Raw genomic sequence first — 56,928 nt, 5'->3', positions numbered from 1 at the left:
GGCTTACGCGCCGTGCAACTGGGGCGACAGAAGATGCCGGTGGTTTTGACCGCGGTAAAGAACACCCCCTCGTAGGCGGTGTCTCGTTCGAGCATGGCGCGAACCATCTCGGCGTGGGGCGGAAGCAAAGCGTTTTGTAGGTTCATGGAATGAGCATAAGACGCGTCGCCCAACGCCTCCACCGAAAAATCGACAGAGAATTCCAGTCATTCGTCATGAGGACTGCCTAATGCCTATGTCGGTGATGGATGTCCGGAAAATGTGGATGGCTGTGGCGCAGCGGCGTGTGTTCATGTTCGTGGCTGTGGGGCTCGGTCCCGTCCCACTGGAACGAATGCTCATGTTGATGATGCTCGTCATGCACGTGGCGATGAGCATGCTTGAGCGCCTCATGTTGATGCTCATGGGCATGACGTTCCTTGAGGTGAATCCATACCCCAAGGCCCATCAACAGCGAAGCGGCCCAAAACGTCAGCGTGACGGGTTCATTCAGCAGCAAGATGGCGATTGCCGCGCCGAGGAAAGGTGCCGTGGAAAAGTAGGCGCCGGTACGCGCAGTGCCCAGGCCTCGAAGCGCCAGAACGAACAACACCAGGCTGATGCCATACCCCAGGAAACCAACGATCAACGTAGGCCCCAACACCGTCATGTGTGGCAGTGTTGCGCCGAGCAACAGCGCCAGAGAACAGTTCACCGCCCCGGCGACCAACCCCTTGATGCCGGCAATAAACAGCGCATCCGAGGCCGACACCTTGCGCGTCAGGTTGTTATCGATCGCCCAGCAGACGCAGGCCAGCGCTACCGCCAACGGTCCGATCCAGCCCTGTGATTGCGCCGGGTTCTGCGGCCAGGCCAGCAGCAAGCCACCGGCGACGATTGCCAGCATTCCGGCGACGATGCGCCGGTCAGCGTTCTCCTTGAATACCACCCAGGCCAGCACGGCGGTCAATACCGATTCGAGGTTGAGCATCAACGAGGCCGTGGCGCCAGAGGTCAGGGTCAAACCGAACATCAGCGCCACCGGCCCGAGCACGCCGCCAAAAGCGATGGCACCGATCAGCCATGGCCACTCCGACGATTTCAGACCGCTGGGCTGCCAGCCTCGGTCGCGCAACAGTCTGACGAGCGTCAGGCCCAGACCGCTGCCCAGGTACAACAACCCGGCCAAAAGGATCGGCGAAAGGTTCAGACCCAGCAATTTGGCCAATGGCGTACTCGCGCCAAAAAGAGCGGCAGCGCCAAGGGCGTAGACAACGTTCAGGTTCATTCAAGGCTCGTTGGGTATTGAGACGGGATCAAACGCAGTTTGAACCTGCGTTGCATCCAGTCAACCCATAACCTCAGGCACGGCGCGCCATCAGCAACACCGAAGCCGCTGCCGACAACAATCCCGCGCAGCAACGATTGAATATCCGCTTGCCTCGAGGTTCGGCGAACCAGCGGCGCATGTGCAGGCCCATGTAGGCGTAGGCGCCGATGGCGATCCATTCCAGCACCAGGAACAACGCACCCAACACGGCGAATTGCGGCGATACGGCTTGGGTCGAGTCGACGAACTGCGGCAGGAACGCGGTGAAGATCAGGATTGCTTTCGGATTGCCGGCCGCCACCAGGAATTCTTGCCGCGCCAACGCCAGCGTCCCCACCGGCGCGCCCGCCACCACGTTTTCCGCCCCGGGATCCGCGCGCCACAATTGCCAGGCGAGGTAGAGCAGATACGCCGCTCCCAGAATCTTGATCGCGTAGAACAACAACTCCGACGTTTGCAGCACCACCGCCAGCCCCGCCGACGCGAGGGCGATCATGCCGGCGAACGCGAGCAGCCGACCGATCCCGGCGACACAGGCGATGCGATAGCCGTAGCGGGTCGAGTTGCTGACCGACAACAGGTTGTTCGGCCCGGGCGCCATGTTCAAGGCAAAGCAGGCCGGTAGAAACAGGGTGAGGGTGGCGAGGTCCATGACGGGGCTCCAAAAGCAGGAGCGGTATTTTTATCACAGGCCTGGGGTGGCTTGACCCATACAGTGGTGGACGTCGGTCGCGGTACAGCTGAGGGGTGTTTTGTTCAATACAGCCATCAGGTCGCTCTTTACCTTGAGGCCTCGTTCAACTGAATTGAAGAAGGTCTGTGATGAGTCTGATTATCTCGATGGCGGCGTTTGCACTGGTGGCCTCGATAACCCCGGGGCCAGTGAACATCGTGGCGCTGAGTTCCGGCGCGCAGTTTGGTTTTCGCGCCAGTCAACGGCATGTAGCCGGGGCGACGCTGGGTTTCGTTGTGTTGTTGGTGTTGATGGGATTAGGGCTGCATGAGGTGTTGCAGCGATGGCCAGCACTGACGCAGGTGGTGCAATGGGCGGGTGTGGCGTTCCTGTTGTACATGGCCTTCAAGTTGGCCGCCGACAATGGGCATCTGGATGCGAAGGAGTCAGGCCGTGCGCCCTCGATGGTGTACGGCGCCGTCATGCAGTGGCTCAACCCGAAAGCCTGGCTGGCTTGTGTGGCGGGCATGGGCGCTTTTGTGGCGGATGGCGAGGCGCGGCTGGTCTGGCAGTTTGCGGCGGTGTATCTGGTGATTTGCTACCTGTCCGTCGGCTGCTGGGCCTATGCCGGGACGTTTTTGCGCGGCTATCTGAGTAACCCGGCGGGCATGCGCCTGTTCAATCGGAGCATGGCGTTGCTGCTGGCGGCGAGCGCGGTGTACCTGTTGATACCTTAAGCACAATCAATGCGGATCCCTGTGGTGAGGGAGCTTGCTCCCGCTCGGCTGCGCAGCAGTCGTAATTCCTTTGGATGCGGTGTAACTGAAAAGAATCAGGGCCGCTTCGCGACCCAACGGGGGCAAGCCCCCTCGCCACAGGGATCGCGTCGTTGGAGTTAGCCGCGATACTGCCCCGGTGTCGCCGCCAGATGTTGTTTGAACGCACGCTGAAAATGCGCCTGATCGGCAAACCCTGCTTCGAGCGCGACATCGGCGATCAGCTTGCCGCTGCGCAGTTGATCGCGAGCGAACTGGATGCGCCGGTTGACCAGAAAGGCGTGGGGCGTCATGCCGTAATGCTGCTTGAACGCACGAATCAGGTAGGACGGCGATAGCTGAGCCGCCTCGCAAATGTCTTCGAGCTTGAGCAGGTGCGTGCAGTTGTCGCGGATGTAATCGGCCGCCCGTTCCAGTTTGAAATTGGGTTCTCGCAGCGGCTGATCGATCGGATTGAGCCGCTGCTGCACGTCGGTGAAAAACTCCACGGCCGCGCTTTGCTTGCGCAACACATCTTGCTGCTCATCGACCAGCACGTCATACAAACCTTTCAGGCCGGCAAACAGCTCGCTGTTGTGAGTGTGGGTGATGGAAAACCGGCGAAACGCCAAGTCCTGGCTAAAGCCGAGCTGGTGCTGCAAATCGGTCAGCCAGGGGGTCTCGACGTACAGCATCAGGTACGACCAAGGTTGGTCATCGATGGGATTGCAGGCGTGGACATCACCAGGATTCATCAGCACCACGGTGCCGGCACTGACCTGAAATTGCGATTGCTCGTGGAGGTAGGTACTGCGCCCGGCCGTGATCGCACCGATGGAAAAGTGCTCGTGGGAATGCCGGGTGTAGCAGACCTCGCGGCCGTCGGCGATGGAACGGGCTTCGATGAAGGGCAGGGCGTCGTCGCGCCAGAAACGCGGGGCTTTGTCAGCGTCTTTGGCAACGGCGGGCTTCATGGTCAGCGTCCTCGGCAGGTCAGCGTCGCAGTGTATTAGCTCTCGCCGGCAAAGGCTCGTTGCAGCGCTGCGATGTCGAGTTTTTTCATCTGCAACATCGCCGTCATGGCGCGTTGGGATTTTGCCGTGTCGGGGTCTTTCATCATGTCCATCAGGGCCACTGGTACGATCTGCCAGGACACGCCGAATTTGTCCTTGAGCCAGCCGCATTGCTGGGCCTCAACGGGCCCGCCCGCGGACAGGCGCCCCCAGAAGTGGTCGACTTCTTCCTGAGTATGGCAATTGACCTGAAACGAAACCGCTTCATTGAACTTGAAAATGGGACCGCCGTTGAGGCCGGTAAAACTCTGCCCGTCCAGTTCGAAACTGACCGTCATCACCGAGCCATCGGGCCTGCCGTGAATCTCCTGACCGGCCTTGCCGTAGTGGGTGGTGGCGCTGATTTTCGAATGATCGAAGATCGCACAGTAGAACTTCGCGGCCTCCTCGGCCTGATTGTCGAACCACAGGCAGGGCGTGAGTTTTTGAACGCGGTGCATGGTGTAGCTCCTCTACGGATTACTCAGGCTGGACTTTCAGCGTAGTCAGCCTCGGGTCGTCTGGCCGTACCGTAGATCGACAAGTTGAAAGAGTTTCCTTTGTCGACGGAATCGACGGCTTCGTCGCCGGACGCAGCCTCGCGGGCTCGACAGCTGCTACACAGGGCGGGTTACTTCAGTCTTTATCGTGTGACCGGTGGTCGATGAACCTGTCTCGCCCGGTAATTTGCGCTTAGCTGAAGGGATAACCCGAGGCGCGCGTAGGTTCTGAATCGCCACAGCGACGCCCCTTCAGAACACCGTGAGTCTGAGGACATTCGCAATGCTGACCCTCAACATCAATGGCAAGGACCAGGCGCTGGATGTCCCCGCAGACATGCCGCTGCTGTGGGTCCTGCGCGATGTCGCGCACCTGACCGGCACCAAATTCGGTTGCGGCATCGCCCAGTGCGGCGCCTGTACCGTGCACGTCGATGGCGCGCCGCTGCGTTCCTGCATCACGCCCGCCACAGCGGTGGCCCACGGGCAAAAAATCCTCACCATCGAAGGCCTGTCTACCGACGGTTCGCACCCGGTGCAGCAAGCCTGGGCCGAACTCGATGTGGTGCAGTGCGGTTACTGCCAGTCCGGGCAGATCATGTCGGCCGCTGCGTTGCTGGCGAAAATTCCCAAGCCCACCGACAGCGACATCGACCAGGCGCTGTCCGGCAACATCTGCCGCTGCGGCACCTACCCACGGATCCGCGCAGCGGTCAAACGCGCCGCCGAGATCGGCTGATGCCACGTTGACGGGAGTCTGAACAATGAACAGCCTCAATCCTCTGTCACGCCGCGGTTTCCTCAAGGGCAGCGCGGTGCTGGGCGGTGGTCTGGTGGTGGCGTTTGTCATCCCCGGTGGTCATCGCTTTGCCATGGGTGCCGAGAATCAAGGCAATGTTTTCGCGCCCAATGCGTTTTTGCGGATCGGCAATGACAATAGCGTCACCATGCTGCTCGGCCATTCGGAGATGGGCCAGGGCATCTGGACCGGCCTGACCATGTTGATCGCCGAAGAACTGGACGCCGACTGGTCGAAGATCCGTGTCGAACATGCACCCGCTTCGGCCGCCGAGTATGGCCTGGCCGGGTTTGGCGGGATGCAAATTACCGGTGGTTCGACCTCGACCTGGATGGAATTCGACCGTTACCGGCAGGCCGGTGCAGCGGCGCGATTGATGTTGATCGACGCGGCGGCTAAACGCTTCAACGTCGCGCCCTCCGGGATTCGCACCGAATCGGGTGTAGTGATTGCCGGCGACCAACGCGCCACCTACGGCGAACTGGCCGATGACGCCGGCAAGCTGCCGGTACCGGATCCGGCGTCGATCAAGCTCAAGGAGTCCAAGGACTGGAAAATCATCGGCAAACCGACCAAGCGCCTGGACACACCGGAGAAAATCACCGGCCGCGCCAAGTTCGGCATGGACGTGCAGTTCGACGGCCTGATGACCGCCATGGTCGCGCGCTCGCCGGTGTTCGGTGGCAGCGTCAAATCCTTCGAAGGCGCCGAAGCGCTGGCGATTCCGGGCGTGCACAAAGTGGTGCAGGTGCCCACCGGGGTGGCGGTGATTGCCGACCATTACTGGGCGGCGAAGCTGGGGCGCGATGCACTGAAGGTCGATTGGGACCTGGGGCCGAACACCGGGCTCGACAGTCAGAAGCTGCTGGAAAGCTTCCGCAAACTCGCCGCCACCCCTGGCGCCTCGGCCAGTCAGTCCGGTGATGTCGCGGCGGGTCTGGGGAAAGCGGCGAAGACCATCGATGTCGAGTACAGCGTGCCGTACCTGGCTCACGCGCCGATGGAACCGCTCAACTGCACAGTGAAAATCACCCAGGACAAATGCGAAATCTGGACCGGCACCCAGTTCCAGACGCTGGATCAAATGGTCGCCGGTAAAATCACCGGGCTCAAACCTGAACAGGTGGAGATTCATACCGAGTTTCTCGGCGGTGGTTTCGGCCGCCGCGCCAATCCGACCTCGGACTTTGTCGCAGAAGCCGTGGAAGTCGCCAAGGCAGCGGGCGCACCGGTGAAAACCGTCTGGTCCCGGGAGGACGACATTCGCGGCGGGTACTACCGCTCGGCGTTCCTCCATCAGGCCCGCATTGGCCTCGATGCAGGCGGCCTGCCGATTGCCTGGAAGCATGTCATGGTCGGGCAGTCGATCATGGCGGGCACGTCATTCGAGGCGACCATGGTCAAGAATGGCATCGACAAGACGTCTGTCGAAGGGGTCGCCGACAGTCCTTACCTTGAGGGGTTGGCGAATCACCAGGTTGATCTGCATTCGCCGCAAACCGGCATCCGCGTGCTCTGGCTGCGTTCGGTGGGGCACACCCACACCGCGTTCGTGATGGAGTCGCTGATCGACGAACTGGCAGAGGCGGCCGGCAAGGATCCGGTCGAGTACCGACGAACCTTGCTCAAGGACCATCCACGGCATCTTGGCGTGCTGAACCTGGCCGTCGAGAAAGCCAACTGGAAGGCGCCACTGCCGGACGGCCATGCGTTGGGCGTTGCGGTGCATGAGTCTTTCGGCAGTTATGTTGCCCAGGTGGCCGAAGTGTCTCAGGACAACCTGGCAATCCGCGTGCATCGTGTGGTGTGCGCGGTGGATTGCGGCATTGCGGTCAACCCGATGAGCATCGCGGCGCAAATGGAATCGGCCATCACCTTCGGCCTCGGGTTTACCTTGCACAGCAAACTGACCTTCAAGAACGGGCAGGTGGTGCAGTCCAATTACCATGACTATCAAGTGCTGCGGCTCAACGAAATGCCGGTGGTGGAAGTGCATATCGTGCCCAGCAGCGACAAACCCGGCGGCATCGGCGAGGCCGGTGTGCCGCCCACGGCGCCGGCAGTGGCCAACGCGGTGTTCGCCCTGACCGGCCAGCGCTTGCGGGAACTGCCGCTGCAACTGTCGGGGGTGTGAGATGAAACGACATTTGATTCTTGGCGCGGTGGTGTTGATCGGCCTGATCGGCTACGCCGAGGACCTGTTCGCTGACGATAAGGAAGCGATCAAGGCGTTCGATACTGTGCAAAAGGTCTTCCAGAGCCCGCGCTGCCAGAACTGCCATATCCCCGGCGATTCGCCGTTGCAGTTCGACGCCGGAATTCCTCACGCAATGAATGTCGTGCGGGGCATGGACGGCAAGGGCGCGGCGGGTTTGCCTTGCGCTACCTGCCACGCCGAGCGTAATCCACCGGCCAGTTACGGCACTCACGCACCGCCGGGGGCGCCGCACTGGAGCCTGCCGCCCGCCGCGCACAAAATGGCCTGGATCGGTCTGCCGGCCGACCAGTTGTGCGCAATGATCAAGGATCGTTCCAGCAATGGCGACCGCGATTTCGCCGCGCTGATCAAGCATGTCAGCGACGACAAACTGGTGCTTTGGGGCTGGAACCCAGGTCAGGGAAGGGCGCCGGTCCCGGTGCCGCACGATATTTTCGTCACCCAGTTCAAACGCTGGGCAGACGCGGGAGGGCCATGTCCGGTCGTGGGCAGTTGACCGGCGGTCCGTTAACAGGGAGTCAAACCGGGTATGGACGACTCTAAGAAATATACCCGCCAATGGAGTGAGTAATGCTGATCCCAGGCAAACCGGTAAAACCAGGCGCATGCGCCGACCCGTTGCGCACGCCACTGCAGGAGCGCGAGCTGCTGCGTGACCTGGCCCGCAAGGCCGAGGAGGAGTTGATGGGCGTGCAGATGGCGAGCATGGACGAGTTGACGCTGCTCTCCAACACACACGGTTTTACAGCGCTGGCCCAACAAGGGCTGGATGTCTGCCACCAGCTGAAAAAGCCAGCGACGCTGCTGCTTTTCAATATTGATGACTTCAAACACATCAATTATCTCTATGGTCGTGCCGAGGGCGACAAAGCCCTGAAAACCTTTGCTGATGTGCTGCGAATAGCCTTTCGCGAGAGCGATGTGATCGGCCGGTTGGGCAGCGACAAATTCGTCGCGTTGCTGACTGGCTCAAGCGTTGTGGAGATTCCCGCGATCAGGGCGCGACTCGAAGAAATACTCGAAGAGCGCAATGCCATGGTGCATCGCGGTTATGACATCCACTTCAGCATCGGACAACTCGAGTGCAACCCTCAGCTTCCCGGCTCGATCGAGGAGCTGATGGCACAGGCCGATGCGTTCACTTGGCAAACAACTGAGCCACATCCTTGAATGCCTTGAACTCAAGCGCGTTACCGCAGGGATCGAAGAGAAACATCGTTGCTTGCTCACCGACCAAGCCCTGAAAGCGAATGCCCGGTTCGATCACGAATCGGGTGTCGAGGGCTTTCAACCGCTCGGCCAGAGCCTCCCATTCGTTCATCCCCAACACCACGCCAAAATGCGGCACCGGCACGTCATGACCGTCGACAGCATTGGTGTGCGCGGCTTCTTGAGAGGCGTTTTTTGGCGCCAGGTGAATGACCAGCTGATGGCCGAAAAAATTGAAATCGACCCAATGATCGCTTGAGCGACCTTCTTCCAGGCCGAACACTTGGCCATAAAAATTGCGCGCGGCAGTCAGGTCGTAGACCGGGATGGCCAAGTGAAAAGGAGAGAGTTGCATTGGATGTGCCTCGGCTGTCTGGATTCAGATTGAGTTTAGCCCTGTGCTTTTTGATTAAAAGACGATAATTTTTGCGTCGAGCTCAAATTATTTCGATCAATCGAGAACGCCATGCTGCGGGAACTGAAAACCTTCATTGCCGTGACGCGCTACGGTACTTTTGCCGCGGCCGGGATGCACATCGGCCTGACCCAGTCGGCCGTCAGCTCGCAGATTCGTAATCTGGAACAGGCCCTGGGCATTCGTTTGTTCGACCGCACCGGGCGTCAGGCGCTGCTCAATGCGGCAGGCCAGCGGGCGTTGCCGATGGCCAGGGAAATGCTGGAGACCTTCAGCCGCATGGCGGTCAGCGATGATGTCAGCGAATATCGCGGCGAGTTGAAAATAGGCGCGGTGGCCACGGCCCAGACCGGCCTGCTGCCCCAGGCATTGCTGCGACTGAGACAACAGGCGCCGTTGCTCGAGCCGAAGCTGGTGCCGGGCGTGTCGCTGAACCTGTTGAGCCAGGTGGACACCGGTGAGGTGGATCTGGCGATCCTGATCAAGCCGCCGTTCGAGTTGCCCAAAGAACTGTCAGCGCAGGTCATCCGCAAGGAACCGTTTGTATTGATCGTGCCAGCGGACCTTGAAGGCGATGAGCCGTTGCAGATCCTCGCGAGCCATCCGCACGTGCACTACGACCGCAATTCGTTTGGCGGAAGATTGGTGACGCGGTTTTTGCGTGAGCAGCAGATTGATGTGCAGGTGGCTTTGGAGCTGGATGAGCTGGAAGCCATCGTGAAGATGGTTGAATGCGGGTTGGGGGTGTCGCTGCTGCCCGAGGCGGGGCTCTGGCTTGAGCATGGGGCGAAGGTCCGGATCATCCCGTTGGGGGAGTTGACGTTCTACCGGGAGATCGTCCTGTTGCAGCGTTACAGTCAGCGCACACAGCCGATCCAGCAGCTGTTTTCCAGCTGCCTGACACAAGTCGATGGTTAATCACAAATCCCCTGTGGGAGCGGGCTTGCTCGCGAAGGCGTCGCGTCAGACAACATCAATGTTGAATGATCAATCGCATTCGCGAGCAAGCCCGCTCCCACAGGGGATTGCATCAGGCCTCAAATCGCAGGCATAAAAAAACCCGCCTCAAGAGGCGGGTTTTTAGTTGGCTAGCCGAAGATTACTCTTCGAGGCTGCCCATGGCCGTGGTGTTGAAGCCACCGTCCACGTACATGATTTCGCCACTGATGCCGGACGCCAGGTCCGAGCACAGGAAGGCGCCGGCGTTGCCGACTTCGTCGATGGTGACGTTACGACGCAGCGGGGTTTGCGCTTCGTTGGCGGCCAGCATCTTGCGGAAGTTCTTGATGCCGGAAGCGGCGAGGGTGCGGATCGGGCCAGCCGATACGCAGTTGACGCGGGTGCCGTCCGGGCCCAGGGAGCCGGCCAGGTAACGAACGCCAGCTTCCAGGGAAGCCTTGGCCATGCCCATCACGTTGTAGTTCGGCATGGTGCGCTCGGCGCCCAGGTACGACAGGGTCAGCAGGCTGCCATTGCGGCCTTTCATCATTTCGCGGCCGGCTTTGGCCAGGGCCACGAAGCTGTAGGCGCTGATGTCGTGAGCGATGCGGAAACCTTCACGGGTGGTGGCTTCGGTGAAGTCGCCATCCAGTTGGTCGCCCGGGGCGAAGCCGACGGAGTGCACGATGCAATCCAGGCCGTCCCACTTCTTGCCCAGCTCAACGAAAACCTTGGCGATTTCTTCATCGCTGGCCACGTCGCACGGGAAGCACAGGTCAGGGTTGGAACCCCAGCTTTGTGCGAACTCTTCGACACGACCCTTGAGTTTGTCGTTCTGATAAGTGAAGGCAAGCTCAGCGCCCTCGCGATGCATGGCGGCAGCGATGCCGGATGCGATGGACAGCTTGCTGGCGACACCGACGATCAGTACGCGCTTACCGGCGAGAAAACCCATGTGTTGCTCCTCTCTTTCAGGTTATTGCGCAGTGGCTGGGGCCAGGAAAGCGGCTTCCAGCAACTGCTGTGTATACGGATGTTTGGGGGCCGCAAAAATACTTTGCGCGTCTCCCTGTTCGACCACTTGGCCTTGCTTGACCACCATCAACTGGTGGCTCAGCGCTTTGACGACAGCCAGGTCATGGCTGATAAACAGATACGTCAAGTTGTACTTGGTTTGCAGTGAACGCAAAAGCTCCACCACTTGGCGTTGCACTGTCCGGTCGAGGGCCGATGTCGGCTCGTCCAGCAGAATCAACGCCGGTTTTAGCACTAATGCTCGGGCAATGGCGATTCTCTGCCGTTGCCCACCGGAAAATTCGTGGGGGTAGCGGTGCCGGGTTTCCGGATCCAGACCTACCTCCTTGAGTGCCGCAATAATCGCCAGCTCCTGTTCCGCCTCGGTGCCCATCTTGTGGATCCGCAGGCCTTCGCCGACGATCTGGCTCACGCACATCCGTGGGCTCAGGCTGCCGAACGGGTCCTGAAACACCACCTGCATCTGCCGCCGCAGCGGTCGAACCTGTTGCTGCGTCAGGCAGTCTAGCTGCTTGCCATCAAAACGGATCGCGCCTTTGCTGCCGATCAGCCGCAAAATCGCCAAACCCAGTGTCGACTTGCCCGAACCGCTTTCTCCCACAATCCCCAGGGTCTGGCCCTGAGGCAGGCTGAAATTGATTCCGTCCACCGCTTTGATGTGGTCGACGGTCTTTTTCAGAAAGCCTTTCTTGATCGGGAACCAGACTTTCAGGTCCTCGACCTGCAGCAACGGCGGGCCGATTACATTGGTCGCCGGCTTGCCGCTGGGCTCCGCTGCCAGCAGTTCCCGAGTGTACGGATGCTGCGGTGCGCGGAACAACTCTTCGCACGATGCCTGTTCGACGATGCAACCGCGCTGCATGACACATACGCGATGCGCAATTCTTCGCACAAGGTTCAAATCGTGACTGATCAGTAGCAGTGCCATGCCCAATCGGGCCTGTAATTCCTTGAGCAATTCGAGGATTTTCAGCTGAACGGTGACGTCCAGCGCGGTGGTCGGCTCGTCGGCGATCAGCAGTTCCGGCTCGTTGGCCAGGGCCATGGCAATCATCACCCGCTGCCGCTGGCCGCCGGACAATTCGTGGGGCAAGGCCTTGAGGCGCTTCTCGGGCTCCGGGATGCCGACCATTTCCAGCAGCTCCAGCGTGCGCTTGGTCGCCACTTTACCGATCAGGCCCTTGTGGGTACTCAACACCTCGTTGATCTGCTTCTCGATCGAGTGCAGCGGATTGAGCGAGGTCATCGGCTCCTGGAAGATCATCGCGATCCGGTTGCCGCGGATGTGGCGAATGGTTTTCTCTTTCAGGCTCAGCAGGTTTTGCCCGGAATACTCGATGGTCCCGGACGGATGCCGGGCGAGCGGGTAGGGCAGCAGCCGCAGAATCGAGTGGGCCGTCACCGATTTGCCGGAGCCACTTTCGCCCACCAGCGCCAGGGTTTCCCCGCGCTTGATATCGAAGCTCACGCCTTCGACCACCCGCTGAACGCGCTCGCCGACGACAAATTCGACGGCGAGGTCGCGCACTTCGATCAGATTGTCCTGATTCATTTCACTTCCTCGGGTCGAAGGCATCGCGAGCGGACTCGCCGATGAACACCAGCAAACTCAACATCAACGCCAGCACGGCAAACGCGCTCATACCGAGCCACGGCGCTTGCAGGTTGGATTTGCCCTGGGCCACCAGTTCACCCAGCGACGGCGCGCCCGGCGGCAGGCCGAAGCCGAGGAAATCCAGGGCGGTCAGGGTGCCGATGGCGCCGGTCAGGATGAACGGCATGAAGGTCATGGTCGAGACCATGGCGTTGGGCAGGATGTGGCGGAACATGATCGCTCCGTTTTGCATCCCCAACGCCCGCGCGGCGCGCACGTATTCCAGATTACGCCCTCGCAGGAATTCGGCGCGGACCACGTCCACCAGGCTCATCCATGAGAACAGCAACATGATCCCCAGCAGCCACCAGAAGTTCGGTTGCACGAAACTGGCGAGAATGATCAGTAGATACAGCACCGGCAGCCCGGACCAGATCTCCAGAAAGCGCTGTCCGGCCAAATCCACCCAGCCGCCGTAAAAACCCTGCAAGGCCCCGGCAATCACGCCGATGATCGAGCTGAGAATGGTCAGGGTCAGGGCAAACAGCACCGAAATCCGGAAGCCATAAATCACCCGGGCCAACACGTCGCGACCCTGATCGTCAGTGCCCAGCAGGTTGTCGATGGAGGGCGGCGCCGGGGCCGGGACTTTCAGGTCGTAGTTGATGCTCTGGTAACTGTAGGGGATTGGCGCCCAGAGCACCCAGGCGTCTTTGGCCTTGAGCAATTCGCGGATGTACGGGCTCTTGTAGTTGGCTTCCAGCGGGAATTCGCCGCCGAAGGTGGTTTCCGGGTAACGCTTGAGCGCCGGAAAGTACCAGCCGTTGTCGTAGTGCACCACCAGCGGCTTGTCGTTGGCGATCAGCTCGGCGCCGAGGCTCAGCCCAAACAGCAGCAGAAACAGCCACAGCGACCACCAGCCACGCTTGTTGGCCTTGAACAGTTCGAAACGTCGGCGATTGAGAGGGGACAGGTTCATCTCAATGCTCCCGGCTTTCGAAGTCGATACGCGGATCGACAAAGGTGTAGGTGAGGTCGCCGATGAGTTTCACCACCAATCCCAGCAGGGTGAAGATGAACAGCGTGCCAAAGACTACCGGGTAGTCGCGGTTGATCGCCGCCTCGAAACTCATCAGCCCGAGGCCGTCGAGGGAGAAGATCACCTCCACCAGCAACGAGCCAGTGAAGAAGATGCCGATAAACGCCGACGGGAACCCGGCGATCACCAGCAGCATGGCGTTGCGGAACACATGGCCGTAGAGCACGCGGTGATTGGTCAGGCCCTTGGCCTTGGCGGTGACCACGTACTGCTTGTTGATTTCGTCGAGGAAGCTGTTCTTGGTCAGCAACGTCATGGTCGCGAAGTTGCCGATCACCAGCGCCGTCACCGGCAGTGCCAGGTGCCAGAAGTAATCGAGAATTTTGCCGCCCATGCTCAACTCATCGAAGTTGTTGGAGGTCAGCCCTCTGAGCGGAAACCAGTCGAAATAGCTGCCGCCGGCGAACACCACAATTAGCAGGATGGCGAACAGGAACGCCGGGATCGCGTAGCCGACGATGATTGCCGAACTGGTCCAGACGTCGAAGTGGCTGCCGTGTCGCGTCGCCTTGGCGATCCCCAGCGGGATAGACACCAGATACATGATCAGCGTGCTCCACAGCCCGAGCGAGATCGACACCGGCATCTTTTCCTTGATCAGGTCGATGACCTTGGCGTCGCGGAAGAAGCTGTCGCCAAAATCAAGCGTGGCGTAGTTCTTGATCATGATCCACAAGCGTTCCGGCGCCGATTTATCGAAGCCGTACATGTGCTCGATTTCCTTGACCAGCGCCGGGTCCAGGCCCTGGGCGCCGCGATAGGCGGAGCCCGCCACCGAGACTTCGGCACCGCCGCCGGCGATGCGGCTGGTGGCACCTTCGAAACCTTCGAGCTTGGCGATCATCTGCTCCACCGGCCCGCCGGGGGCGGCCTGGATGATCAAAAAGTTGATCAGCAAAATGCCGAGCAAGGTCGGGATGATCAGCAGCAGTCGCCGAAAAATATACGCCAGCATCTGATTACTCCGTGCCCGCAGGGTCGGCTTGCAGTTTGGTTTCGACTTCTACCGCTGGTTTGGCATCGGGCTTGACCCACCAGGTGTTAATGCCGATGTCGTACTTGGGGGAGATTTTCGGATGACCGATGTGGTTCCAATACGCCACGCGCCAGGTCTTGATGTGCCAGTTGGGGATCACGTAATAGCCCCATTGCAGCACGCGGTCCAGCGCGCGTGCATGGGCCACCAGGCTTTTGCGCGAATCGGCGTTGATCAGTTGCTCGACCAACTGGTCCACCACCGGGTCTTTCAGGCCCATGGAATTGCGGCTGCCGGGTTTGTCGGCGGCGTCAGACATCCAGAATTCACGCTGTTCATTGCCCGGTGAATTGGACTGCGGGAAGCTGCCGACGATCATGTCGAAGTCCCGTGAGCGCACGCGGTTGATGTACTGCGAGACGTCGACCCGGCGGATCACCAGGTCAATCCCCAGATCGCTCAGGTTGCGCTTGAACGGCAGCAGCACCCGCTCGAATTCGGTCTGGGCCAACAGGAACTCGATGGTCACCGGTTTGCCATTGGCGTCGACCATCTTGTCATCGACGATCCGCCAGCCCGCCTCTTGCAGCAGTTGATAGGCTTTGCGCTGCTGGGTGCGGATCATGCCGCTGGCGTCGGTCAGCGGGTTCTGGAACGCCTCGCTGAACACCTGCTCGGGAATCTTGCCGCGGAACGGGTCGAGGATCGCCAATTGATCGGCGTCCGGCAGGCCGCTGGCCGCCATTTCCGAATTCTCGAAATAACTGCGGGTGCGCGCGTAGGCGCCGTTGAACAGTTGCTTGTTGGTCCATTCGAAGTCCAGCAACAGGGTCAGGGCCTGGCGCACGCGTACGTCGTGAAACACCGGGCGGCGCAGGTTGAATACAAAGCCTTGCATGCCGGTGGGGTTGCCGTTGGGGATCTGTTCCTTGATCAACCGGCCCTCGGTGACGGCCGGAATGTTGTAGGCGTTGGCCCAGTTCTTGGCTGCCATTTCGAGCCAGTAATCGAACTGCCCGGCCTTGAGCGCCTCCAGGGCCACGGTGTTGTCGCGGTAGTAGTCGGTGGTCATCACGTCGAAGTTGTAGAACCCGCGGTTCGCCGGCAGGTCCTTGGCCCAGTAATCCTTGACCCGCTCATAGCGCACCGAACGCCCGGCCTTGACTTCGCTGACCTTGTACGGGCCGCTGCCCAACGGTATTTCCAGGTTGCCCTTGGTGAAATCGCGCGTCGCCCACCAATGCTTGGGCAGCACCGGCAACTGGCCGAGGATCAGCGGCAGTTCACGGTTGTTGTTGTGTTTGAACTTGAACAGCACCGTCAGCGGATCTTCAGCGACCACTTCCTCGACATCGCTGTAGTAACCGCGGTACAGCGGCGCGCCGTCCTTGATCAGAGTCTGAAAGCTGAACACCACGTCCTCGGCGCGCATCGGATGCCCGTCATGGAAGCGCGCTTCGGGGCGCAGGTAGAAGCGCACCCAGCTGTTGTCCGGGGCTTTTTCGATCTTGCCGGCGACCAGACCGTACTCGGTGAACGGTTCATCCAGGCCCTGTTTGGCCAGGGTGTCGTAGATCATGCTGATATCGTCGGCCGCGACACCCTTGTTGATGAAGGGATTGAGGCTGTCAAAGCCGCCGAAACCGGCCTGACGGAAAATCCCGCCTTTGGGCGCGTCGGGGTTCACGTAATCGAAATGTTTGAAATCGGCCGGGTATTTCGGCGGCTCGTTGTACAGGGTCAGGGCATGTTGCGGGGCGGCACAGGCCAGCCCGGCGAACAACAGACCGCTGGCCTGCAGGAGCAGGGTGCGTACGGGTTTCATCGATCTTTCTCCGAAGATTTCAGCCACCAAGCGCTCAGGCCCAACGTGTAGGGCGGCGTGGTGACGAAGGCGAACCGGTTGCGGTAGGCCAGGCGGTGATAATTGAGGTACCAGTTGGGAATGATGTAGTGCTGCCACAGCAGCACCCGGTCCAGGGCCTTGCCGGCGGCGACCTGTTCATCGCGGGTCTGGGCGGCGAGCAATTGTTCGAGTAAATGGTCGACCACCGGATTGGCGATGCCGGCGTAGTTTTTGCTGCCCTTGACCCCGACCTGGCTGGAATGGAAGTACTGCCATTGTTCCAGGCCCGGACTGAGCGTCTGGTTGAGGGTCATCAGGATCATGTCGAAATCGAACTGATCGAGGCGCTGTTTGTACTGGGCGCGATCGACCGTGCGCAGCCGCGCATCGATGCCGATGCTGGCGAGGTTCTCGACGTAAGGCTGAAGGATGCGCTCCAGGTTCGGGTTGACCAGCAGGATCTCCAAACGCAACGGTTGGCCAGCGGCGTTCTGAACATGCTGGCCGCTGAGCTTCCAGCCGGCCTCGGCAAGCAGGCTCAGGGCTTTGCGCATGGTTTCCCGGGGGATTCCGCGCCCTTGGGTCTGCGGCAGGCTGAACGGCTCGGTGAACAGCTTGGCGGGCAACTGCTCGCGATACGGCGTGAGCATCAGCCATTCATGGCCGACCGGAAGGCCTGTCGCGGAGAACTCGCTGTTGGGGTAGTAACTCATGGCGCGCTTGTAAGCGCCGCTGAACAGGGTGCGGTTGGTCCACTCGAAGTCGAACATCAGGCCCAGCGCTTCACGGACTTTGGTTTCGGAGAAGGCCGGGCGCCGGGAATTCATGAACAGACCCTGGCTCTGGGTCGGGATCTGATGCGGGATTTGCGCCTTGATGACATCGCCGCGCCGTACCGCCGGGAAGCTGTAGCCGTTGTCCCAGTTCTTCGCCTGATGCTCGATGTAGATGTCGAATTCGTCGGCCTTGAAGGCTTCGAACGCGACGTCACTGTCGCGGTAGAACTCGACTTCCATGCGATCGAAGTTGTATTTGCCGCGATTGACCGGCAGGTCCTTGCCCCAGTAATCCTTGACCCGTTCGAAAATGATCTGACGCCCAGGCTCTACCGACGTAATGCGATACGGTCCGCTGCCCAGTGGCGGTTCGAAGGTGGTGGCCTTGAAGTCACGACCTTTCCAGTAATGCTGGGGCAGCACCGGCAATTCGCCCAGGCGCAGGATCAGCAACGGATTGCCGGCGCGCTTGAAGACGAAACGAATGCGCTGCGGGTTGAGGATGTCGACCCGCGACACTTCCTGAAGGTTGGTGCGGTATTGCGGATGGCCTTCCTTGAGCAGCAAGCGGTAGGAAAACGCCACGTCATAGGCGGTAATCGGCGTGCCATCATGGAAGCGCGCTTCGGGGCGCAGGTTGAACACCACCCAGCTGCGGTCTTCGCTGTATTCCACCGATTGGGCGATCAGACCATAGCTGGAGGTCGGCTCATCGCCGGACGGCGCGTACTGGCCGGTGCCGACCATCAACGGTTCATTGAGCTCGTTGATGCCGTATTGCAGGAAGTTCGGCGTGGAAACCGGACTTGAACCCTTGAAGGTGTAGGGATTGAGCGTATCGAAGGTGCCAAACGCCATCACCCGCAACGTACCGCCCTTGGGCGCTTGCGGGTTGACCCAGTCGAAGTGGGTAAATCTGGCCGGGTACTTGAGCGTGCCGAACTGCGCATAACCATGGCTTTCGCTGATCGTCGCGCTTGCGGGGGAGCTCAAGGCCAGGCTGATCAGGAGCAGGAGGAGGGGACGCTTCAAGTCAGGGATCCGATCCAGGCGGCTTGGGCTTTGTGGCCCGTACAGTAACAGCTTGTATCGACAGGAAAAAGACGGGACTTAATGCAGGGTTAATTGTTGATGGATTGGCCTGCACACGCGAACCTGTGGCGAGGGAGCTTGCTCCCGCTGGGTCGCGAAGTGGCCCCAAAACGGGTATGCGGTGATTGATGACACAGCGTGTTGCAGATTCAGCGGTTGCTGCGCAACCGAGCGGGAGCAAGCTCCCTCGCCACAAAAGCGTTCGTCATTACATCTCAAAAAAAAAGCCCCTGAAATCGGGGGCTCATTTTAGCGTGGGGAAGCCACCGTCAGCATCTGACCAGGCTTCAGCGCCTGGCCGACACGCGGGTTCCAGCGCTTGAGGTGTTGCATTTCAACGTTGAAACGCTTGGCAACCATGTACAGCGAGTCGCCTTGCTGGACCTTGTATTGGGTCTGCGGCTTCTGTTTGTCAGCGTTGCTGTTTGCTTTGCTGTTCGCGGCTACGACAGTGTTGACGCGTCCGGAAGAGCGCTTGGCCGTGTCCTGCATGACCAGTGTCTGGCCGACCTTGAGGTTCTTGCCGGTCAGCTTGTTCCAGCGCTGCAGGTCCTTGATGTCGACTTTGTTGGCCTTGGCAATGGTGCCGAGGTTGTCGCCGCGTTTAACGCGATAAGCGCGTTTGAGACTGGCAATTTCGGAGTCGTCCGAGCCTTCGAATACCGGCTTGAGCGGCTTCTTGCTGATCAACTCTTCAGGGCGCATGGTCGACAGACTGGCAGTCAGCAGCTGCGCCTTGGACGTTGGCACCAGCAAATGCTGTGGACCGTCGATGGTGGTGCGCTGCTTGAAGGCCGGGTTGAGCTGGAACAGTTCGTCTTCGTCGATGTTAGCCACCGCGGCGACCTTGGACAGGTCCATGCGCTGGTTGATTTCGACGACCTGGAAGTACGGTTCGTTAGCGATCGGGTTCAGGTTCACGCCGTAGGCTTCAGGTGCCAGCACCACTTGCGACAAGGCCAGCAGCTTCGGCACGTAGGCCTGGGTTTCGGCCGGTAGCGGCAGGTTCCAGTAATCGGTCGGCAAGCCGAGCTTTTCGTTACGCTCGATGGCCCGGCTTACAGTGCCTTCGCCGGCGTTGTAGGCCGCCAGGGCCAGCAGCCAGTCGCCGTTGAACATGTCGTGCAGGCGGGTCAGGTAATCCATGGCCGCGGTGGTCGAGGCGGTGATATCGCGACGGCCATCATAGAAACGGGTTTGACGCAGGTTGAAGTAACGCCCGGTGGAAGGGATGAATTGCCACAAGCCAACCGCGTCGGCCCGGGAATAGGCCATCGGGTTGTAGGCGCTTTCAATCACTGGCAGCAACGCCAGTTCCAGCGGCATGTTGCGTTCTTCAAGGCGTTCGACGATGTAGTGAATGTAGAGGCTGCCGCGTTCGCCGGCGTTTTCGAGGAAGGACGGGTTGCTGGCGAACCACAGGCGCTGTTGCTCGATGCGCGGGTTGACGCCCACGTTGTCCTGCAACTGGAAGCCCTGGCGCATGCGCTCCCAGACATCTTGTGGAATTTGCGGCGTCGGTTTTTCGCTGAGCCAGATAGGTTTCTGCTTGGCCCGGGCGGCGATGTTCGGAGTGTGTGCCGCGTCGGTCTGCGGCACATGGCTGGAACAGCCCGCCAGAGTGGCGGACACAGCCACCGCAATGGCTTGAGCCAAGCGGGTCAATGCGTCTGAATTGATGGCTTTACGAATAGATGACGACATTGGCTGGAAGTAAGTTCCGGGCAAAAATGTCGGGCGATTCTAGAAAGCGTACCCCCTGCGGTCAACCATTCAGAATTTTTGTACCAGCGTGATGGCCACTTAGAACTTATCTTTCCAGGCACGTAGGGCAGCAAAAACCGCACTCGGAGCCCGGTTTTGGGTTCCATTCCGTTCGTCCATTTTTTCTTTAACGGATGTTTCGTCGACACGCAAAAACGGGTTGGTAAGCTTTTCAAGCGCCAGAGTAGAGGGCAGCGTCATGATCCCTGCTTCACGTTGTACGGTGACTTTTTCCAGACGTGCGGCGGTGTCCGGATTGCCTGGTTCGACCGCTGCGGCAAACTTCAGGTTGCTCAGGGTGTACTCGTGAGTGCAGTAGATCAGCGTATCTTCAGGCAGCGCGGCGAGGCGGGTCAGTGAGGTATGCATTTGCTCCGGCGTGCCTTCGAACAAGCGTCCGCAACCGGCAGCGAACAGGGTGTCACCGCAGAACAGCAAACCGTGATGGTAATAGGCGATATGCCCCAGGGTGTGGCCGGGGACGGCAAAGACATCGAAGTCACAGCCCAGCACGCTGACGCGGTCGTTGTCCTTGAGCGCCACGTCCCGCAGCGGGATGGTTTCGCTGGCCGGACCGTAGACAGTCGCGTCTGTCGCTTTTTTCAGCTGCTCGACGCCGCCGACGTGGTCATGATGATGGTGAGTGATCAAAATATCACTCAACACCCAACCCGGATGCGCTGCGAGCCAGGCCTGCACTGGCGCGGCATCGCCCGGATCGACCACGGCGCAGCGCTGGGTGCGGTGGTCTTGTAATAACCAGATGTAGTTGTCGGTGAAGGCGGGCAGGGCACTGATCTGTATCATCGTCGGATTCGCCAAGCAGAAAACAATGGCGCATCTTAGAACTTCCTGGCGCGTTGGAGAATGCAATGACCGATAAAGCGTTCGCTCAGGCTGATCCTGAATGGCTGACATTGATCAGCGCGGCCCGTGAATGGCTGTCTGGCCCCATCGGGCAATTTCTGCTGGACGAAGAACGTCGCATGCTCGAAGACGAGTTGGGACGGTTCTTCGGTGGCTACCTGGTGCATTACGGCCCGTCGGCCCAGACGCCGCCGTCGGCGCCGCAAGTCCAGCGCAATGTGCGGCTCGGTGCGCCGTTGCCGGGTGTCGAGATCGTCTGCGAAGAGCAGGCGTGGCCTTTGAGCGAGCATGCCGCCGATGTGGTGGTGTTGCAGCATGGGCTGGATTTCTGCCTGTCGCCCCACGGTCTGCTGCGCGAAGCGGCGAGCAGCGTGCGGCCCGGCGGGCATCTGCTGATCGTCGGGATCAACCCCTGGAGTACCTGGGGCTTGCGTCACGTTTTTGCTCACGACGCCTTGCGCAAGGCTCGCTGCATCTCCCCGTCGCGGGTCGGTGACTGGCTGAACCTGCTGGGTTTCGCGCTGGAGAAACGCCGCTTCGGGTGCTATCGTCCGCCGCTTGCGTCACCCGCCTGGCAGGCTCGTCTGGCCGGTTGGGAGCGCATGGCCGGTGACTGGCAACTGTCGGGTGGCGGCTTCTATTTATTGGTGGCGCGCAAGATCGTGGTGGGCCTGCGGCCCGTCCGTCAGGAGCGGCGCGAACCGATGGGCAAGCTGATTCCATTGCCGATGGCCAAGGTCAATCGTCGCCGCATCGATCCGTAATACACTTTTTATTTTCCCGGCCGGGCTTGCCCTGGCCTCGGGCATCGTCGATCACCGATCATCGAGCCACCGCATTTTCTGGATAGATTGGCATGAGCGATAGCGTAGAACTCTTCACCGACGGCGCCTGCAAAGGCAATCCTGGTCCTGGCGGCTGGGGCGCTTTGCTGGTGTGCAAGGGCATTGAAAAAGAACTGTGGGGCGGCGAAGCCAACACCACCAACAACCGCATGGAGCTGATGGGCGCGATCCGCGGCCTGGAAGAACTCAAGCGTTCCTGCGACGTGCTGCTGGTCACCGACTCGCAGTATGTGATGAAAGGCATCAACGAGTGGATGGACAACTGGAAGAAGCGCGGCTGGAAAACCGCCGCGAAAGAACCGGTGAAAAACGCTGATCTGTGGAAGCTTCTGGATGAGCAGGTCAATCGCCACAACGTTACCTGGAAATGGGTGCGTGGCCACATCGGTCACCACGGCAACGAACGGGCTGACCAATTGGCCAACCGTGGCGTGGATGAAGTGCGCGGTTATAAACAGGCTTGATACCGGAACTACCGATGCACCGCGTCGCGCCATTCGCGAGCAGGCTCGCGAATGGGTACAACATGGTGTATCTGAAAGACCCCGGCGGGCGTGTTAACATCGCCGCTTTTGCACGAATGACCCGTTGAGAGCTGAGCACTGATGGCCACCAGATCCGTTGTACTCGATACCGAAACCACCGGCATGCCGGTGACCGACGGCCACCGGATTATCGAAATCGGTTGTGTCGAGTTGATCGGTCGGCGCCTGACGGGCCGGCATTTCCACGTTTACCTGCAACCGGACCGCGAGAGTGATGAAGGCGCCATTGGCGTCCACGGCATCACCAACGAATTTTTGGTCGGCAAGCCGCGCTTCACTGAAGTGGCCGATGAGTTCTTTGAATTCATCAAGGGTGCGCAGCTGATCATCCATAACGCGGCGTTCGACGTTGGCTTCATCAACAACGAATTCGCCCTGATGGGCCAGCATGATCGTGCGGACATCACGCAGCACTGCTCGATCCTCGACACCCTGATGATGGCCCGGGAACGTCACCCGGGGCAGCGCAACAGTCTCGACGCCTTGTGCAAGCGCTATGGCGTCGACAACTCCGGTCGTGAACTGCACGGCGCCTTGCTCGACTCCGAGATCCTCGCCGACGTTTACCTGACCATGACGGGCGGCCAGACCAGCCTGTCCCTGGCCGGTAATGCTTCCGACGGCAATGGTTCCGGGGAAGGTGCGGACAATTCCGCCACCGAGATCCGCCGTCTGCCGGTCGATCGTCAACCGACACGTATCATTCGTGCCAGCGAAGATGACCTGGCCCAACACGTGGCACGCCTGGAAACCATCGCCAAATCCGCCGGCGCCCCATCGCTCTGGCAGCAACTGGCCGAGGCCAAGGCTCAGGCGTAGGCGCTTCGGAAAAAGATCGCAGCCTCGTTTCACTCGACAGCTCCTACGGGTTACGCATTCCGTTGTAGGAGCTGTCGAGTGAAACGAGGCTGCGATCTTTTGATCTTGATAAGGCGTACCGCGCCCGATGACCCATTTTAGGGCATCACGCTCGCCACATGCGCTCGAACCCTCTACCCTGAGGTGATTGGCGGACCACGGTCTGCCGCCTCAGGACACTGAGCCCCATGTATAAAGATTTGAAATTCCCGGTCCTGATCGTCCATCGCGACATCAAGGCCGACACCGTCGCCGGTGATCGCGTGCGTGGCATCGCCCGGGAGCTGGAGCAGGAAGGCTTCAGCATTGTCTCGGCGGTGGATTACACCGAAGGGCGTCTGGTCGCCTCGACCCATCACGGTCTTTCCTGCATGTTGATTGCGGCCGAAGACGCAAGCACTCACTCTCATCTATTGCACAACATGGCCGAGCTGATTGGCCTGGCGCGGGTGCGCGCGCCCGACTTGCCAATCTTCGCACTGGGTGAGCAGGTGACCCTGGAGAACGCTCCGGCCGACGCCATGGCCGAACTCAATCAGCTGCGCGGGATTCTTTATCTGTTCGAAGACACCGTGCCTTTTCTGGCCAGACAGGTCGCTCGAGCGGCACGCAAATATCTGGATGGTCTACTGCCGCCGTTTTTCAAAGCGCTGGTGCAGCACACGGCTGACTCGAATTATTCCTGGCACACGCCCGGCCATGGCGGCGGTGTGGCGTACCACAAGAGCCCGGTAGGTCAGGCGTTTCACCAGTTCTTCGGGGAAAATACCCTGCGATCCGATTTGTCGGTGTCGGTGCCGGAACTCGGCTCTTTGCTCGATCACACTGGTCCGCTGGCAGAAGCGGAGGCCCGTGCTGCCCGCAATTTCGGCGCCGATCACACTTTCTTCGTGATCAATGGCACATCGACCGCCAACAAAATCGTCTGGCATTCAATGGTTGCTCGCGATGACTTGGTGTTGGTGGATCGCAACTGCCACAAGTCGATATTGCACTCGATCATCATGACTGGCGCCATCCCGCTGTACCTGTGCCCGGAGCGCAATGAGCTGGGGATCATCGGTCCGATTCCGTTGAGCGAATTCAGCCGCGAATCGATTCAGGCCAAGATCGACGCCAGCCCGCTGACCAAGGGCCGGGCGCCCAAGGTCAAGTTGGCGGTGGTGACCAATTCGACGTACGACGGCCTCTGCTACAACGCTGAGCTGATCAAACAGCAGTTAGGCAACAGCGTCGAGGTCTTGCACTTCGATGAGGCCTGGTACGCCTACGCGGCGTTTCACGAGTTCTTCGCCGGACGTTACGGCATGGGCACGTCCCGCAGTGACGACGGCCCGCTGGTGTTTACCACCCATTCCACCCACAAACTGCTGGCGGCGTTCAGCCAGGCGTCGATGATTCACGTCCAGGACGGCGGCGCGCGGCAGCTGGATCGGGATCGCTTCAATGAAGCGTTCATGATGCACATCTCCACCTCACCGCAGTACAGCATCATCGCTTCGCTGGATGTGGCGTCGGCCATGATGGAAGGCCCCGCCGGGCGTTCGCTGTTGCAGGAAATGTTCGACGAAGCGCTGAGTTTTCGCCGGGCGCTGGCCAATTTGCGCCAGCACATCGCCGCTGACGATTGGTGGTTTTCCATCTGGCAGCCACCGTCGGTGGAAGGCATCAATCGTGTGGTCACCGATGACTGGCTGCTGGAACCCGACGCCGACTGGCACGGCTTTGGCGACGTGACCGACGACTACGTGCTGCTTGATCCAATCAAGGTCACGTTGGTGATGCCGGGCCTGACGGCTGGCGGCGCCCTTAGCCCGCGCGGGATTCCGGCGGCGGTGGTCAGCAAATTCCTTTGGGAGCGTGGGCTGGTCGTTGAAAAGACCGGGCTGTATTCGTTCCTCGTGCTGTTCTCCATGGGCATCACCAAGGGTAAATGGAGCACACTGCTGACCGAGTTGCTGGAGTTCAAGCGCAGCTACGATGCCAATGTCAGCCTCGCGACTTGCCTGCCGTGCGTGGCGCAAGAGAATGTCGCTCGCTATCAGGGTATGGGTTTGCGCGATCTGTGCGATCAATTGCACGCCTGCTACCGCAGCAATGCCACGGCCAAACACCTCAAGCGCATGTACACCGTGCTGCCGGAAATCGCCATGAAGCCTTCTGACGCCTATGATCAATTGGTGCGTGGCGAAGTTGAAGCGGTGTCGATCGATGCTCTGAATGGGCGGATCGCCGCTGTCATGCTGGTGCCGTACCCGCCGGGGATTCCGTTGATCATGCCCGGCGAGCGCTTTACCGAGTCGACGCGCTCGATCATCGATTACCTGGCATTTGCGCGCACGTTCGATAGCAGCTTCCCGGGGTTTGTCGCTGATGTGCACGGATTGCAACACGAAGACGAGGGCAATGGACGGCATTACACCGTTGATTGCATCAAGGAATGAGGACCTTTCCCAGTATGCAACCGATCATGAATCCGAAATACCCAGGGCTGTCGGTGCGCGTTGCCGACGAAGGTTTTGCCGCCTATATCTGGGGCAGCGATTTCAGTTTTGAAGTCGCGGTCTACGGCGCCGCCGAAATCGGTAAACCGGTGGAGCAGTGGCCGGTAACGCCGATCACGCCTTATCGAAAGTGCTACGGCATCGATCCCGAAGAGTTCAGCAGTTTCCGCGATGCCGCTGACAGCGCGATTTTCATGGCTTATCTCGATGATGAGCCCGTGGGTCACCTGGTGGTCAGCACCAACTGGAACGGCTTTGCCCATATCGACGAGTTGGCGGTGCATGCGCCGGCGCGCCGTCATGGCGTGGCCAAGGCCCTGCTGGATGTGGCGCAGTTCTGGAGCCGCAAAAAGAAACTGCCGGGCATCATGCTTGAAACCCAGAACAACAACCTGGGGGCCTGCCGGCTCTATGAGCGCCGCGGTTACGTCTTGGGCGGGATCGATCATCTGCGTTATCGCGGGATCGATCCGAACACCGCCGAAGTGGCGCTGTTCTGGTATCGATTGTTCGATAATCCGCTGGAAACCCCGGTTAGTTCGCCAACATCGCCACGGCTTGTTCCGTGATGATGCTCAGCAATGCCTGAACCGCTGGCGATGGCTCGCCGTTCTTGAGGGTCAAGGCATAAAGGCTGATCGGCACGGCAGGCGCCAGCGGGCAGGCATCCAGCCCGGCCGATTTAGCCCCGAGGGCGGTGAAAGGGTCGACGATGGCCAGACCTTCACCGGCCTCGACCATGCTGCGCATCATCTGGTGAGTCTGTACCCGGGTTTGAATGACCGGGGCAGGGCGCAGGGCATGCAGTTTGTTTTCCAGCGCCGGGCTCAGCGGATCATGACCTTCCAGGCCCACCATCGATTGGCCGGCCAGGTCCTGCAGCGAGATGTACTTTTGTTTGGGTTGCAACCAGCCGTGGGGTGCCAGCAGCTGAAGTTTGCCTTGGGCGATCACCTGGCAATGAATGTCGGCGTGATCGGGGTCATGCAGGCTCAGGCCCAGATCGCTTTCGCGCAGCAGCAGGTTTCTGACGATCTCGCGGGTCGGTTGGCTCAGAAGGGTGCAAGGCGCGTCAGGGAGGCGTCGGCGCAGGGCGGCAATGCTCTGTGGCAATAGCTGCTGTGACAGGGGCGGCGTGCAGACGATCCGCAAGGGCGGAGCCTGATATTGCTTGAGGCTGTTGGCCAGCCGCTGGACCGGCTCGAGCGCTTCATAGACGTGGGCGATCTGGACCTGCAACTCCCGCGCCTCGCGCGTGGCCTGCAAGCGTCCACGCACGCTGGAAAACAGCATGAAACCCAACTGATCCTCGGCGTCGCGCAGAATCCCTTCGACTTCGGCCACAGGCAACTGCAGCCATTCGGCGGCGGTGCCCAGGTGACCGGTCTGCAGGAGCGCCTGGATCACTTCGATATGACGTAAACGCATGCGTGAAGTCCATGTTCAGCAGGTGAGGGAGTCAGTGGCTGAATCCTAACTCAAGTGCGCGCATATGACTTCTGCTCATAACACGGGGTTATGAAGCGACGTTGGTTTCCGGCCGGCTGCCGACATAGGTGTCGGGCTCGCGCACGATAGTGACGTCCGATTGCACCAGCACAAACTGGTTGTCATCGAGCTTCTTAACGCGATCGCCAATGGCCAGCTTATAAGTGGTGACAGGCACCGAGCCAGTGAGACCGTCTGCCGACGGGGTGGATTCCTGGAACTCATGCACGGAATAAACGCGGCCTTCCGCGTCTCTTGCATGGAACTGACCGACGAGTACTGCTGCCATCTGCTTAGAACCTCTGGGGATAAATCACTCAATTTGCGGCTCTGTAGACCGTGGTTGGGCGAGGTAAGTTTTCCTACAGGAAAAAAATAGTCAGGGGCGGCGTTTTTCAGTCGCCCACTGCTTGAATCGTCATCTATAACTACAAGCTCTTTCCATCGGACAGTCGAGAATCTTCCATGAGCAACGTCTATACGATCGCTGTACTGGTCGGCAGCTTGAGAAAGGAATCGATCAATCGCAAGGTGGCGCTGGCCCTGGCCGACCTGGCGCCTGCCAATCTCAAACTGGTTATCGTCGAAATCGGCGATCTGCCGCTCTACAACGAGGACATCGATGGTGCTTCACCGCCGGCAGCCTACAGCACTTTCCGGCAACAAGTGAGCTCATCCGACGCGGTGCTGTTCGTCACCCCCGAATACAACCGTTCGGTGCCTGCGCCGATGAAGAACGCGATCGATGTGGGTTCGCGTCCCTATGGCAAGAGTGCCTGGAGCGGAAAACCTGGAGCAGTGATCAGTGCTTCACCGGGCGCTATCGGCGGTTTTGGCGCCAACCACCACCTGCGCCAGTCCATGGTGTTTCTGGATGTGCCTTGCATGCAGCAACCGGAAGCCTACTTGAGCCATGCCGGTTCAGCGTTCGACGAGGCGGGTAACCTGTCCGAGTCGCTAAAACCGTTTTTGCAAAAATTCATCAATGCTTATGGTCTTTGGGTCGAACAACATAAGAAAGCGTGACAAATCCCCTGGGTTACAGGGGGCTGGCCAGTCGGCTACAGATCATCGCTTCCATTTCCGACAGCCACGCGGCGGTTTGTTCCGCCGCCGGTTGTGCAGTGATGCAATAACGACGGCCACCCCAGGCCATGATGACCCAGGCATCAATGGCTGATGCTGGCGGCTGAGTGGGCAAGTCCTCGCAGGAGACGAAGGCTTCACGCCATTTTTGCGACAACTCCTGGAATAGCCGTCGGTGATGTTTGGGTTCGGCGATCCGGTGTTCGATCGCCAACACATCATCGTTGAACAATGGTTGAAACGTATCGTTCGGATCGCAGGTCAGGCGTATCAAGCGTTTGACCCGGACGGGCCAGTTCAGCTCTTTCGCGTGCACGACGTACTCATCAAGGCGCAGTAACAAGGCGTCCAGGCAATGCCGAATGTAGCCTGACAACAAGGCTTCCTTGCTCGGGAAGTAATCGTACAACGTGCCAATGGCAACGCCTGCTTCCAGGGCCACCGCGCGCGTGGTCAACCCCGACCAGCCGTCGCGTTGCCAAATCCGAACAAACGCTTCGTAAATTGCCTCTACGGTGAAAATCGCCCGGGCCTGGCTCGGCCGTTTCAGCGGCTTTGCGCGGGGATTGAGGGTGGGCGCGATGCCCTTGTTGTTTCCGAACCCGCTCTTCATCGGCTGCCACTACTCTGGTGCTACCCGCCATTCACTCGCAGCAGGAGTCTGAAAGATGCAAAGTTCGAGCACGGTAACACGGCTGATCACCCGCAAAAACGCCCTTGACCAAAGCCGAATCGAGCAGGAGCAACGTAGCCTGATTCCGGCGGCCGGCGAGGTGATTTTTAAAATCGACCGGTGCGCGTTGACCACCAACAACATTACCTACGCGGCCTATGGTAATTCGATGAACTACTGGGAGTTCTTTCCTACAGAGTTGGCGGAATGGGGACACGTCCCGGCGTGGGGCTTTGCTGATGTCATTGCGTCTGATGTGGCAGGTATCAAAGTCGGGGAGCGCTTCTACGGGTACTTTCCAATTGCCAGCCATCTGTGGATGCGCCCGGAACGGGTCTCCGAGCGTGGTTTTTATGACGCCGCCGAGCATCGGCAGGCACTGACGTCGGCCTACAATCAATACACCCGTTGCAGTTGGGATTCGTACTACAGCCCAGAAACCGAAAACCTGCAGATTTTGCTCAAACCGCTGTTCCTGACCTCGTCGATGCTGGCGGATTTCCTTCAGGACAAGCAGTTCTTTGGCGCGACCCGGCTGGTGTTCTCCAGCGCTTCGAGTAAAACCGCCTATGGCACGGCGGTCTGCCTGGAAAATCAGCCTGACCTGGAGCGGGTGGCCCTGACCTCGACCGGCAACAAGGCGTTTGTCGAGAAACTCGGTTGTTACGAGCGAACGGTGGCCTACGCAGAACTGGCGAACCTGGCCAATGACCGCCCTACGTTGTATGTGGATTTTTCCGGCGACCTGGATTTGCGAGATCAGGTGCACCAGCATTTTGCCGGGCAGTTGGTTTACAGCTGCTTCGCCGGTTCTGCGCAAAGCACCGATGAGGCTCGATTGACGGCCATTGAAGGGCCGCAACCGGTGTTCTTTTTTGCGCCGATCCAGATCCGCAAGCGCAATACCGAGTGGGGCCCAGAAGGGGTCAGTCAGCATATTGGTGAGGGTTTGCAGCGTTTCTACCGGCAGTTGACCGCGGCTGATAAACCATTGCTGGAAGTGGTCGAGGACAAAGGCTATGAAGCCGCGCAGAGCGTGATTGCCCGGCTGTTCCACGGCCAGATCGCACCGATCGAGGGGCATGTGATTCGGCTATAGCACATTGATCTGTGGTAGCAGCTGCCGAGCCCGCGAGGCTGCGTTCGGCGACGCAGTCGTCGTAAACCCTGCGAACGCGGTATTCCTGGGACACCGCGGTGCCTGATTCACGACGACTGCGTCGCCGAACGCAGCCTCGCAGGCTCGGCAGCTGCTACATCGACCCCGGTGCGTTTAGGGGGAGGCAGCAAGTTTGGGCTTTACTCCGCTCGTGTGTTGCGGCTGAATCGCGGTTTGTTTTTCCGACAAGGCTGCACTGCATGTTGACCGCATCGTTGATTTTCCTGCTGACCATCACTTTGGTGATCTGGCAGCCAAAAGGCCTTGGTGTTGGCTGGAGTGCGGTATTCGGCGCGGTGCTTGCGCTGATTTTCGGGGTCGTACACCTGAGCGACATCCCGCTGGTGTGGCAGATTATCTGGAACGCCACCGGGACTTTTGTCGCGCTGATTGTCATCAGTCTGCTGTTGGACGAGGCGGGGTTCTTTGCCTGGGCGGCGCTGCACGTCGCCCGTTGGGGGCGGGGCAGCGGACGCAAGCTGTTTGCTTATATGGTGCTGCTCGGCGCGTTGGTGTCGGCGTTGTTCGCCAACGACGGGGCGGCGCTGATTCTCACGCCCATCGTGATTTCCATGCTGCTGGCGTTGCGCTTTTCTCCGGCGGCGACCCTGGCGTTCGTCATGGGCGCCGGTTTCATCGCTGACACGGCGAGTCTTCCGTTGGTTGTGTCGAACCTGGTGAACATCGTTTCCGCTGACTTCTTCCACATCAGTTTCAACCGTTACGCGGCGGTGATGATCCCGGTCAACCTGGTGAGTGTCGCGGCGACCCTGGCGATGCTGATGTGGTTTTTTCGTCGTGACATTCCCAAGGATTACGACCCCGAACAACTGGCGCATCCGGCTTCAGCGATCCACGACCAAGCCACGTTTTATGCCGGTTGGGCCGTGTTGGTGATTCTGCTGCTCGGCTGCTTCGCTCTGGAACCGCTGGGGATTCCGATCAGTGCCATTTCTGCGGTGTGCGCGGCGTTGCTGCTGGCCATTGCCGCCCGTGGTCACAAGATTTCTACCCGCAAAGTCATCAAGGAAGCACCGTGGCATATCGTGATTTTCTCGCTGGGCATGTACCTGGTGGTGTATGGCCTGCGCAACGCGGGGCTCACGGGGTATCTGGCCGGATGGCTGGATGGTTTTGCCGGTTACGGCGTGTGGGGCGCCGCCATGGGCACGGGCGTGCTGACGGCGCTGCTGTCCTCGATGATGAACAATCTGCCGACGGTGCTGATCGGTTTGCTGTCAATCGATGCCAGCCAGGCGACCGGGGTGGTGAAGGAGGCGATGATCTACGCCAACGTCATCGGCAGTGATCTGGGGCCGAAGATTACGCCGATCGGTAGCCTGGCGACGTTACTGTGGTTGCATGTGCTGGAGCGCAAGAGCATTCGGATCGGCTGGGGGTATTACTTCAAGGTCGGGATTGTGCTGACGGTGCCTGTTTTGTTGGTGACGTTGGCGGCGTTGGCTGTGCGGTTGTCCATCTAGACCGAGTTGGCCCATTCGCGAGCAAGCCCGCTCCCACATTGGATCTTCGTCATAAGGAGATCCAGTGTGGGAGCGGGCTTGCTCGCGAAGAGGCCTATCCAGACGCTACAAAACTCAGCCACTGCCAGGAACGTTAGGCCAAAGATCCGCCACCAGAAACAGCCGCTCGGCTTCTTCCCAATCGCCCTGGGCGTTTTCTGTGAGTCGCACCAGCAACTGCGCCGGGGCCAGTGGCTCCAGATCGCTGAGCCAGGCATTCAGTTGTTCAGTACTCCAGGTCTGCTCCACCGGATAGTGCGCCGGTGCCAGCCAGGCATGGCGGGGCAGGGGTTGCCAGCGACCGAACGGGCGTTGCACGACAAAGTGTGCCCAGTCCTTCTGGTGCAGCCAGCTACCGCGTAAATGCTGGGGATGTGCGCCATTCGGTGGCTCGGCCGGTCCCGGCCACGGATACAGCAGATAGCCGCCCAGCCACAAATGTGCACTGAACTGCTGGATATCCAGCGCCGCCAATACTTCACGGCTCTCCGGGCGCGCCGAAATCGGCAATTGATGCTGCGTCAGATGGGCCAGTTTGCGGTCCAGCCGATCGTGGCAGCCGGGGCCGAGCCACTGCGCGGTGTCGTGTCCGTCGCCATTTTGCGGGCCAAGGTAAAGTTTGATCGCCAGTTCCAGATGATGCACGCCGTCACGATCGCGCAGTAGCATGTCCAACTCGCCCAGCGTGTGGCCTTCACGGCGGATCGGCATGTTGGCGGCAATCAGGTCGATGCCCGGCGCGTGCCGCACGGCGTATTGCCAGAGGCGTTCGTAGTACAAGCCCAATCGCCGGGTTCGGGCCTGCGCCAGCCAGTGCAGCAAGTCATAACTGTCGTGATCGAGTTGCTGCAGCCACCGTTCCAGCTGATCAGGCGCTTGTACCCAGTCACTGCCGGTCAGCGGGTGACGCTGCGGCCACGTCGTGACGCCAAGCATCGGCGGCGCGAGGATGACCCAGGCCAGGTCGCGCACTTCGGGGTGGCGCAACTGGTGGGGTAACTGCAGCAAATCGGGAAATAGGATCATCTTGCGAGCATAGCCTCAATCGTGAGTACACCGTTGTGGCTGAAAGGATTTTGTCTATCCCGCGCTTTCGCCCATAATCGTGTTTTTCGCCGCCGCGCAGGAACCTCATGGAGCAATTTCGTAATATCGGCATCATCGGTCGCCTGGGCAGTTCTCAGGTGCTGGATACCGTCCGCCGACTGAAACGGTTTCTGCTCGATCGTCACCTGCACGTGATCCTCGAAGACACCATCGCCGAAGTCTTGCCGGGTCATGGCTTGCAAACCTCGTCGCGCAAGATGCTCGGCGAAGTATGTGACATGGTGATTGTGGTCGGTGGTGACGGCAGCCTGCTCGGCGCCGCCCGCGCACTGGCCCGACACAATATTCCGGTGCTCGGCATCAACCGTGGCAGCCTGGGCTTCCTGACCGATATTCGCCCCGATGAGCTGGAAGTCAAAGTCGCCGAAGTGCTCGACGGCCACTATCTGGTCGAGAACCGCTTCCTGCTGCAAGCCGAAGTCCGTCGTCACGCCGAGGCCATCGGTCAGGGCGACGCGCTGAACGACGTGGTGCTGCACCCCGGCAAATCGACGCGGATGATCGAGTTCGAGTTGTACATCGACGGCCAGTTCGTCTGCAGCCAGAAGGCCGATGGCCTGATCGTCGCCACGCCGACCGGTTCGACTGCCTACGCGCTGTCGGCGGGCGGGCCGATCATGCATCCCAAGCTCGACGCTATTGTGATTGTGCCGATGTACCCCCATACCTTGTCGGGCAGGCCGATTGTGGTCGATGGCAACAGTGAGCTGAAAATCGTCGTGTCCAAAGATATGCAGATTTACCCGCAAGTCTCCTGTGACGGGCAGAATCATTTCACCTGCGCGCCGGGTGACACCATCACGATCAGCAAGAAGGCCCAGAAACTGCGGCTGATTCACCCGCTCGACCACAACTACTATGAAGTCTGCCGGACCAAACTCGGCTGGGGCAGCAAGTTGGGTGGTGGAGGCGACTGATGCTCGATCCCGCGCGTAGCTACGACCTGATCGGTGACGTGCACGGTTGCGCTCTGACCCTTGAGCACTTGCTCGACCGGCTCGGTTATCAAAAAAACGCTGGTGTCTGGCGGCATCCGTCGCGTATGGCGGTGTTCGTCGGCGACATCATCGACCGCGGCCCGCGGATTCGCGAAGCGCTGCACATCGTTCACGATATGGTCGAAGCCGGCCAGGCGCTGTGCATCATGGGTAACCATGAATTCAACGCCCTCGGCTGGAGCACGCCGGCGCCTCCGGGCAGCGGCAAGCAGTTCGTGCGTGAACACACCCCGCGCCATGCCCGTTTGCTGAACGAAACCCTGACTCAATTCGAAGACCATCCGGCTGACTGGCATGACTTCCTGCAATGGTTCTATGAGATGCCATTGTTCGTCGATGCCGGGCGTTTCCGGGTGGTGCATGCCTGCTGGGACGCGGGCCTGATCGAACCGCTGCGAGCCCTGTTCCCCAACGGCTGTGTCGACGAGCACTTCCTCCAGGCCTCGGCCGTACCGGGCAGTTTCGCCTGCACCGTGTTCGACCGCCTGCTGCGCGGCACTGACATGCGCTTGCCTCATGGTCTGACCATGACCAGCGGCGATGGCCTGACGCGTTCGTTCTTCCGCACCAAATTCTGGGAAGACGACCCGCAAACCTACGGAGACATCGTGTTCCAGCCCGACGCCTTGCCCGAACCCGTGGCCCGGACGCCGCTGTCGTCCACTGAAAAAAACACCTTGCTGCGCTATGGCGTCGATGAGCCATTGTTGTTCGTGGGCCATTACTGGCGCAGCGGCAAACCGGTGCCGATCCGGCCGAACCTGGCCTGCCTGGATTACAGCGCCGTGCTCTACGGCAAACTGGTCGCCTACCGTCTGGACCAGGAAACCCGCCTCGACCCGCATAAATTTGTCTGGGTCGATGTCGAGCGCCCGGAGGTACTGCGATGAGTGCCGTTGCTGTTTTACGGCTGCCGCTGGCGGTGGACTTGAGCGGGTTCGTCAAACTGTTGCAGCGCATGCAGGTGCCGCATCGGGTCAGCGAAGAGGCGGGTGAGCAGGTGCTGTGGGTGCCGGCCAACATCAGCGAAGACGTGCGCACGTTGTACGAACGCTTCCCGGCCGGTGATCCCGATCAACAGCTGGACATTCCGGTGGCGCAAACCATACAGCGCCCAAGTTTCGTCGAGCAACTGCGCCACGCCAAGGCGACGGCGTTCGTGTTGCTGCTGAGCCTGCTTGTCGGTGCGGTGACGCTGCTGGGCGAAAACCTCGACACGATGCGCTGGCTGACCTTCCTCGATTTCCGGGTTGTCGGCGAGTACATCCACTTCGTGCCATTGGCTGACAGCCTGGCGGCGGGGCAGTGGTGGCGTCTGGTGACACCGATGCTGATCCACTTCGGCATCCTGCACCTGGCCATGAACGGCATGTGGTACTGGGAACTGGGGCGACGCATCGAGTCGCGCCAGGGCAGCATCAACCTGATCGGCCTGACGTTGCTGTTCGGCCTGGTCTCGAACTACGCCCAGTTTGTTTTCAGTGGTCCGACGCTGTTTGGCGGCTTGTCCGGCGTGCTGTACGGCCTGCTCGGGCATTGCTGGATCTTTCAGTTGTTGTCGCCAAACCCGGCTTATCGCCTGCCACGCGGCGTGCTGGTGATGATGCTGGTGTGGCTGCTGCTGTGTATGTCGGGACTGATCTCGATGATCGGCTTCGGTGAAATTGCCAATGCGGCCCACGTCGGCGGGTTGCTCGTCGGATGCTTGACCGGCTTGTTGGGTGGTTTGTACAACCGCCGTAAACTGGCCGCCTAAATAGTTATGTCAATAAAGAGCGCGGAGCCCTTGATGTCCTCTTTTAACGAAATGATCAACAACATCACCCCCGATATCTACCAGAGCCTGAAACTGGCGGTGGAAATCGGTAAATGGTCCGACGGTGGCAAACTCACCGCCGAACAACGCGAGCTGTCGCTGCAAGCGATGATCGCCTGGGAAATCCAGAACCTGCCCGAAGACCAGCGCACCGGTTACATGGGCGTGCAGGAGTGCGGCTCCAAGTCGATCGAAGTGCCGAATATCCTGTTCAAATCGGATGCCGTCCATTGATCGAGATTGGCCGCGGTGCAATCAGCAAAATGTCGGCGCGCCTTGACGGGCCGAACGTGCAGTACGCGTTTCGTCTGGACGACGTCGAGGTGCCGGTCAATCCCTTGATCGGGACCACGGTGCGTCTGGAATACCTGGGAGCGATTCACTGCACTCATTGTGGACGCAAGACCAAAACCAGTTTCAGCCAGGGTTACTGCTACCCGTGCATGACCAAACTGGCCCAGTGCGACATCTGCATCATGAGCCCGGAGCGTTGCCACTACGACGCTGGCACCTGCCGTGAGCCGGAGTGGGGCGAGAAGTTCTGCATGACGGATCACATTGTGTATCTGTCCAATTCTTCTGGGGTGAAGGTCGGGATTACCCGCGCCACCCAGCTGCCGACCCGTTGGATCGATCAGGGCGCCCGTCAGGCGCTGCCGATCATGCGGGTTTCGACCCGTCAGCAGTCGGGCTTCGTCGAAGATCTGTTCCGCAGTCAGGTAGCGGACAAGACCAACTGGCGTGCCTTACTCAAGGGCGACGCGGTGTCGGTCGACCTGGCGCAGGTTCGTGATCAGCTGTTCGACAGTTGCGCCGAAGGATTGCAAGGTTTGCAGGAACGATTCGGCCTACAGGCGATCCAGACCATTACCGATGTAGAAACGCTCGAAATCCACTATCCGGTCGAGCAATACCCGGCCAAAATTGTCAGCTTCAACCTGGACAAGAATCCGATCGCCGAAGGCACGCTGTTGGGAATCAAGGGCCAGTACCTGATTTTCGACACCGGTGTAATCAATATTCGTAAATACACGGCCTACCAGCTCGCCGTGCATCAGTAAGGACTCCAGCATGCGCACCGAACAACCGAAGATGATCTACCTGAAGGACTATCAGGCGCCCGAGTACCTGATCGACGAGACGCACCTGACCTTCGAGTTGTACGAGGACCACAGCCTGGTCCATGCGCAACTGGTAATGCGCCGCAATCCTGAGCGTGGCCCGGGCTTGCCGCCGCTGGTGCTGGATGGTCAGCAGCTTGAATTGCTGTCGGTCACCTTGGCCGACAACGAATTGACCGCCGCCGACTATCAGTTGACGGAAAACCATCTGACCCTGCACCCGACCAGCACCACCTTCACGGTCGACACCAGCGTCAAGATCCACCCGGAAACCAACACCGCGCTGGAAGGCCTGTACAAATCCGGCACGATGTTCTGCACCCAGTGCGAGGCCGAAGGCTTCCGCAAGATCACCTATTACCTCGACCGTCCGGACGTGATGAGCACGTTCACCACCACGGTCGTCGCTGAACAGCACAGCTATCCGGTGTTGCTGTCCAACGGCAACCCGATTGCCAGTGGTCCGGGCGAAGACGGCCGGCACTGGGCGACCTGGGAAGATCCGTTCAAGAAACCGGCCTACCTGTTCGCGCTGGTGGCCGGTGATTTGTGGTGCGTCGAAGACACCTTCACCACCATGACCGATCGCTCCGTGGCACTGCGCATTTATGTCGAGCCGGAAAACATCGACAAGTGCCAGCACGCCATGAACAGCCTGAAGAAATCCATGCGCTGGGACGAAGAGGTGTACGGTCGCGAGTACGACCTGGACATCTTCATGATCGTCGCGGTCAACGACTTCAACATGGGCGCCATGGAGAACAAGGGCCTCAACATCTTCAACTCCAGCGCCGTGCTGGCCCGCGCCGAAACCGCCACCGACGCCGCGCACCAGCGGGTCGAAGCGATCGTTGCCCACGAGTACTTCCACAACTGGTCGGGCAACCGCGTGACCTGCCGCGACTGGTTCCAGTTGTCGCTCAAGGAAGGCTTCACCGTGTTCCGCGATTCGGGCTTCTCCGCCGACATGAACTCGGCCACGGTCAAGCGTATCCAGGACGTGGCGTACCTGCGCACCCACCAGTTCGCCGAAGATGCTGGTCCCATGGCTCACGCCGTGCGCCCGGACAGCTTCATCGAGATTTCCAACTTCTACACCCTGACCGTGTACGAAAAAGGTTCGGAAGTGGTCGGCATGATCCACACCTTGCTCGGCGCCGAAGGCTTCCGCAAAGGCAGCGACCTGTACTTCGATCGCCATGACGGCCAGGCCGTGACCTGCGACGACTTCATTAAAGCAATGGAAGACGCCAACGGTGTCGACCTGACCCAGTTCAAACGCTGGTACAGCCAGGCTGGCACACCGCGTTTGGCGGTCAGCGAGTCCTACGACTCGGCGGCGAAAACCTACAGCCTGACGTTCCGTCAAAGCTGCCCGGCAACCCCGGACAAGGTTGAGAAGTTACCGTTCGTGATCCCGGTCGAGTTGGGCCTGCTGGACGCCAAAGGTGCGGCCATTGCGTTGCGTCTTTCCGGTGAAGCCAGCGCTCAGGGCACCTCACGGGTCATTTCGGTGACAGACGCCGAGCAGACATTCACCTTCATCGACATCGCGGAACAGCCATTGCCTTCGTTGCTGCGCGGCTTCTCGGCGCCGGTGAAACTGAGCTTCCCGTACAACCGCGATCAGTTGATGTTCCTGATGCAGCACGACAGCGACGGCTTCAACCGCTGGGATGCGGGTCAGCAATTGTCGGTTCAGGTGCTGCAAGAGTTGATTGCTCAGCAGCAAAAGGGCGAGAAACTGGTGCTGGATCAGCGCCTGATTTCTGCCTTGCGCACTGTGTTGTCCGACGAGACGCTGGATCAGGCGATGGTCGCCGAAATGCTTTCGCTGCCGGGCGAGGCGTATCTGACCGAGATCAGCGAAGTGGCTGACGTTGACGCCATTCACATCGCTCGCGAGTTCGCTCGTAAACAATTGGCAGAAGGTTTGTTCGAAGCGTTGTGGCTGCGTTATCAGGCCAATCGCGATCTGTCGAAGAAAACCCCGTATGTAGCCGAGGCCGAGCACTTCGCCCGTCGCGCATTGCAGAACATTGCGCTGTCGTACTTGATGCTCATCGGTAAACCGGAAGTGGTGGCGGCGACGCTTGAGCAGTTCGAGAGCAGCGACAACATGACTGAGCGTCTGACGGCGTTGGCGGTGCTGGTGAATTCGTCGTTCGAAGAGCAGAAAGCCACGGCGTTGGCGACCTTCGCCGAACACTTCAAGGATAATCCGCTGGTTATGGATCAGTGGTTCAGCGTTCAGGCGGGCAGTGTGTTGCCCGGTGGGCTGGAGCGGGTCAAGGCGTTGATGCAGCATCCGGCGTTCAACATCAAGAACCCGAACAAGGTGCGGGCGCTGGTGGGGGCGTTTGCCGGGCAGAACCTGATCAATTTCCATGCGGCTGACGGGTCCGGGTATCGGTTCCTCGCGGATCTGGTGATTGAGTTGAACGGTTTTAATCCTCAGATCGCTTCTCGGCAGTTGGCGCCGCTGACTCGCTGGCGCAAGTATGACGATGCGCGTCAGGCGTTGATGAAAGGTGAGCTGGAGCGGATTCGCGCTTCGGGTCAGTTGTCGAGCGACGTGTTTGAAGTGGTCAGCAAAAGCCTGGCCTGAGTTGGGGGCTTGTTTTCGCGGGGGTGTATATCCATTCCTGCGGTAACGGCCACTTAGGGTTTCGCCCTTACGGCGACTCACTTTTTTGACAAACGCCTCAAAAAAGTAAGCAAAAAAAGGCTCGCCCCGAGCGTCCGGCCCCTCGCTAAGGCTCGGCGTTCCTTCGTTCCGGTATCCATCCGGGGACACTGCCCTCCGGTCTGCTTCGCTACGACCTACATGCAGCGTGTTCGACTGCGTCGAACGGCGCTACGCGCCACTCCCCGGATGAACACCTCCACTCAGCCTCCCGAAGGGGCGGGTGGATCAAGATCAAAAGCTTGCAGGCGAGCTAACGCTCGGCCTGTTGAGTGGTGAGAAGCGGGTGTACACCCATCCCCTGTAGGAGCTGTCGAGTGAAACGAGGCTGCGATCTTTTGATCTTGCTGTGGCTGTGGCTTTAGATCTTGATTCTGCTTTTGATCTCTCGCCCCTTCGGCAGGCCGAGCGTAGGTGTTCATCAGGGGGTTAGGCGCGTAGCGCCGTGCGGCGCAGCCGCACACATCGAGAGGAGGTCGTCGCGAAGCAGACCGTAGGCGATGCCCCCTGATGGATACCGGAGCGAGGGAACGCGGAGCTTTAGCGAGGCGCCGTACGCCGGGGCGAAGCCTTTTGCTTACTTTTCGGCGTCTGGAAAAGTGAGTCGCTGTAAGAGCGAAACCGCCAGCAGCCTTAGCCGCAGTAACGGATATACACACCGACCAACAAAACCCAATCACCCCACCTGATATCAAATCATTCAGCAAATGCGCAAACCGCCCAGGTTAACAAAACATAACGTGGCGTCGATTGTCAGACCTTTCCAAACCCCGATAGGATAAGCCAGCTTCCGAAGGGGCTCTAGATTGCGTATTTCAGGACTATGCTCCAGAAAAGGCAATCGCAAAGAACACCCTTATGGCGCCCAGAAAGGTTGAATGACCTAACAATAATAATGGGGGAAGGTCTATGAGTGAGCCTGTCATGGGTGTGGGTATCTGCCGCCCGCCGGCATTACGCAAATTCGCGTTGCTGGCTACAGCGCTCTCGCTGTTGGGCTGTGCCGTGCTGTCGGCACCTGTGCTGGCCTCTGCTGCGCCAGCATCCGACATTGTCTATTCCGTTGAATCTGCCAAAGCCAGCAAGAGCCTGATGCTCGACGTCGTGCATGCCGGCAAGCGCCTGGTGGCGGTCGGGGATCGCGGGCACATTTTGTATTCCGATGACCAGGGCGCGACCTGGACCCAAGCCAAGGTGCCGACGCGGCAACTGCTGACGTCGGTGTATTTCGTCGACGACAAACACGGTTGGGCCGTCGGCCATGACGCGCAGATCCTTGCAAGCGAGGACGGCGGCGTCACCTGGACCAAGCAATTCGAAGATCTGAAACGCGAATCGCCGCTGCTCGACGTCTGGTTCCAGGACGTCAACAGCGGCTTTGCCGTGGGTGCTTACGGCGCGTTGATGGCCACCACCGACGGTGGCAAGAACTGGGAAGATGTCAGCGATCGCCTCGACAACGAAGACCAGTACCACCTCAACGCCATTGCAGCGGTGAAGGATTCCGGGCTGTTCATCGTCGGCGAGCAGGGCAGCATGTTCCGCTCCGCCGATTGGGGCCAGACATGGGAGAAGCTTGAAGGCCCATACGAAGGCTCACTGTTTGGCGTGATCGGCACCGCTCAGGCCAACACGCTGCTGGCCTACGGGCTGCGGGGCAATCTGTTTCGCTCCACCGATTTCGGCACGACCTGGGAGCCGGTTGAACTCAAGGCCGCTCGCGGTGCGCTGGAGTTCGGTCTGTCCGGCGCGACGCTGCTCGACGACGGTTCCATCGTGATCGTCGGCAACGGTGGCTCGGTGATCCGCAGCGACGACAACGGCGAAACCTTCAGCGTGTTCAACCGTCCGGATCGCATTTCCGTTTCGGCAGTCACCGCAGCGGGCAACGGCAATCTGATTCTGGCAGGACAGGGCGGCGTTCGCGTCACCTCGCCAACCGGCGCCGGTGCAGAAAATGGAAAAAACGGGTCGTCCAAATGAGCCGGGCAAATAATAAGAAGGCGGGTCTATGACATCCTTGAGCACTCATCATCATGACAAGGCGACGTTTCTCGAACGCCTGATTTTCAACAACCGCCCGGCAGTGATCGTCATCTGTCTGCTGGTCAGTATTTTCCTGTTCTGGCAGGCGACGCTGATCCGGCCGTCCACCAGCTTCGAAAAAATGATCCCGCTCGAGCATCCGTTCATTCAAAAGATGATGGAGCATCGCAACGATCTGGCGAACCTGGGCAACACGGTGCGCATCTCGGTGGAAGCCACTGATGGCGACATCTTCTCCAAGGAGTACATGGAGACGCTGCGTCAGATCAACGACGAGGTGTTCTACATCTCCGGCGTCGACCGTTCCGGCCTCAAGTCGCTGTGGAGCCCGAGCGTGCGCTGGACCGAAGTGACAGAGGAGGGCTTTGCCGGTGGTGAAGTGATTCCCCAGAGCTACAACGGCTCCCAGCAAAGCCTCGACCTGTTGCGCAACAACGTGCTCAAGTCCGGTCAAGTCGGGCGTCTGGTGGCCAACGATTTCAAGTCGAGCATTGTTGATATCCCGCTGCTGGAGTCCTACCCGGACCCGCAGGACCAGGGCAAGTTGCTGGCGCTGGACTATCGCAAGTTCTCTCACGAACTCGAAGACAAGATTCGCAACAAGTTCGAAGCCCAGAACCCCAACGTGCAGATCCACATCGTCGGTTTCGCCAAGAAAGTCGGCGACCTGATCGATGGCCTGGTCATGGTGGTGATGTTCTTCGGTGTCGCCTTCATCATCACGTTGATCCTGCTCTACTGGTTCACCAACTGCATGCGCAGCACCGTGGCGGTGTTGAGTACGACGCTGGTGGCGGTGGTCTGGCAGCTCGGTTTGATGCACTTCTTTGGTTTCGGGCTCGATCCCTACTCGATGCTGGTGCCGTTCCTGATCTTCGCCATTGGTATTTCCCACGGTGTGCAGAAGATCAACGGGATTGCCTTGCAGTCCAGCGAGGCGGACAACGCACTGACTGCAGCGCGACGCACGTTCCGTCAGCTGTTCCTGCCGGGGATGATTGCGATCCTCGCGGATGCGGTGGGTTTCATTACGCTGCTGATCATTGATATCGGCGTGATTCGTGAACTGGCCATCGGCGCGTCCATCGGCGTGGCGGTGATCGTGTTCACCAACCTGATCCTGCTGCCGGTGGCGATTTCCTACGTCGGCATCAGCAAACGCGCCGTCGAACGCAGCAAGAAAGACGCGCACCGCGAACACCCGTTCTGGCGTCTGCTGTCGAATTTTGCCAGCCCGAAAGTGGCGCCGGTGTCGATTGTTTTGGCCTTGTTGGCCTTCAGCGGCGGCCTCTGGTATAGCCAGAACCTGAAAATCGGTGACCTGGATCAGGGCGCTCCGGAACTGCGTCCGGACTCGCGCTACAACAAGGACAACAACTTCATCATCAGCAATTACTCCACCAGTTCCGACGTGTTGGTGGTGATGGTCAAGACCAAGTCCGAAGGCTGCTCGCGCTACGAAGCCATGGCGCCGATCGACGAGCTGATGTGGAAGATGCAGAACACCGAAGGCGTGCAGTCGGCGATCTCCCTGGTGACCGTGTCCAAGCAGATGATCAAGGGCATGAACGAGGGCAACCTGAAATGGGAAACCCTGTCGCGTAACCCGGACGTGCTGAACAACTCGATCGCTCGGGCTGATGGCCTGTACAACAACAGTTGCTCCCTGGCGCCGGTGCTGGTGTTCCTCAACGACCACAAGGCCGCCACGCTGGATCGCGCCGTGCACGCGGTGCAGGACTTCGCCAAGGAGAACAACAAGGAAGGCCTGGAATTCATCCTCGCCGCCGGTAACGCCGGGATCGAGGCCGCCACCAACGAGGTGATCAAGGAATCCGAGCTGACCATCCTGATCCTGGTGTACATCTGCGTCGCGACCATGTGCATGATCACCTTCCGTTCCTGGGCAGCGACGTTGTGCATCGTGCTGCCGCTGGTCCTGACTTCGGTACTCGGCAACGCCCTGATGGCCTTCATGGGCATCGGCGTGAAAGTCGCGACCCTGCCGGTCGTGGCGCTCGGGGTGGGGATTGGCGTGGACTACGGGATCTACATCTACAGCCGTCTGGAAAGCTTTCTGCGTGCCGGTCTTCCGTTGCAGGAAGCCTATTACCAGACGCTGAAATCCACCGGTAAAGCTGTGTTGTTCACCGGACTGTGCCTAGCGATTGGCGTGTGCACCTGGATCTTCTCAGCCATCAAGTTCCAGGCCGACATGGGCCTGATGCTGACCTTCATGCTGCTCTGGAACATGTTCGGCGCACTGTGGCTATTGCCAGCACTGGCGCGGTTCTTGATCAAGCCGGAGAAACTGGCGGGGCAGAAGGGCAACTCGTTGTTCGCTCACTGATCCCAGGCTGAAATAGAAAAGCCGCAACCATGGTTGCGGCTTTTTTACATCTCAAATTCGACACAAACCCAATGTGGGAGCGGGCTTGCTCGCGAATGCGGTTGTACATTCAGCATTGATGTTGCCTGACACTCCGCCTTCGCGAGCAAGCCCGCTCCCACATTGGATTTGTGATGATTATGAGGGATCGGTACCCAGCACCGCATTCAACGCACTACGCGCATCATCCAACTGCACCAACGTGGCATGCCGCGCGCCCAACGCATCACGATTCTCGATAGCCGTCAGAATCGCCTTATGCCGTGGCAAGGCCAGTTCATGCAGATTCGGTCGCTGGTTGGAATGCTTCAAGGCTTCGGCAATTGCCACCGACAGCATGTTGCACAGGTTGGCCAGCAAGTCGTTATGAGTCGCATCGGCAATCCGGCTATGGAAATCCAGGTCCGGTTGCAGCAGCGCTTCCGGCGTCGGCGCCGCTTCCATACGTTGGTAGGCTTCACCGATGGAGGCGATGTCATCGTCGGTGGCGAACTGCGCCGCGAGGGCGGCCGCTGCGGGTTCAATGATGCTGCGTACGCTGGTCAGCAAATCGAAAAATTCATTTTGCGGGCTGCTTTGCATCAGCCAGTGCAGCACATCCGGATCGAGCATGTGCCATTCCTTGCGCTGCTTGACCACCGTGCCCACTCGCGGACGGGAATACACCAGACCCTTGGCGACCAATACCCGGGTGGCTTCGCGCAGAACTGGACGGCTGACCGCGTACTCCTCGCACAACAGGGCTTCGGCGGGCAGCTTGTCACACGGCTTGAAGCGCCCGGAAACGATCTGCATGCCCAGTTCCTGGACGATGCGCGAGTGCATACTTTTGCGGTCGGAGGGTTTGCGGTAATCCATGGGGAGCGGCGCGATCCTGTGGGGTTGGGGTGCCGCGCATGATAACAGGCGCGGCGGGCAATCATCAGATGTGAAGTCGTCGAGTGCTCTGTGGCGAGGGAGCTTGCTCCCGCTGGGCTGCGAAGCGGCCCCAATACCGGTTATCGCGATGTGTCAGAAATATCGCGGTGACTGATTTACGACTGTTACACAGCCGAGCGGGAGCAAGCTCCCTCGCCACAGGTTTTTGCTGTGAATGCAGAGTTGTCGGTGTTAGTGAGAGTGGCGCGGTACTTCAGAACCACGGCAACCGACCAGGAAGTCGAAATCGCAACCCTGATCCGCCTGCAGCACATGATCAATGTACAACTGACGATAACCACCCACGATCAATTGCTGCGGTGGCTGCAGATCAGCCATGCGCGCCGCCAGTTCGGCGTCGGGAATGTCCAGGTGCAGACGACCGTTGGCGCAGTCGAGTTCGATCCAGTCACCTTCCTTCACCGTCGCCAAAGGTCCGCCAGCGGCCGCTTCCGGGGCTACGTGCAGAACGACAGTGCCGTACGCCGTGCCACTCATGCGCGCATCGGAAATGCGCACCATGTCCGTCACGCCCTGAGCGAGCAACTTGGCCGGCAAGCCCATGTTGCCGACTTCGGCCATACCCGGATAACCCTTCGGACCGCAGTTCTTCATCACCAGAATCGAGTTGGCATCTACCTCCAGCTCCGGATCGTTGATCCGTGCCTTGTACATGTCGAAGTTCTCGAACACCACCGCACGGCCGCGATGTTGCATCAGTTCGGCGCTGGCGGCTGAAGGCTTGAGCACCGCACCGAGTGGCGCCAGGTTGCCGCGCAACACACAGATGCCGCCGTCGGCGCGGATCGGGTTGTCGAGGGTGCGGATCACTTCGTCCTGGCCGTAGATCGGCGCGTCTTTAGTGTTCTCGCCGAGGGTCTTGCCGTTGACGGTCAGGGCATTCGGATTCGGAATCAGGTTGGCTTCACCCAGACGACGCAGCACCGCTGGCAGGCCGCCGGCGTAGTAGAACTCTTCCATCAGGAAACGTCCGGACGGTTGCAGGTCGACGATGGTCGGCATGCCGCGACCGATGCGGGTCCAGTCATCCAGGTCCAGCTCCACGCCGATGCGCCCGGCAATGGCTTTCAAATGGATCACGGCGTTGGTTGAACCACCGATCGCAGCGTTCACCCGAATGGCGTTTTCGAAGGCCTCTTTGGTGAGGATTTTCGACAGCTTCAAATCTTCGCGAACCATCTCCACCGCGCGCATGCCGGACATGTGCGCCAGCACATAACGACGCGCATCGACGGCAGGAATCGCCGCGTTGTGGGGCAGGGAAGTGCCGAGGGCTTCGGCCATGCAGGCCATGGTCGACGCGGTGCCCATGGTGTTGCACGTACCGGCCGAGCGGGACATGCCACCCTCGGCCGCAAGGAAATCGTCGATGGTGATGGTGCCGGCTTTCACTTGTTCGCTGAGCTGCCAGACCACGGTGCCCGAACCAATGTCCTGACCTTTGTGCTTGCCGTTGAGCATCGGCCCGCCGGTGACGACGATCGCCGGCACGTCGCAACTGGCCGCGCCCATCAACAACGCCGGGGTGGTTTTGTCGCAACCGGTCAGCAGCACAACACCGTCAATCGGGTTGCCGCGAATCGCTTCTTCGACGTCCATGCTCGCCAGGTTGCGGGTGAGCATGGCGGTTGGACGCAGGTTCGACTCGCCGTTGGAGAACACCGGGAATTCCACGGGAAAGCCCCCAGCCTCGATCACCCCACGTTTGACGTGCTCCGCAATCTGGCGGAAATGCGCGTTGCACGGGGTCAGTTCCGACCAGGTGTTGCAGATGCCGATGATCGGCTTGCCGTGGAACTGGTGGTCGGCGATGCCCTGATTCTTCATCCAGCTGCGGTACATGAAGCCGTTCTTGTCGGCAGTGCCAAACCATTGGGCGGAGCGCAGGGTGGGTTTCTTATCAGACATGATCGGTTCTCTTATTGTATGACTATATTGTTCGGACTGAGGCGTAACATAGGCGCAAATTCGGCTGTTTGGAAGTGTTGTTGCATAAATAGTATTACTATATAGTCCGTTTCAACGGAGGGATTGCCCTGGCGGTTTTCCGCGAGAGGCGTCCCCCGAGGTTCTATAACAACAACAATCGGAGACCGATCTCATGAGCCAGGAACTGCGGCTTATTCGTCGCATCACGCTGAAACTGATTCCCTTCCTGATCCTGCTGTACCTGATCGCCTATGTGGATCGCTCCGCCGTAGGCTTCGCCAAATTGCACATGGGCGCCGACCTCGGCATTGGTGACGCGGCTTACGGCTTGGGTGCCGGGCTGTTTTTCATTGGCTATTTCCTTCTGGAAATCCCCAGCAACCTGATGCTCGAACGCTTTGGCGCGCGGCGCTGGTTCGCGCGGATCATGGTCACCTGGGGCGCCATCACCATCGGCATGGCCTTCGTCCAGGGGCCGCACAGTTTCTATGTGATGCGCTTTCTGCTCGGCGCGGCGGAAGCCGGGTTCTTTCCGGGCGTTCTCTACTACATCACCCAGTGGTTCCCGGTGCGCCATCGCGGCAAGATCCTCGGGTTGTTCATCCTTTCCCAACCCATCGCCATGTTGATCACTGGCCCGGTGTCCGGCGGTCTGCTTGGCATGGACGGCGTTCTCGGCCTGCATGGCTGGCAGTGGCTGTTCATCGTCATCGGCGCCCCGGCGATCCTGTTGACCTGGCCGGTGCTGCGCTGGCTGCCGGATGGTCCGAAACAGGTGAAGTGGATGGACCAGGCCGAAAAGGACTGGCTGACCGGCGAACTGAAAAAGGATCTTGAGGAATACGGCCAGACCCGCCACGGCAATCCGTTGCACGCCCTCAAGGACAAACGTGTCTTGCTGCTGGCGCTGTTCTATCTGCCGGTGACCCTGAGCATCTACGGCCTGGGCTTGTGGTTGCCGACCCTGATCAAGCAGTTCGGTGGCACGGATCTGGTGACTGGCTTCGTGTCGTCGGTGCCGTACATCTTCGGGATCATCGGGTTGCTGATTATTCCGCGCAGTTCCGATCGCTTGAATGATCGCTACGGCCACTTGGCGGTGCTTTACGTGTTGGGTGCCATCGGTCTGTTCCTCAGCGCCTGGCTGACGGTGCCGGTGCTGCAACTGGCGGCGTTGTGCCTGGTGGCTTTTGCCCTGTTTTCCTGCACCGCGGTGTTCTGGACCTTGCCGGGCCGTTTCTTTGCCGGCGCCAGTGCGGCGGCCGGAATTGCCTTGATCAACTCGGTGGGCAACCTCGGCGGCTACATCGGTCCGTTCGTGATCGGCGCGCTCAAGGAATACACCGGCAACCTGGCTTCGGGTCTGTACTTTTTGTCCGGTGTGATGGTGTTCGGGCTGGTGTTGACCGGTGTGGTTTATCGCCTGCTGGAACGCAAGCACGTACTGCCGGCCGACCAGTTCGCTGCCAGCGCCCGTGGCGCTACCCGCACCTGAGCCATCACAAAAATCCCCTGTGGGAGCGGGCTTGCTCGCGAATGCGGTCTTCCATTCAACATTGCTGTTGGCTGACACAGCGCTTTCGCGAGCAAGCCCGCTCCCACACTTGATCGACGGTGTTTTCGAATTTTGTTTACAGGAGAAAATCATGCGTTTAGTTCAGTTCGAATTGAGTAACGGCGAGCGCCGGGTGGGCGTGGTCGAAGACGGTCTGGTGCGCGAAGTGCAGGACGCGCGCACCGTTCGCGACCTGGCGTTGGCCGCGATCGAGGCCGGCGTCAATCTTGAGCAGCAGGTGAAAATCCTGGGCCTGGGCATCAGCCATGACTATGCAGAACTGTTGGCGACGTTGCGCATCCTGCCACCGCTGGATCACCCGGACCCGGCGCACATGCTGGTCAGCGGCACGGGCCTGACCCATTTAGGCAGTGCGTCGGCCCGGGACAAGATGCATCAGCAAGTCGGCGACGAGGCCGCGATGACCGACACCATGCGCATCTTCAAATGGGGCGTGGAAGGCGGCAAACCGGTGGCTGGGCAGGCCGGTGTACAACCGGAATGGTTCTACAAGGGCGACGGCAGCATCGTCGTGCGTCCGGGCCAACCGTTCCCGTTGCCACCGTTCGCCGAAGATGCGGGGGAGGAACCGGAGCTCAGCGGTCTCTACGTCATCGGCCACGACGGCAAACCGTATCGACTCGGTTTTGCCGTGGGCAACGAGTTCTCCGATCACGTGATGGAACGCAAGAATTACCTTTACCTGGCCCACTCCAAATTGCGCAGTTGCAGTTATGGCCCGGAACTTCGGGTTGGTGAACTACCGGAGCATCTGGCGGGCACCAGCCGCATCCTGCGTGACGGTGAAGTGCTGTGGCAGAACGAGTTTCTCAGTGGCGAGGCCAACATGTGCCACAGCCTGGAAAACCTCGAGTACCACCATTTCAAGTACAGCCAGTTCCTGCGCCCGGGCGATGTGCACATTCACTTCTTCGGCACTGCGACCCTGTCCTTTGCCGACGGCATTCGCACCCGGCCGGGTGACGTGTTCGAAATCAGTCAGGCCGAGTTCGGTGCACCGTTGATCAACGGGATTGCACCGGTTGAAGCGGCGTTCGAGCCCGGCACCGTTGGCACCCTTTAAGGAGATAGGCATGACCCCGATTCTTGGTCACAACTACATCGGCGGCCAGCGCAGTGCGGCCGGCCAGCTCAAACTACAGAGCGTCGACGCCGGCACGGGCGAGGCTTTGCCGTTCGATTTCTCCCAGGCAACTCCGGAAGAAGTCGATGCCGCCGCCAAGGCTGCCGCCACGGCTTATCCGACCTATCGCAGTCTGAGCGCCGAACGTCGGGCGCAATTTCTCGATGCGATTGCCGATGAACTGGACACGCTGGGCGATGACTTTGTTGCGCTGGTCTGCCGCGAAACCGCGCTGCCCGCCGCACGCATTCAAGGCGAGCGCGGTCGCACCAGCGGCCAGATGCGTCTGTTCGCCAAAGTGCTGCGTCGCGGTGATTTCTACGGTGCGCGGATCGATCGGGCATTGCCCGAGCGCCAACCGTTGCCGCGTCCTGATTTGCGTCAGTACCGCATCGGCCTCGGGCCGGTCGCCGTGTTTGGTGCGAGTAACTTTCCGTTGGCGTTCTCCACGGCCGGCGGCGACACCGCATCGGCGTTGGCCGCCGGTTGCCCGGTGGTGTTCAAGGCTCACAGCGGTCACATGGCCACAGCCGAACGGGTGGCCGACGCGATCATCTGCGCGGCAGAAAAAACCGGGATGCCGGCCGGTGTATTCAACATGATCTACGGCGGCGGAGTCGGCGAAGCGTTGGTCAAGCATCCGGCGATTCAGGCGGTAGGCTTTACCGGTTCGTTGAAAGGCGGTCGTGCGTTGTGCGACATGGCTGCCGCGCGTCTACAACCGATCCCGGTGTTCGCCGAGATGTCGAGCATCAACCCGGTGATCGTGTTGCCGCAGGCGCTGCAAGTTCGCGCCGAATCGGTCGCCCGCGACCTGACCGCTTCGGTGGTTCAGGGCTGCGGTCAGTTCTGCACCAATCCCGGGCTGGTGATTGGTATTCGTTCGCCGCAGTTCGGCGCATTCGTGCAACAGGTGGCGGGCCTGATCGGCGATCAGCCGGCGCAAACGATGCTCAATGCCGGGACCTTGAGCAGCTATGGCCAAGGCCTGCAAAAACTCCTCGCCCATCCGGGCATCGAGCACCTGGCCGGTCAGCCACAGCAGGGCAATCAGGCTCAGCCGCAGCTGTTCAAGGCGGATGTAAGCCTGTTGATCGATGGCGACGAAGTGCTACAGGAAGAGGTGTTCGGCCCGACCACGGTGTTCGTCGAAGTCGCCGATCAGACGCAGCTCAGCGCCGCATTGAACGGTCTTCACGGACAGCTGACGGCGACGATCATTGGCGAACCCTCAGACTTGGAGCAGTTCGCTGAGTTGACGCCGTTGCTGGAACAGAAGGTCGGACGGATCCTGCTCAACGGCTATCCGACCGGCGTGGAAGTCTGCGATTCGATGGTCCACGGTGGGCCGTATCCGGCGACATCCGATGCGCGCGGCACGTCAGTGGGCACCTTGGCCATCGACCGTTTCCTGCGCCCGGTATGCTTCCAGAACTATCCGGACAGCCTGCTGCCGGATGCCTTGAAGAATGGCAATCCGCTGCGTATTCAGCGGTTGGTGGATGGGCAGCCGTCCCGCGAAGCCCTCTAACGGCGAGCACAATCCCCTGCGGGCGCAAGCTCACTCCCTCATTGGACTGAGGCGCAATGAGCTATCATTGCGTCTTTCCCATTCAAAGATTGACTGCCATGACTTCCGCAACCGACACCTTGCTCGCCACCCTCGAACACTGCGATATGGTGGAAATCGACGGGCTGCACGCCTTCGAATTCTCTCTCGATGAAGACGATAACCTGCACATTGAATGCCTGGACGGTCGTGTGTCCAAGCACTGGGAGTTCACCCCGGCCGAAGTCCAGGCCGCGACCTTCGACCCAACCCTGCAAAGCTGGCTGATCACCGGCAGTTCCGGCGAGCACCGGTTGGTGTGCATGACCGCGTTCCGCGGTGATGACGACGAGGAAGACACGAATGAGGATGCGTAAGCTCTGGCCACTGTTGATGGCCGGCAGCGTCTGCGCGATGGGTTTTCAGGTTGCATTGGCCGACGACTATCAGTTGCTGGTCGGCTCCTACACGGCCGGTCAGAGCCAAGGGATTTATCGCCTGAACTTCGACAGCGCCACCGGGCAGATCGATGCCAAGCCGTTACAAGTGGTCAAGAGTGAAAACCCGTCCTGGCTGACCCTGTCCAAGGATCAGCGTCACCTGTTCGTGGTCAACGAAAACGGCCCGGGCCAGACCGATCCGGTAGGGCGCGTCAGCAGTTATGCGATCGATCCCAAAACCCATGAACTGAGCCTGATCAATCAGGTGCAGAGCCTGGGCAACGAGCCGACGCATTCGGGCCTCAGCGTTGACGCCGGTCACCTGTTTGTCAGCAACTATTCGGTGGCTGAAGATCCGGGTGGCACCCTGGCGGTGTTGCCGGTGGGCGTCGATGGCACGCTCAAACCGGTGGTGCAGATGAGCAGCCATCCATCGAGCCGGGTCAATCCCGAGCGGCAGATGTCGGCGCACGTGCATTCAACGGTTTCGTCGCCGGACGGCCAGTATGTGTTCTCCAATGACCTGGGCGCCGACAAGATCTTTGCCTACCGCTTCGACCCCAAGGCCAACCCGGAACTGCCCTTGACCGCCGCTACACCGGCGTCCGTCCAGTTGCCACCCGGCAGCGGTCCGCGTCATCTGCTGTTCAGCGCCGATGGCAAGCACGCGTGGCTGACCATGGAAATGAGTGCGCAGGTTGCGGTGTTCGATTACAAGGACGGCCAACTCAAGCAAACGCAAATGGTCGAGTTGGCGACGGGGCAACCCGTTTCGGACAAGGCAGCTGCTGCGCTTCACGCGTCAGGCGATGGCAAGTTCCTCTACGTCAGCAACCGTGGCACCGCCAATCAGCTGCTGGTGTTCGCCATCGATCCTGCGACCGGCCACCTCAAGGAGCTGCAACGCCGTTCTGTTGAAGGTGATCACCCGCGCGAGTTCAGCCTCGATCCGAGTGGCAAGTTCTTGTTGATCGCCAATCAGAAAAGCAACCAGATTGTCGTCGTCGAGCGCGATTCAAAGACAGGCCTGCTGGGTAAAACCGTGCAAAAACTGCCGATGGATGCCCCGAGCGACCTCAAGTTCATGGTGCGTCAATAGGCCGCAGGCCCCGGTTGATGGGGCCTGCATCCTTCTATTAATGACGCTGATATCTGCTAATGCTACAAAAGATTTCAAGGCGCCAACCTCGAAGGTTAAGTTTGCTTCACGGCCCCAACGGGCAAGCAAGCCAACTGAATCCGAGGAACACCGCCATGAACTTCAATCTCTTCTCCGTCATCGCTGCTTCTGCAATCTCCGCCACCGTTGCTCTGCCAGCCAGCGCCAACGTTGAAATCAGCGACAAAAAATCCCACGCCCAAAGCTACACCCAGAAATACCTGCAACAGAGCGCCAACTTTTACGCGGCTCTGGATCACAAGACCCAAGCCTGAAATTTGAACCCTGCACCCTTTATGCAGGAGCGAAGTCACTTGCGCCGATCAAGCTGAAAAGCTTTGAGAGACCTGAGTGATGTCGCTCCTGCATAACGCGTTTACGACAGCATCATATTGCCATCAATGTATTGCTTGATATCACATAGCCATAGGTTTAAATTTGACGCTGATTTTTTGACTCCTTCCCATGATAAGGATCGACAGCATGGCAATGCGTCTGGCCGTGGTTCTTCTGTTTCTCTATTCCACCCCCATTCTTTCGGCTGCCCAGCCCGTTCCAGAGGAGCCGGATGCGGCCCGCGAACGCATGATGAGTTTTATTGAAGACTGAAATAGTCTGGCTTAATGATCAACGAAGCTGATGGTCACTATGGATAACCCTGAGTGGTTATCACCGCTTTATTGATCGATTCTGTGGGCATCGAAACATGCCTGCGGAGAACATCATGGCCAGCTCAATCATCACTTCTGCCAAACACGGCGCCTACCTGGCTATCGCTCTTTACGTAGCCATGGTGCTGGTTTTCAGCCTCTCGCCACAATCGCGTCAACCTCTTGAAGCGCCGATTCAAGTCGCTCATCCCGGCATCCAGTTTGAACACCGTTCGCAAAACGCGATGGTCGATCAGGCTGAACTCGCGGGAGTCGCCGGAGCATGAAAGGGCACAGACTTTGGGTCATCGCCTTCCTGGCGTTCATGACCAATGGATCCTCGTTGTTGGGGATCGGACAGGCCTCGGCGGGGTCGGTGGCGCGGACTATAGAAGCCAATCACAACCTTGCTCGTAACATTGAAACTGCGAAGGCCCTGGGGCTGTTGGCCGGCAATCCGCCAATCGAACGCCAGAACGATTTCTTCGGGCCGTTCCACGTGGATTGCTCGGCGTTGCAGATGTGTTCAGTGTTGGCGTGAGTCGGTGTTATTTCTGCATCACGCCAGTAAATAGCTCCGACTCCAGAAACCGCTGCAACCAGCCCTGCAAACGGCGATAGGGCGTCTGCCCGAACCACTCGCGATCGACATGGGCGAATTGCCGTACGAACGGCATCAGTGCCACATCCGCCAGACTCGGATGCTCGGCCAGCAAGTAGTCGCGTCCCTCCAGCAACTCATCGAGCTTGTGCAAAAACACCTCGCCCTCGGCGCGATAAAACGTCATCGGCTGCTCGGGATATCGTTCGGCGTACTTGTAGCGATTCAGGTGCACCTTGAACACCTGATCGTTTTCTTCGATCAGCCCGGCGATGAGTTGCTGACCGACAGGGTCATCCTTGAGCAACCAATCCTGCGGATCGCTCTGCGCCAGGGCCCAGTGCATGATCGCCAGGCTTTCATCGATCACCTGACCGTCGACGCTCAGCACCGGCACCGTGCCTTTGCTCGACAGCGCCAGCATTTCGGCAGGTTTGGCCTTCAGGCTGACCTCGACAATGTTCACCGCCACGCCGGAGTAGCGCAGGGCCATGCGCGCCCGCATCGCGTAGGGGCAGCGGCGGAAGGAATACAGCGTATTCATTTCACCTCCAGCGTACTCAGGCCGTTGCCCTGACGGCGGACCTGAATCTGCACCGGAATCCGTTCATGCATTTCCTGCACGTGTGAAATCACCGCGACTTTTCGCCCCTGCGCTTGCAAGCCGTCGAGAGCGTCCATGGCCAGTTGCAGGGATTCCGGATCAAGGCTGCCGAAGCCTTCATCGATGAACAGCGATTCGATTTTCAGCGTGCTCGATGCCATGGACGCCAAACCGAGCGCCAGAGCCAGCGACACCAGGAACGTCTCGCCGCCGGACAACGAATGCACCGAACGCAGTTCATCACCCATCTCGGTGTCCATCACCAACAAACCGAGCATGCTGCCGCCACGTTTGAGGCGATAGCGCCGCACCAGTTGGCGCAACTGAACGTTGGCGTGATGCACCAGCAGGTCGAGGTTGTAGGCCTGGGCGATCTTGCGGAAGGTGTCGCCCGTGGCCGAACCGATCAGTGCATTCAAACGTGCCCAGCGCTGGTACTCGGTGTAGGCATCGGCAATCTGCTGCGCGAGGGCCTGATTGGCGTTTTGCCGGCGCTGATCCTCAGCCTGTTCGGCGCGCAGTTCGGCGCAACGGTGTTCGCTGGCGGTGAACAGGTTTTGCAGCTCGGCAAGCGCTGTCGCCAGTTGTTCGGCGTCGAGATTGCCGTTGTGCTGTGCTTGATGATTGAGCAGACGCTGATCGCGTTCCTGCAACAGAACCTTGGTCTGTTCGATGGCTTTTTCGCTTTGCTGCAATTGCTGACGCAGTTCGCTGACCCGCTGGTCGTCGACACTCAGCAGATCTTCCAGACCACCGTCATCCAGTTCCGGATGCAATGCGCGCCAGTCGGCAATCTTGCCGCTCAGCTCGCGATCTTCGGTTTCCAGTGCCTGCGAGCGTTCCTGCTGGGCCTTGAGTTCGGCGTCCAGCTGTACCAGCCGCGTACGCACGGTTTGCAGTTCCTGATTGGCCGTCGCCTCAGCATTGCGCGCCTGTTCGACGGCTTGATCCAGTTGCTGCTGCCACTGCTCGGCGCTGGTGTGTTCGCCGAGCAATTGCGTGAGTTTTTGCTGGCAGGCCTGTTGCTGGTCGGCGAGGGCGGTGAACTGCTGGCGGGCCGTTTCCAACTGTTGGAGGCGAGTGAGTTGGCGGTCCTGTTCTTTCTCCAGCGTCTGCTGCCGTTGTTGCTGTTCGCCGAGTTCATCGCGCTGCTGATCGAGTTGTTCCAGCCGCTGGGTGATCTGCCGGTCCAGTTGCATGAAGGTCGCGGCCGGTTCGTTGCGCAACGCTTGCAGCGTATCGGCCGGGAGCAGGGTGCTGAACGCCGTCAACTCCTCGTCCAGACGCTGGCGATCACGGCTCAACTCACGTTGCTGGTTGGCCAGGTGCTGGGCAGCTTGCTGGTTCGCCGCTTCAGCGCTACGCAGTTGCTGTTGAAGGCGCGCGGCGTCCTGTTGCAGGGTGAGCAGCGCGGTTTGCCGTTGTTCGTCCTGAGTGATGCTTTGGTTCAACTGGTTGTTTTGCTGCACCAGCCAGGCATCGCGTTTGAGCGCATCCTGCGTGAGCAGCTGCGTAGACAACGGATGTGCTTCAAGGCTCGGCGCCAGGCCCTGTTGCTGGGTCGCGAGGTGTTCTTGCTGTTGCAGCAACTCCTTTTGCTGCGCAATCACGCCGCCCACTTCAGCGCGCAGGTCAGTGAGCTTTTCTTTCAGCAGGTCGACGGCTTTTTGGGCGTTGGCCTGTTCGCTTTCATCATGCCGGCCAAGGCTCTGCAGCAGGGCTTCGGGCTGATGATAGGGATGGTCGGGGCTGCCACAGACCGGGCACGGCTGATCGTCCTGCAACTGCTCGCGCAGTTCTTCGACGCTGGCGCTGCGGGCCAGACGCTGACGTTCCAGCAGTTCGCGGGTCACGGTCAGGGTCTGTTCGGCGACGACCAATTCGTTCTTGGCTTTCACACCGTCCTGGGTCAGACGTTCTCGTTCCTGCTGAGCGGTCAGCTGGCGCTGCTGGAGTTCGGACGCGCGCTTGTCCAGTTCCTGCTGACTGGCCCACAGTCGCGTCAGCTCTTCAAAGGCCCGCTGCTGCTTGCGGTTGTCTTGCAACAGACTGCCGAGAATCCGGATCTGCTCGGCCACTGCTTCCGGTTCGGCGCCGGCCTCCTTGTACAGCACTTCAAGGCTCTGGCGCTGAGTGGACAGGTCCTCGGCAGCGCGAGCGGCGCTCTGTTCCAGGGCGGCCAGTTCGGCCTGGCCCTTGTTCAGGCGATTGCCGATCAGCATCAGCTGTTGCAGGCGATCACGGTAGGCGCTCCAGGCATCGCTCAACGGCGCCAGAGGGGTGCTTTGCTCAAGCTCCCCGGCAATCCGCTGCAAACGTTCGGCGACCTGTTTCTGTTGGTCGAGCAAACCTTGGATCGTGTTTTGGCCCTGAGTGCACGCCAGTTCCGCCTGCTGCTTGAGGTCGGCACTGAGACTGGCATCCTTGACCAGACGGGCGAGGGTGCTTTGCTCTTCGAAGGCCTGACGCAGCAGTGGAGCGCTTGAGGTGTGTTGGCTTTGGGCCTCGACCAGCGCGGTCTGCGCAGCACTCAGGCTGTGTTCGAGTAGCGCTTGGCGCTCATTCAGTTCGGTTTGATGTTGGGTGTGCTGCTGAA

At 59.8% G+C, this 56,928-nt stretch carries 53 protein-coding genes (2 of these 53 only partly in view); 31 read left to right on the top strand and 22 right to left on the bottom strand.

Annotated features, from left to right (window positions below; translation table 11 throughout):
• From ACSQ87_RS18105 to ACSQ87_RS18095, 3 genes are all read right to left on the bottom strand, one after another.
• Positions 1 to 146 carry the 5' portion of a bifunctional transcriptional activator/DNA repair enzyme AdaA gene (locus ACSQ87_RS18105; RefSeq protein ID WP_436273990.1) on the bottom strand. 937 nt of this gene lie to the left of the window's left edge, so only the first 146 of its 1,083 coding nucleotides appear in the window; its start codon is at positions 144 to 146; the stop codon falls past the left edge of the window.
• A gap of 80 nt (positions 147 to 226) precedes the next feature.
• On the bottom strand, positions 227 to 1,267 hold the full coding sequence (locus ACSQ87_RS18100) for a DMT family transporter (RefSeq protein WP_056741769.1): 1,041 nt from the start codon (positions 1,265 to 1,267) through the stop codon (positions 227 to 229).
• Between the two features lie 73 nt (positions 1,268 to 1,340).
• A complete protein-coding gene (locus ACSQ87_RS18095) occupies positions 1,341 to 1,961 on the bottom strand; it encodes a LysE family translocator (RefSeq protein WP_436273989.1) in 621 nt (206 codons plus the stop codon).
• Positions 1,962 to 2,131: 170 nt separating this feature from the next.
• On the opposite strand from ACSQ87_RS18095, the gene ACSQ87_RS18090 reads away from it, so the two are divergent.
• Complete coding sequence (locus ACSQ87_RS18090; RefSeq protein WP_436273988.1) at positions 2,132 to 2,719, top strand: LysE family translocator; 588 nt, start codon at positions 2,132 to 2,134, stop codon at positions 2,717 to 2,719.
• A 158-nt stretch (positions 2,720 to 2,877) separates the two neighbouring features.
• Here the strand turns inward: ACSQ87_RS18090 and ACSQ87_RS18085 are convergent, their stop codons facing one another.
• Complete coding sequence (locus ACSQ87_RS18085; protein WP_436273987.1) at positions 2,878 to 3,711, bottom strand: helix-turn-helix domain-containing protein; 834 nt, start codon at positions 3,709 to 3,711, stop codon at positions 2,878 to 2,880.
• 35 nt (positions 3,712 to 3,746) lie between these two features.
• Positions 3,747 to 4,250 carry a VOC family protein gene (locus ACSQ87_RS18080; protein WP_223430838.1) on the bottom strand — a complete coding sequence of 168 codons (504 nt, stop codon included), beginning with the start codon at positions 4,248 to 4,250 and terminating at the stop codon, positions 3,747 to 3,749.
• 322 nt (positions 4,251 to 4,572) lie between these two features.
• Between ACSQ87_RS18080 and ACSQ87_RS18075 the strand changes: the two genes are divergently transcribed.
• The 4 genes from ACSQ87_RS18075 to ACSQ87_RS18060 all read left to right on the top strand — a co-directional run bounded on the left by ACSQ87_RS18075 (position 4,573) and on the right by ACSQ87_RS18060 (position 8,476).
• Positions 4,573 to 5,028 carry a (2Fe-2S)-binding protein gene (locus tag ACSQ87_RS18075; RefSeq protein ID WP_046048854.1) on the top strand — a complete coding sequence of 152 codons (456 nt, stop codon included), beginning with the start codon at positions 4,573 to 4,575 and terminating at the stop codon, positions 5,026 to 5,028.
• Between the two features lie 25 nt (positions 5,029 to 5,053).
• Positions 5,054 to 7,222: a molybdopterin cofactor-binding domain-containing protein gene (locus ACSQ87_RS18070; RefSeq protein WP_436273986.1), complete on the top strand. Its 2,169-nt coding sequence runs from the start codon at positions 5,054 to 5,056 to the stop codon at positions 7,220 to 7,222.
• 1 nt (position 7,223) lies between these two features.
• Entirely contained in the window at positions 7,224 to 7,802 is a 579-nt protein-coding gene (locus ACSQ87_RS18065; protein ID WP_223430835.1) for a hypothetical protein, read from the top strand.
• A gap of 74 nt (positions 7,803 to 7,876) precedes the next feature.
• Positions 7,877 to 8,476: a GGDEF domain-containing protein gene (locus ACSQ87_RS18060; protein ID WP_223430834.1), complete on the top strand. Its 600-nt coding sequence runs from the start codon at positions 7,877 to 7,879 to the stop codon at positions 8,474 to 8,476.
• Here the strand turns inward: ACSQ87_RS18060 and ACSQ87_RS18055 are convergent.
• Complete coding sequence (locus tag ACSQ87_RS18055; RefSeq protein ID WP_140679075.1) at positions 8,445 to 8,870, bottom strand: VOC family protein; 426 nt, start codon at positions 8,868 to 8,870, stop codon at positions 8,445 to 8,447. The two genes, ACSQ87_RS18060 and ACSQ87_RS18055, sit on opposite strands and share 32 nt — an antisense overlap.
• A 111-nt stretch (positions 8,871 to 8,981) precedes the next feature.
• Between ACSQ87_RS18055 and ACSQ87_RS18050 the strand changes: the two genes are divergently transcribed.
• Positions 8,982 to 9,848 (top strand): LysR family transcriptional regulator, encoded by an 867-nt coding sequence (locus ACSQ87_RS18050; protein WP_436273985.1) that lies wholly within the window; start codon positions 8,982 to 8,984, stop codon positions 9,846 to 9,848.
• Between the two features lie 181 nt (positions 9,849 to 10,029).
• On the opposite strand, the gene fabI is transcribed toward ACSQ87_RS18050, so the two are convergent.
• From fabI to gloB, 8 genes are all read right to left on the bottom strand, one after another.
• Entirely contained in the window at positions 10,030 to 10,824 is a 795-nt protein-coding gene (gene fabI / locus ACSQ87_RS18045; protein WP_008152082.1) for an enoyl-ACP reductase FabI, read from the bottom strand.
• 21 nt (positions 10,825 to 10,845) lie between these two features.
• Positions 10,846 to 12,456: an ABC transporter ATP-binding protein gene (locus ACSQ87_RS18040; protein WP_436273984.1), complete on the bottom strand. Its 1,611-nt coding sequence runs from the start codon at positions 12,454 to 12,456 to the stop codon at positions 10,846 to 10,848.
• A gap of 1 nt (position 12,457) precedes the next feature.
• Positions 12,458 to 13,477, bottom strand: a complete 1,020-nt coding sequence (locus ACSQ87_RS18035) for an ABC transporter permease (protein ID WP_223430831.1) — start codon at positions 13,475 to 13,477, stop codon at positions 12,458 to 12,460.
• Position 13,478: 1 nt separating this feature from the next.
• A complete protein-coding gene (locus ACSQ87_RS18030; RefSeq protein ID WP_223430830.1) occupies positions 13,479 to 14,552 on the bottom strand; it encodes a microcin C ABC transporter permease YejB in 1,074 nt (357 codons plus the stop codon).
• Positions 14,553 to 14,556: 4 nt separating this feature from the next.
• Positions 14,557 to 16,398, bottom strand: a complete 1,842-nt coding sequence (locus ACSQ87_RS18025) for an extracellular solute-binding protein (RefSeq protein ID WP_436273983.1) — start codon at positions 16,396 to 16,398, stop codon at positions 14,557 to 14,559.
• A complete protein-coding gene (locus ACSQ87_RS18020) occupies positions 16,395 to 18,227 on the bottom strand; it encodes an extracellular solute-binding protein (RefSeq protein WP_436273982.1) in 1,833 nt (610 codons plus the stop codon). Before ACSQ87_RS18020 ends, ACSQ87_RS18025 begins: the two co-directional genes overlap by 4 nt.
• Positions 18,228 to 18,536: 309 nt before the next feature.
• Positions 18,537 to 19,991, bottom strand: coding sequence for a transglycosylase SLT domain-containing protein (locus ACSQ87_RS18015; protein ID WP_436273981.1), 1,455 nt, complete (start codon positions 19,989 to 19,991; stop codon positions 18,537 to 18,539).
• A 99-nt stretch (positions 19,992 to 20,090) separates the two neighbouring features.
• Positions 20,091 to 20,858 (bottom strand): hydroxyacylglutathione hydrolase, encoded by a 768-nt coding sequence (gloB, locus tag ACSQ87_RS18010; RefSeq protein ID WP_436273980.1) that lies wholly within the window; start codon positions 20,856 to 20,858, stop codon positions 20,091 to 20,093.
• Positions 20,859 to 20,923: 65 nt separating this feature from the next.
• On the opposite strand from gloB, the gene ACSQ87_RS18005 reads away from it, so the two are divergent.
• The 5 genes from ACSQ87_RS18005 to ACSQ87_RS17985 all read left to right on the top strand — a co-directional run bounded on the left by ACSQ87_RS18005 (position 20,924) and on the right by ACSQ87_RS17985 (position 26,239).
• Positions 20,924 to 21,682: a methyltransferase domain-containing protein gene (locus tag ACSQ87_RS18005; RefSeq protein WP_436273979.1), complete on the top strand. Its 759-nt coding sequence runs from the start codon at positions 20,924 to 20,926 to the stop codon at positions 21,680 to 21,682.
• A 92-nt stretch (positions 21,683 to 21,774) separates the two neighbouring features.
• A complete protein-coding gene (gene rnhA, locus ACSQ87_RS18000; protein WP_008152099.1) occupies positions 21,775 to 22,227 on the top strand; it encodes a ribonuclease HI in 453 nt (150 codons plus the stop codon).
• 141 nt (positions 22,228 to 22,368) lie between these two features.
• Positions 22,369 to 23,127, top strand: a complete 759-nt coding sequence (dnaQ, locus tag ACSQ87_RS17995; RefSeq protein WP_008152101.1) for a DNA polymerase III subunit epsilon — start codon at positions 22,369 to 22,371, stop codon at positions 23,125 to 23,127.
• A 227-nt stretch (positions 23,128 to 23,354) separates the two neighbouring features.
• Positions 23,355 to 25,610: an Orn/Lys/Arg decarboxylase N-terminal domain-containing protein gene (locus tag ACSQ87_RS17990; protein ID WP_436273978.1), complete on the top strand. Its 2,256-nt coding sequence runs from the start codon at positions 23,355 to 23,357 to the stop codon at positions 25,608 to 25,610.
• Positions 25,611 to 25,624: 14 nt separating this feature from the next.
• Positions 25,625 to 26,239, top strand: coding sequence for a GNAT family N-acetyltransferase (locus ACSQ87_RS17985; RefSeq protein WP_223430823.1), 615 nt, complete (start codon positions 25,625 to 25,627; stop codon positions 26,237 to 26,239).
• Here the strand turns inward: ACSQ87_RS17985 and ACSQ87_RS17980 are convergent.
• A complete protein-coding gene (locus tag ACSQ87_RS17980; protein ID WP_436273977.1) occupies positions 26,205 to 27,098 on the bottom strand; it encodes a LysR family transcriptional regulator in 894 nt (297 codons plus the stop codon). The genes ACSQ87_RS17985 and ACSQ87_RS17980 overlap by 35 nt on opposite strands.
• A gap of 88 nt (positions 27,099 to 27,186) precedes the next feature.
• Positions 27,187 to 27,447, bottom strand: a complete 261-nt coding sequence (locus ACSQ87_RS17975; protein WP_223430821.1) for a hypothetical protein — start codon at positions 27,445 to 27,447, stop codon at positions 27,187 to 27,189.
• 176 nt (positions 27,448 to 27,623) lie between these two features.
• Here ACSQ87_RS17975 and ACSQ87_RS17970 point away from each other — a divergent pair, with 176 nt between their 5' ends.
• Entirely contained in the window at positions 27,624 to 28,184 is a 561-nt protein-coding gene (locus ACSQ87_RS17970) for an NADPH-dependent FMN reductase (RefSeq protein WP_223430819.1), read from the top strand.
• Positions 28,185 to 28,197: 13 nt separating this feature from the next.
• Here ACSQ87_RS17970 and ACSQ87_RS17965 read toward each other — a convergent pair whose 3' ends face one another.
• Entirely contained in the window at positions 28,198 to 28,857 is a 660-nt protein-coding gene (locus ACSQ87_RS17965; protein ID WP_223430818.1) for a TetR/AcrR family transcriptional regulator, read from the bottom strand.
• 55 nt (positions 28,858 to 28,912) lie between these two features.
• On the opposite strand from ACSQ87_RS17965, the gene ACSQ87_RS17960 reads away from it, so the two are divergent.
• Positions 28,913 to 30,016 carry a DUF2855 family protein gene (locus ACSQ87_RS17960; protein WP_436273976.1) on the top strand — a complete coding sequence of 368 codons (1,104 nt, stop codon included), beginning with the start codon at positions 28,913 to 28,915 and terminating at the stop codon, positions 30,014 to 30,016.
• Between the two features lie 260 nt (positions 30,017 to 30,276).
• Complete coding sequence (locus ACSQ87_RS17955; protein WP_436273975.1) at positions 30,277 to 31,560, top strand: arsenic transporter; 1,284 nt, start codon at positions 30,277 to 30,279, stop codon at positions 31,558 to 31,560.
• Positions 31,561 to 31,674: 114 nt separating this feature from the next.
• On the opposite strand, the gene ACSQ87_RS17950 is transcribed toward ACSQ87_RS17955, so the two are convergent.
• Positions 31,675 to 32,625 carry a DUF1853 family protein gene (locus tag ACSQ87_RS17950; protein ID WP_436273974.1) on the bottom strand — a complete coding sequence of 317 codons (951 nt, stop codon included), beginning with the start codon at positions 32,623 to 32,625 and terminating at the stop codon, positions 31,675 to 31,677.
• Positions 32,626 to 32,732: 107 nt separating this feature from the next.
• Here ACSQ87_RS17950 and ACSQ87_RS17945 point away from each other — a divergent pair, with 107 nt between their 5' ends.
• From ACSQ87_RS17945 to ACSQ87_RS17910, 8 genes are all read left to right on the top strand, one after another.
• Complete coding sequence (locus ACSQ87_RS17945; RefSeq protein ID WP_007906781.1) at positions 32,733 to 33,623, top strand: NAD(+) kinase; 891 nt, start codon at positions 32,733 to 32,735, stop codon at positions 33,621 to 33,623.
• On the top strand, positions 33,620 to 34,594 hold the full coding sequence (locus tag ACSQ87_RS17940) for a metallophosphoesterase (protein ID WP_411741492.1): 975 nt from the start codon (positions 33,620 to 33,622) through the stop codon (positions 34,592 to 34,594). The genes ACSQ87_RS17945 and ACSQ87_RS17940 overlap by 4 nt, the downstream gene beginning before the upstream one ends.
• The gene (locus ACSQ87_RS17935) at positions 34,591 to 35,460 is read left to right on the top strand and encodes a rhomboid family intramembrane serine protease (protein WP_223430813.1); all 870 of its coding nucleotides are present in this window, start codon (positions 34,591 to 34,593) and stop codon (positions 35,458 to 35,460) included. Before ACSQ87_RS17940 ends, ACSQ87_RS17935 begins: the two co-directional genes overlap by 4 nt.
• Before the next feature lie 33 nt (positions 35,461 to 35,493).
• Positions 35,494 to 35,754 (top strand): YeaC family protein, encoded by a 261-nt coding sequence (locus tag ACSQ87_RS17930; RefSeq protein WP_008152127.1) that lies wholly within the window; start codon positions 35,494 to 35,496, stop codon positions 35,752 to 35,754.
• A complete protein-coding gene (locus tag ACSQ87_RS17925; protein ID WP_436273973.1) occupies positions 35,751 to 36,581 on the top strand; it encodes a DUF2797 domain-containing protein in 831 nt (276 codons plus the stop codon). The genes ACSQ87_RS17930 and ACSQ87_RS17925 overlap by 4 nt, the downstream gene beginning before the upstream one ends.
• A gap of 10 nt (positions 36,582 to 36,591) precedes the next feature.
• A complete protein-coding gene (pepN, locus tag ACSQ87_RS17920; protein ID WP_436273972.1) occupies positions 36,592 to 39,249 on the top strand; it encodes an aminopeptidase N in 2,658 nt (885 codons plus the stop codon).
• Positions 39,250 to 40,236: 987 nt separating this feature from the next.
• Positions 40,237 to 41,310: a WD40/YVTN/BNR-like repeat-containing protein gene (locus ACSQ87_RS17915; RefSeq protein WP_223433561.1), complete on the top strand. Its 1,074-nt coding sequence runs from the start codon at positions 40,237 to 40,239 to the stop codon at positions 41,308 to 41,310.
• 28 nt (positions 41,311 to 41,338) lie between these two features.
• Positions 41,339 to 43,723 (top strand): efflux RND transporter permease subunit, encoded by a 2,385-nt coding sequence (locus ACSQ87_RS17910; RefSeq protein ID WP_046049562.1) that lies wholly within the window; start codon positions 41,339 to 41,341, stop codon positions 43,721 to 43,723.
• Positions 43,724 to 43,900: 177 nt separating this feature from the next.
• Here the strand turns inward: ACSQ87_RS17910 and ACSQ87_RS17905 are convergent, their stop codons facing one another.
• Positions 43,901 to 44,620, bottom strand: coding sequence for a FadR/GntR family transcriptional regulator (locus ACSQ87_RS17905; protein ID WP_046053637.1), 720 nt, complete (start codon positions 44,618 to 44,620; stop codon positions 43,901 to 43,903).
• A 252-nt stretch (positions 44,621 to 44,872) separates the two neighbouring features.
• Positions 44,873 to 46,609, bottom strand: coding sequence for an IlvD/Edd family dehydratase (locus ACSQ87_RS17900; RefSeq protein ID WP_150657573.1), 1,737 nt, complete (start codon positions 46,607 to 46,609; stop codon positions 44,873 to 44,875).
• Between the two features lie 193 nt (positions 46,610 to 46,802).
• On the opposite strand from ACSQ87_RS17900, the gene ACSQ87_RS17895 reads away from it, so the two are divergent.
• The 9 genes from ACSQ87_RS17895 (at position 46,803) to ACSQ87_RS17855 (ending at position 53,668) form a co-directional block, all read left to right on the top strand.
• The gene (locus ACSQ87_RS17895) at positions 46,803 to 48,125 is read left to right on the top strand and encodes an MFS transporter (protein ID WP_436273971.1); all 1,323 of its coding nucleotides are present in this window, start codon (positions 46,803 to 46,805) and stop codon (positions 48,123 to 48,125) included.
• Positions 48,126 to 48,276: 151 nt separating this feature from the next.
• A complete protein-coding gene (gene araD1, locus ACSQ87_RS17890) occupies positions 48,277 to 49,269 on the top strand; it encodes an AraD1 family protein (RefSeq protein WP_436273970.1) in 993 nt (330 codons plus the stop codon).
• Positions 49,270 to 49,279: 10 nt separating this feature from the next.
• Positions 49,280 to 50,860: an aldehyde dehydrogenase (NADP(+)) gene (locus ACSQ87_RS17885; RefSeq protein WP_436273969.1), complete on the top strand. Its 1,581-nt coding sequence runs from the start codon at positions 49,280 to 49,282 to the stop codon at positions 50,858 to 50,860.
• Positions 50,861 to 50,958: 98 nt separating this feature from the next.
• Positions 50,959 to 51,255: a DUF5629 family protein gene (locus ACSQ87_RS17880; RefSeq protein ID WP_436273968.1), complete on the top strand. Its 297-nt coding sequence runs from the start codon at positions 50,959 to 50,961 to the stop codon at positions 51,253 to 51,255.
• On the top strand, positions 51,248 to 52,417 hold the full coding sequence (locus ACSQ87_RS17875) for a lactonase family protein (protein WP_436275101.1): 1,170 nt from the start codon (positions 51,248 to 51,250) through the stop codon (positions 52,415 to 52,417). The genes ACSQ87_RS17880 and ACSQ87_RS17875 overlap by 8 nt, the downstream gene beginning before the upstream one ends.
• 155 nt (positions 52,418 to 52,572) lie before the next feature.
• The gene (locus ACSQ87_RS17870; RefSeq protein ID WP_008030101.1) at positions 52,573 to 52,752 is read left to right on the top strand and encodes a hypothetical protein; all 180 of its coding nucleotides are present in this window, start codon (positions 52,573 to 52,575) and stop codon (positions 52,750 to 52,752) included.
• A 208-nt stretch (positions 52,753 to 52,960) separates the two neighbouring features.
• Complete coding sequence (locus tag ACSQ87_RS17865) at positions 52,961 to 53,086, top strand: hypothetical protein (protein WP_415768812.1); 126 nt, start codon at positions 52,961 to 52,963, stop codon at positions 53,084 to 53,086.
• 115 nt (positions 53,087 to 53,201) lie between these two features.
• Entirely contained in the window at positions 53,202 to 53,414 is a 213-nt protein-coding gene (locus ACSQ87_RS17860) for a hypothetical protein (RefSeq protein ID WP_436273967.1), read from the top strand.
• Positions 53,411 to 53,668 carry a hypothetical protein gene (locus ACSQ87_RS17855; RefSeq protein WP_223433554.1) on the top strand — a complete coding sequence of 86 codons (258 nt, stop codon included), beginning with the start codon at positions 53,411 to 53,413 and terminating at the stop codon, positions 53,666 to 53,668. Before ACSQ87_RS17860 ends, ACSQ87_RS17855 begins: the two co-directional genes overlap by 4 nt.
• A 7-nt stretch (positions 53,669 to 53,675) precedes the next feature.
• Here ACSQ87_RS17855 and ACSQ87_RS17850 read toward each other — a convergent pair whose 3' ends face one another.
• Positions 53,676 to 54,272, bottom strand: coding sequence for a glutathione S-transferase (locus tag ACSQ87_RS17850; protein ID WP_436273966.1), 597 nt, complete (start codon positions 54,270 to 54,272; stop codon positions 53,676 to 53,678).
• Positions 54,269 to 56,928, bottom strand: partial view of an SbcC/MukB-like Walker B domain-containing protein gene (locus ACSQ87_RS17845; RefSeq protein ID WP_436273965.1) — the 3' portion only. 982 nt of this gene lie beyond the right edge of the window; only the last 2,660 of its 3,642 coding nucleotides appear in the window; its start codon lies off the right edge, out of view — the gene reads right to left on this strand; its stop codon occupies positions 54,269 to 54,271. Before ACSQ87_RS17845 ends, ACSQ87_RS17850 begins: the two co-directional genes overlap by 4 nt.

The organism is Pseudomonas sp. LjRoot277, from assembly GCF_964253845.1.
Classification (GTDB): domain Bacteria; phylum Pseudomonadota; class Gammaproteobacteria; order Pseudomonadales; family Pseudomonadaceae; genus Aquipseudomonas.
Note: the sequence above shows the minus strand (reverse complement) of the source record. Positions and strands in the feature narration are given on the sequence as shown.

Coding starts and splice junctions, on each gene's coding strand:
- ACSQ87_RS18095 (WP_436273989.1), bottom strand. CDS start 1,961: ATGGACCTCGCCACCCTCACCCTGTTTCTACCGGCCTGCTTTGCCTTG.
- ACSQ87_RS17910 (WP_046049562.1), top strand. CDS start 41,339: ATGACATCCTTGAGCACTCATCATCATGACAAGGCGACGTTTCTCGAA.
- ACSQ87_RS17875 (WP_436275101.1), top strand. CDS start 51,248: ATGCGTAAGCTCTGGCCACTGTTGATGGCCGGCAGCGTCTGCGCGATG.
- ACSQ87_RS17855 (WP_223433554.1), top strand. CDS start 53,411: ATGAAAGGGCACAGACTTTGGGTCATCGCCTTCCTGGCGTTCATGACC.
- fabI (WP_008152082.1), bottom strand. CDS start 10,824: ATGGGTTTTCTCGCCGGTAAGCGCGTACTGATCGTCGGTGTCGCCAGC.
- ACSQ87_RS17945 (WP_007906781.1), top strand. CDS start 32,733: ATGGAGCAATTTCGTAATATCGGCATCATCGGTCGCCTGGGCAGTTCT.
- ACSQ87_RS17895 (WP_436273971.1), top strand. CDS start 46,803: ATGAGCCAGGAACTGCGGCTTATTCGTCGCATCACGCTGAAACTGATT.
- ACSQ87_RS17915 (WP_223433561.1), top strand. CDS start 40,237: ATGAGTGAGCCTGTCATGGGTGTGGGTATCTGCCGCCCGCCGGCATTA.
- ACSQ87_RS18070 (WP_436273986.1), top strand. CDS start 5,054: ATGAACAGCCTCAATCCTCTGTCACGCCGCGGTTTCCTCAAGGGCAGC.
- ACSQ87_RS17955 (WP_436273975.1), top strand. CDS start 30,277: ATGTTGACCGCATCGTTGATTTTCCTGCTGACCATCACTTTGGTGATC.
- ACSQ87_RS18040 (WP_436273984.1), bottom strand. CDS start 12,456: ATGAATCAGGACAATCTGATCGAAGTGCGCGACCTCGCCGTCGAATTT.
- ACSQ87_RS18100 (WP_056741769.1), bottom strand. CDS start 1,267: ATGAACCTGAACGTTGTCTACGCCCTTGGCGCTGCCGCTCTTTTTGGC.
- ACSQ87_RS17850 (WP_436273966.1), bottom strand. CDS start 54,272: ATGAATACGCTGTATTCCTTCCGCCGCTGCCCCTACGCGATGCGGGCG.
- araD1 (WP_436273970.1), top strand. CDS start 48,277: ATGCGTTTAGTTCAGTTCGAATTGAGTAACGGCGAGCGCCGGGTGGGC.
- ACSQ87_RS18030 (WP_223430830.1), bottom strand. CDS start 14,552: ATGCTGGCGTATATTTTTCGGCGACTGCTGCTGATCATCCCGACCTTG.
- ACSQ87_RS17985 (WP_223430823.1), top strand. CDS start 25,625: ATGCAACCGATCATGAATCCGAAATACCCAGGGCTGTCGGTGCGCGTT.
- rnhA (WP_008152099.1), top strand. CDS start 21,775: ATGAGCGATAGCGTAGAACTCTTCACCGACGGCGCCTGCAAAGGCAAT.
- ACSQ87_RS17865 (WP_415768812.1), top strand. CDS start 52,961: ATGGCAATGCGTCTGGCCGTGGTTCTTCTGTTTCTCTATTCCACCCCC.
- ACSQ87_RS18035 (WP_223430831.1), bottom strand. CDS start 13,477: ATGAACCTGTCCCCTCTCAATCGCCGACGTTTCGAACTGTTCAAGGCC.
- ACSQ87_RS17860 (WP_436273967.1), top strand. CDS start 53,202: ATGGCCAGCTCAATCATCACTTCTGCCAAACACGGCGCCTACCTGGCT.
- ACSQ87_RS17900 (WP_150657573.1), bottom strand. CDS start 46,609: ATGTCTGATAAGAAACCCACCCTGCGCTCCGCCCAATGGTTTGGCACT.
- pepN (WP_436273972.1), top strand. CDS start 36,592: ATGCGCACCGAACAACCGAAGATGATCTACCTGAAGGACTATCAGGCG.
- ACSQ87_RS18025 (WP_436273983.1), bottom strand. CDS start 16,398: ATGAAACCCGTACGCACCCTGCTCCTGCAGGCCAGCGGTCTGTTGTTC.
- ACSQ87_RS18090 (WP_436273988.1), top strand. CDS start 2,132: ATGAGTCTGATTATCTCGATGGCGGCGTTTGCACTGGTGGCCTCGATA.
- ACSQ87_RS18060 (WP_223430834.1), top strand. CDS start 7,877: ATGCTGATCCCAGGCAAACCGGTAAAACCAGGCGCATGCGCCGACCCG.
- ACSQ87_RS18005 (WP_436273979.1), top strand. CDS start 20,924: ATGACCGATAAAGCGTTCGCTCAGGCTGATCCTGAATGGCTGACATTG.
- dnaQ (WP_008152101.1), top strand. CDS start 22,369: ATGGCCACCAGATCCGTTGTACTCGATACCGAAACCACCGGCATGCCG.
- ACSQ87_RS17990 (WP_436273978.1), top strand. CDS start 23,355: ATGTATAAAGATTTGAAATTCCCGGTCCTGATCGTCCATCGCGACATC.
- ACSQ87_RS18055 (WP_140679075.1), bottom strand. CDS start 8,870: ATGCAACTCTCTCCTTTTCACTTGGCCATCCCGGTCTACGACCTGACT.
- ACSQ87_RS18050 (WP_436273985.1), top strand. CDS start 8,982: ATGCTGCGGGAACTGAAAACCTTCATTGCCGTGACGCGCTACGGTACT.
- ACSQ87_RS18085 (WP_436273987.1), bottom strand. CDS start 3,711: ATGAAGCCCGCCGTTGCCAAAGACGCTGACAAAGCCCCGCGTTTCTGG.
- ACSQ87_RS17950 (WP_436273974.1), bottom strand. CDS start 32,625: ATGATCCTATTTCCCGATTTGCTGCAGTTACCCCACCAGTTGCGCCAC.
- ACSQ87_RS18065 (WP_223430835.1), top strand. CDS start 7,224: ATGAAACGACATTTGATTCTTGGCGCGGTGGTGTTGATCGGCCTGATC.
- ACSQ87_RS17975 (WP_223430821.1), bottom strand. CDS start 27,447: ATGGCAGCAGTACTCGTCGGTCAGTTCCATGCAAGAGACGCGGAAGGC.
- ACSQ87_RS18080 (WP_223430838.1), bottom strand. CDS start 4,250: ATGCACCGCGTTCAAAAACTCACGCCCTGCCTGTGGTTCGACAATCAG.
- ACSQ87_RS17970 (WP_223430819.1), top strand. CDS start 27,624: ATGAGCAACGTCTATACGATCGCTGTACTGGTCGGCAGCTTGAGAAAG.
- ACSQ87_RS17905 (WP_046053637.1), bottom strand. CDS start 44,620: ATGGATTACCGCAAACCCTCCGACCGCAAAAGTATGCACTCGCGCATC.
- ACSQ87_RS17960 (WP_436273976.1), top strand. CDS start 28,913: ATGCAAAGTTCGAGCACGGTAACACGGCTGATCACCCGCAAAAACGCC.
- ACSQ87_RS17930 (WP_008152127.1), top strand. CDS start 35,494: ATGTCCTCTTTTAACGAAATGATCAACAACATCACCCCCGATATCTAC.
- ACSQ87_RS17935 (WP_223430813.1), top strand. CDS start 34,591: ATGAGTGCCGTTGCTGTTTTACGGCTGCCGCTGGCGGTGGACTTGAGC.
- ACSQ87_RS18015 (WP_436273981.1), bottom strand. CDS start 19,991: ATGTCGTCATCTATTCGTAAAGCCATCAATTCAGACGCATTGACCCGC.
- ACSQ87_RS17980 (WP_436273977.1), bottom strand. CDS start 27,098: ATGCGTTTACGTCATATCGAAGTGATCCAGGCGCTCCTGCAGACCGGT.
- ACSQ87_RS17885 (WP_436273969.1), top strand. CDS start 49,280: ATGACCCCGATTCTTGGTCACAACTACATCGGCGGCCAGCGCAGTGCG.
- ACSQ87_RS18075 (WP_046048854.1), top strand. CDS start 4,573: ATGCTGACCCTCAACATCAATGGCAAGGACCAGGCGCTGGATGTCCCC.
- ACSQ87_RS17870 (WP_008030101.1), top strand. CDS start 52,573: ATGAACTTCAATCTCTTCTCCGTCATCGCTGCTTCTGCAATCTCCGCC.
- gloB (WP_436273980.1), bottom strand. CDS start 20,858: ATGATACAGATCAGTGCCCTGCCCGCCTTCACCGACAACTACATCTGG.
- ACSQ87_RS17965 (WP_223430818.1), bottom strand. CDS start 28,857: ATGAAGAGCGGGTTCGGAAACAACAAGGGCATCGCGCCCACCCTCAAT.
- ACSQ87_RS17880 (WP_436273968.1), top strand. CDS start 50,959: ATGACTTCCGCAACCGACACCTTGCTCGCCACCCTCGAACACTGCGAT.